General features: G+C 60.4%; 51 protein-coding genes and 1 pseudogene (1 of these 52 only partly in view). 32 read left to right on the forward strand and 20 right to left on the reverse strand.

Annotated features, from left to right (window positions below):
* Positions 1–474: 474 nt before the first annotated feature.
* The 4 genes from flgB to flgE are packed head-to-tail and all read left to right on the forward strand — an operon-like array spanning position 475 to position 3,418.
* A complete protein-coding gene (flgB, locus tag KGB27_RS14715) occupies positions 475–882 on the forward strand; it encodes a flagellar basal body rod protein FlgB (RefSeq protein ID WP_008041767.1) in 408 nt (135 codons plus the stop codon).
* A 3-nt stretch (positions 883–885) separates the two neighbouring features.
* Positions 886–1,329, forward strand: a complete 444-nt coding sequence (flgC, locus tag KGB27_RS14720; protein WP_007937507.1) for a flagellar basal body rod protein FlgC — start codon at positions 886–888, stop codon at positions 1,327–1,329.
* 15 nt (positions 1,330–1,344) lie between these two features.
* Positions 1,345–2,067: a flagellar hook assembly protein FlgD gene (flgD, locus tag KGB27_RS14725; RefSeq protein WP_223481751.1), complete on the forward strand. Its 723-nt coding sequence runs from the start codon at positions 1,345–1,347 to the stop codon at positions 2,065–2,067.
* 31 nt (positions 2,068–2,098) lie between these two features.
* Positions 2,099–3,418 (forward strand): flagellar hook protein FlgE, encoded by a 1,320-nt coding sequence (gene flgE, locus KGB27_RS14730; protein ID WP_192227949.1) that lies wholly within the window; start codon positions 2,099–2,101, stop codon positions 3,416–3,418.
* 266 nt (positions 3,419–3,684) lie between these two features.
* Here flgE and KGB27_RS14735 read toward each other — a convergent pair whose 3' ends face one another.
* Positions 3,685–6,579: a ribonucleoside-diphosphate reductase subunit alpha gene (locus tag KGB27_RS14735; protein ID WP_008029373.1), complete on the reverse strand. Its 2,895-nt coding sequence runs from the start codon at positions 6,577–6,579 to the stop codon at positions 3,685–3,687.
* 737 nt (positions 6,580–7,316) lie between these two features.
* On the opposite strand from KGB27_RS14735, the gene KGB27_RS14740 reads away from it, so the two are divergent.
* Together KGB27_RS14740 and KGB27_RS14745 are read left to right on the forward strand one after the other, a co-directional pair.
* Positions 7,317–8,039, forward strand: a complete 723-nt coding sequence (locus KGB27_RS14740; RefSeq protein WP_008041764.1) for a response regulator — start codon at positions 7,317–7,319, stop codon at positions 8,037–8,039.
* Positions 8,036–9,646, forward strand: a complete 1,611-nt coding sequence (locus tag KGB27_RS14745; protein ID WP_008041763.1) for an ATP-binding protein — start codon at positions 8,036–8,038, stop codon at positions 9,644–9,646. The genes KGB27_RS14740 and KGB27_RS14745 overlap by 4 nt, the downstream gene beginning before the upstream one ends.
* A gap of 127 nt (positions 9,647–9,773) precedes the next feature.
* Here the strand turns inward: KGB27_RS14745 and KGB27_RS14750 are convergent, their stop codons facing one another.
* Entirely contained in the window at positions 9,774–10,499 is a 726-nt protein-coding gene (locus tag KGB27_RS14750; RefSeq protein WP_223481750.1) for a 4'-phosphopantetheinyl transferase, read from the reverse strand.
* 152 nt (positions 10,500–10,651) lie between these two features.
* Positions 10,652–11,443, reverse strand: coding sequence for a dienelactone hydrolase family protein (locus KGB27_RS14755; protein ID WP_207286444.1), 792 nt, complete (start codon positions 11,441–11,443; stop codon positions 10,652–10,654).
* Between the two features lie 144 nt (positions 11,444–11,587).
* Here KGB27_RS14755 and KGB27_RS14760 point away from each other — a divergent pair, with 144 nt between their 5' ends.
* The 3 genes from KGB27_RS14760 to KGB27_RS14770 are packed head-to-tail and all read left to right on the forward strand — an operon-like array spanning position 11,588 to position 13,962.
* Positions 11,588–11,893: a hypothetical protein gene (locus tag KGB27_RS14760; protein WP_008029361.1), complete on the forward strand. Its 306-nt coding sequence runs from the start codon at positions 11,588–11,590 to the stop codon at positions 11,891–11,893.
* Between the two features lie 48 nt (positions 11,894–11,941).
* Positions 11,942–12,619, forward strand: coding sequence for a response regulator (locus KGB27_RS14765; protein WP_008029360.1), 678 nt, complete (start codon positions 11,942–11,944; stop codon positions 12,617–12,619).
* Positions 12,616–13,962 (forward strand): ATP-binding protein, encoded by a 1,347-nt coding sequence (locus KGB27_RS14770; RefSeq protein ID WP_223555102.1) that lies wholly within the window; start codon positions 12,616–12,618, stop codon positions 13,960–13,962. The genes KGB27_RS14765 and KGB27_RS14770 overlap by 4 nt, the downstream gene beginning before the upstream one ends.
* Before the next feature lie 122 nt (positions 13,963–14,084).
* On the opposite strand, the gene KGB27_RS14775 is transcribed toward KGB27_RS14770, so the two are convergent.
* A complete protein-coding gene (locus KGB27_RS14775; protein WP_223555104.1) occupies positions 14,085–15,083 on the reverse strand; it encodes an AraC family transcriptional regulator in 999 nt (332 codons plus the stop codon).
* Between the two features lie 338 nt (positions 15,084–15,421).
* On the opposite strand from KGB27_RS14775, the gene KGB27_RS14780 reads away from it, so the two are divergent.
* Complete coding sequence (locus KGB27_RS14780) at positions 15,422–16,756, forward strand: dicarboxylate/amino acid:cation symporter (RefSeq protein ID WP_008029353.1); 1,335 nt, start codon at positions 15,422–15,424, stop codon at positions 16,754–16,756.
* A 145-nt stretch (positions 16,757–16,901) separates the two neighbouring features.
* Entirely contained in the window at positions 16,902–18,083 is a 1,182-nt protein-coding gene (locus tag KGB27_RS14785; protein WP_223555106.1) for a CaiB/BaiF CoA transferase family protein, read from the forward strand.
* A 13-nt stretch (positions 18,084–18,096) separates the two neighbouring features.
* Here the strand turns inward: KGB27_RS14785 and KGB27_RS14790 are convergent.
* Positions 18,097–18,366: pseudogene (locus KGB27_RS14790) on the reverse strand (SprT-like domain-containing protein); the annotation flags it as partial.
* A gap of 149 nt (positions 18,367–18,515) precedes the next feature.
* A complete protein-coding gene (locus KGB27_RS14795) occupies positions 18,516–19,118 on the reverse strand; it encodes a Yip1 family protein (protein WP_008029348.1) in 603 nt (200 codons plus the stop codon).
* 378 nt (positions 19,119–19,496) lie between these two features.
* On the opposite strand from KGB27_RS14795, the gene ttcA reads away from it, so the two are divergent.
* Together ttcA and KGB27_RS14805 are read left to right on the forward strand one after the other, a co-directional pair.
* On the forward strand, positions 19,497–20,321 hold the full coding sequence (ttcA, locus tag KGB27_RS14800; RefSeq protein ID WP_008029346.1) for a tRNA 2-thiocytidine(32) synthetase TtcA: 825 nt from the start codon (positions 19,497–19,499) through the stop codon (positions 20,319–20,321).
* A 123-nt stretch (positions 20,322–20,444) separates the two neighbouring features.
* A complete protein-coding gene (locus tag KGB27_RS14805) occupies positions 20,445–21,119 on the forward strand; it encodes a DNA-3-methyladenine glycosylase I (protein WP_008029344.1) in 675 nt (224 codons plus the stop codon).
* Between the two features lie 102 nt (positions 21,120–21,221).
* Here KGB27_RS14805 and KGB27_RS14810 read toward each other — a convergent pair whose 3' ends face one another.
* The 3 genes from KGB27_RS14810 to arsC are packed head-to-tail and all read right to left on the reverse strand — an operon-like array spanning position 21,222 to position 22,595.
* Entirely contained in the window at positions 21,222–21,647 is a 426-nt protein-coding gene (locus KGB27_RS14810) for a DUF2069 domain-containing protein (protein WP_008029342.1), read from the reverse strand.
* A 1-nt stretch (position 21,648) separates the two neighbouring features.
* Positions 21,649–22,245 (reverse strand): NAD(P)H:quinone oxidoreductase, encoded by a 597-nt coding sequence (wrbA, locus tag KGB27_RS14815; protein WP_008011647.1) that lies wholly within the window; start codon positions 22,243–22,245, stop codon positions 21,649–21,651.
* Positions 22,242–22,595, reverse strand: coding sequence for an arsenate reductase (glutaredoxin) (arsC, locus tag KGB27_RS14820; protein WP_008029340.1), 354 nt, complete (start codon positions 22,593–22,595; stop codon positions 22,242–22,244). The genes wrbA and arsC overlap by 4 nt, the downstream gene beginning before the upstream one ends.
* Positions 22,596–22,709: 114 nt before the next feature.
* Here arsC and KGB27_RS14825 point away from each other — a divergent pair, with 114 nt between their 5' ends.
* On the forward strand, positions 22,710–23,177 hold the full coding sequence (locus KGB27_RS14825; protein ID WP_192420403.1) for a TlpA disulfide reductase family protein: 468 nt from the start codon (positions 22,710–22,712) through the stop codon (positions 23,175–23,177).
* A gap of 160 nt (positions 23,178–23,337) precedes the next feature.
* Here KGB27_RS14825 and KGB27_RS14830 read toward each other — a convergent pair whose 3' ends face one another.
* Both KGB27_RS14830 and KGB27_RS14835 read right to left on the reverse strand, forming a co-directional pair.
* Complete coding sequence (locus KGB27_RS14830) at positions 23,338–23,742, reverse strand: META domain-containing protein (protein ID WP_008041642.1); 405 nt, start codon at positions 23,740–23,742, stop codon at positions 23,338–23,340.
* A complete protein-coding gene (locus tag KGB27_RS14835) occupies positions 23,742–24,176 on the reverse strand; it encodes a hypothetical protein (protein WP_008029332.1) in 435 nt (144 codons plus the stop codon). Before KGB27_RS14835 ends, KGB27_RS14830 begins: the two co-directional genes overlap by 1 nt.
* Positions 24,177–24,310: 134 nt before the next feature.
* Here KGB27_RS14835 and KGB27_RS14840 point away from each other — a divergent pair, with 134 nt between their 5' ends.
* On the forward strand, positions 24,311–24,691 hold the full coding sequence (locus tag KGB27_RS14840; RefSeq protein WP_223555108.1) for a hypothetical protein: 381 nt from the start codon (positions 24,311–24,313) through the stop codon (positions 24,689–24,691).
* Positions 24,692–24,696: 5 nt separating this feature from the next.
* Here the strand turns inward: KGB27_RS14840 and KGB27_RS14845 are convergent, their stop codons facing one another.
* Entirely contained in the window at positions 24,697–25,686 is a 990-nt protein-coding gene (locus KGB27_RS14845; RefSeq protein ID WP_207286450.1) for a 2-hydroxyacid dehydrogenase, read from the reverse strand.
* 201 nt (positions 25,687–25,887) lie between these two features.
* Positions 25,888–28,641, reverse strand: a complete 2,754-nt coding sequence (locus tag KGB27_RS14850; RefSeq protein WP_223415757.1) for a response regulator — start codon at positions 28,639–28,641, stop codon at positions 25,888–25,890.
* Between the two features lie 214 nt (positions 28,642–28,855).
* Here KGB27_RS14850 and KGB27_RS14855 point away from each other — a divergent pair, with 214 nt between their 5' ends.
* The 8 genes from KGB27_RS14855 to KGB27_RS14890 all read left to right on the forward strand — a co-directional run bounded on the left by KGB27_RS14855 (position 28,856) and on the right by KGB27_RS14890 (position 38,452).
* Positions 28,856–29,578 carry a response regulator transcription factor gene (locus KGB27_RS14855; RefSeq protein WP_008041637.1) on the forward strand — a complete coding sequence of 241 codons (723 nt, stop codon included), beginning with the start codon at positions 28,856–28,858 and terminating at the stop codon, positions 29,576–29,578.
* Positions 29,565–30,989 (forward strand): sensor histidine kinase, encoded by a 1,425-nt coding sequence (locus KGB27_RS14860; protein WP_223555110.1) that lies wholly within the window; start codon positions 29,565–29,567, stop codon positions 30,987–30,989. The genes KGB27_RS14855 and KGB27_RS14860 overlap by 14 nt, the downstream gene beginning before the upstream one ends.
* Positions 30,990–31,171: 182 nt before the next feature.
* On the forward strand, positions 31,172–32,194 hold the full coding sequence (locus KGB27_RS14865; RefSeq protein ID WP_008041635.1) for a YhcG family protein: 1,023 nt from the start codon (positions 31,172–31,174) through the stop codon (positions 32,192–32,194).
* Positions 32,195–32,302: 108 nt separating this feature from the next.
* On the forward strand, positions 32,303–33,205 hold the full coding sequence (gene cysM / locus KGB27_RS14870) for a cysteine synthase CysM (protein ID WP_008029320.1): 903 nt from the start codon (positions 32,303–32,305) through the stop codon (positions 33,203–33,205).
* Positions 33,205–34,557 carry a 23S rRNA (uracil(1939)-C(5))-methyltransferase RlmD gene (gene rlmD, locus KGB27_RS14875; RefSeq protein ID WP_223450358.1) on the forward strand — a complete coding sequence of 451 codons (1,353 nt, stop codon included), beginning with the start codon at positions 33,205–33,207 and terminating at the stop codon, positions 34,555–34,557. The genes cysM and rlmD overlap by 1 nt, the downstream gene beginning before the upstream one ends.
* Positions 34,558–34,679: 122 nt before the next feature.
* On the forward strand, positions 34,680–36,923 hold the full coding sequence (gene relA / locus KGB27_RS14880) for a GTP diphosphokinase (RefSeq protein WP_008029318.1): 2,244 nt from the start codon (positions 34,680–34,682) through the stop codon (positions 36,921–36,923).
* 124 nt (positions 36,924–37,047) lie between these two features.
* Positions 37,048–37,881: a nucleoside triphosphate pyrophosphohydrolase gene (gene mazG / locus KGB27_RS14885; RefSeq protein ID WP_223481333.1), complete on the forward strand. Its 834-nt coding sequence runs from the start codon at positions 37,048–37,050 to the stop codon at positions 37,879–37,881.
* 28 nt (positions 37,882–37,909) lie between these two features.
* Complete coding sequence (locus KGB27_RS14890) at positions 37,910–38,452, forward strand: DUF2058 domain-containing protein (RefSeq protein WP_008041629.1); 543 nt, start codon at positions 37,910–37,912, stop codon at positions 38,450–38,452.
* A gap of 70 nt (positions 38,453–38,522) precedes the next feature.
* Here KGB27_RS14890 and KGB27_RS14895 read toward each other — a convergent pair whose 3' ends face one another.
* The 6 genes from KGB27_RS14895 to KGB27_RS14920 all read right to left on the reverse strand — a co-directional run bounded on the left by KGB27_RS14895 (position 38,523) and on the right by KGB27_RS14920 (position 46,055).
* The gene (locus KGB27_RS14895) at positions 38,523–38,711 is read right to left on the reverse strand and encodes a hypothetical protein (protein ID WP_008029315.1); all 189 of its coding nucleotides are present in this window, start codon (positions 38,709–38,711) and stop codon (positions 38,523–38,525) included.
* Between the two features lie 394 nt (positions 38,712–39,105).
* Positions 39,106–40,326 carry a beta-ketoacyl-ACP synthase I gene (gene fabB, locus KGB27_RS14900; RefSeq protein WP_008029314.1) on the reverse strand — a complete coding sequence of 407 codons (1,221 nt, stop codon included), beginning with the start codon at positions 40,324–40,326 and terminating at the stop codon, positions 39,106–39,108.
* Positions 40,327–40,337: 11 nt separating this feature from the next.
* Positions 40,338–40,853, reverse strand: a complete 516-nt coding sequence (gene fabA, locus KGB27_RS14905) for a 3-hydroxyacyl-[acyl-carrier-protein] dehydratase FabA (RefSeq protein WP_003179264.1) — start codon at positions 40,851–40,853, stop codon at positions 40,338–40,340.
* A gap of 247 nt (positions 40,854–41,100) precedes the next feature.
* Positions 41,101–43,002, reverse strand: coding sequence for an ATP-binding protein (locus KGB27_RS14910; protein WP_192227935.1), 1,902 nt, complete (start codon positions 43,000–43,002; stop codon positions 41,101–41,103).
* Positions 42,999–43,931, reverse strand: a complete 933-nt coding sequence (locus tag KGB27_RS14915) for an ABC transporter substrate-binding protein (RefSeq protein ID WP_223555112.1) — start codon at positions 43,929–43,931, stop codon at positions 42,999–43,001. Before KGB27_RS14915 ends, KGB27_RS14910 begins: the two co-directional genes overlap by 4 nt.
* Positions 43,932–46,055, reverse strand: a complete 2,124-nt coding sequence (locus KGB27_RS14920) for a TonB-dependent receptor plug domain-containing protein (protein ID WP_223555115.1) — start codon at positions 46,053–46,055, stop codon at positions 43,932–43,934.
* Positions 46,056–46,251: 196 nt separating this feature from the next.
* Between KGB27_RS14920 and KGB27_RS14925 the strand changes: the two genes are divergently transcribed.
* From KGB27_RS14925 to KGB27_RS14945, 5 genes are all read left to right on the forward strand, one after another.
* Entirely contained in the window at positions 46,252–47,277 is a 1,026-nt protein-coding gene (locus KGB27_RS14925) for an NAD(P)H-dependent glycerol-3-phosphate dehydrogenase (protein ID WP_008029310.1), read from the forward strand.
* A gap of 31 nt (positions 47,278–47,308) precedes the next feature.
* Positions 47,309–47,656 (forward strand): DUF4389 domain-containing protein, encoded by a 348-nt coding sequence (locus tag KGB27_RS14930; RefSeq protein ID WP_223450364.1) that lies wholly within the window; start codon positions 47,309–47,311, stop codon positions 47,654–47,656.
* Entirely contained in the window at positions 47,653–48,105 is a 453-nt protein-coding gene (sixA, locus tag KGB27_RS14935; RefSeq protein ID WP_207286458.1) for a phosphohistidine phosphatase SixA, read from the forward strand. The genes KGB27_RS14930 and sixA overlap by 4 nt, the downstream gene beginning before the upstream one ends.
* A 197-nt stretch (positions 48,106–48,302) precedes the next feature.
* Positions 48,303–49,970 (forward strand): AMP-binding protein, encoded by a 1,668-nt coding sequence (locus tag KGB27_RS14940; RefSeq protein WP_223555117.1) that lies wholly within the window; start codon positions 48,303–48,305, stop codon positions 49,968–49,970.
* Positions 49,971–50,002: 32 nt separating this feature from the next.
* Positions 50,003–50,446 carry a hotdog fold thioesterase gene (locus KGB27_RS14945; RefSeq protein WP_223555119.1) on the forward strand — a complete coding sequence of 148 codons (444 nt, stop codon included), beginning with the start codon at positions 50,003–50,005 and terminating at the stop codon, positions 50,444–50,446.
* A 30-nt stretch (positions 50,447–50,476) separates the two neighbouring features.
* Here the strand turns inward: KGB27_RS14945 and KGB27_RS14950 are convergent, their stop codons facing one another.
* Entirely contained in the window at positions 50,477–53,443 is a 2,967-nt protein-coding gene (locus tag KGB27_RS14950; protein WP_223555121.1) for an RHS repeat-associated core domain-containing protein, read from the reverse strand.
* Between the two features lie 206 nt (positions 53,444–53,649).
* Between KGB27_RS14950 and KGB27_RS14955 the strand changes: the two genes are divergently transcribed.
* The 4 genes in view from KGB27_RS14955 to KGB27_RS14970 are tightly spaced (at most 50 nt apart) and all read left to right on the forward strand, a layout consistent with a single transcriptional unit that may run on beyond the window.
* Positions 53,650–54,456, forward strand: a complete 807-nt coding sequence (locus KGB27_RS14955; protein WP_008029305.1) for an alpha/beta fold hydrolase — start codon at positions 53,650–53,652, stop codon at positions 54,454–54,456.
* Positions 54,453–55,307, forward strand: a complete 855-nt coding sequence (locus KGB27_RS14960; protein WP_008029303.1) for an alpha/beta hydrolase — start codon at positions 54,453–54,455, stop codon at positions 55,305–55,307. Before KGB27_RS14955 ends, KGB27_RS14960 begins: the two co-directional genes overlap by 4 nt.
* 50 nt (positions 55,308–55,357) lie before the next feature.
* The gene (locus KGB27_RS14965; protein ID WP_008029301.1) at positions 55,358–56,017 is read left to right on the forward strand and encodes a glutathione S-transferase family protein; all 660 of its coding nucleotides are present in this window, start codon (positions 55,358–55,360) and stop codon (positions 56,015–56,017) included.
* Between the two features lie 8 nt (positions 56,018–56,025).
* Positions 56,026–56,811: the 5' portion of a DUF4892 domain-containing protein gene (locus KGB27_RS14970; RefSeq protein ID WP_008029299.1), read on the forward strand. The gene runs 21 nt beyond the window's last position; 786 of the gene's 807 nt are visible here — the first part of the coding sequence; the start codon lies at positions 56,026–56,028; the stop codon falls past the right edge of the window.

Here is a 56,811-nt window from a genome sequence, read left to right on the forward strand (position 1 = left end):
TCGGCTTTCAGGCCGCCTCGGCGGCTGTGGCGGTGGTCGCCCCCTCGAGAGGCCGAGTGGAGGTTCTGCGCAGTGGGCAACCCGGCATGGATGCCGGGTTAGCCGCCCCCGGCCATGGATGGCCGATAGCGGCGGGCCCACGGAGCAGGACCGGAGCGAGGGCATGCCGAGCATTAGCGAGGCACCGAACGAAAGGGGCAAGAGCCCTTTGGTTACTTTGGGGCTTTTCCAAAGTGACTCGCCGTAAGGGCGAAACCAATAGCCGCCGTTACCGCAAAAACGGATATGCACACAACCCAAGCCCAAAACCGAAAGCGGCAGAAAAGCGGCAGACGGCGGAAACCCGTTGCCGCTTTTCTGGCATTGCCGCCTTGCCCAAGCCCGCAAAGCCCCGGTTTACGGGCTTTTTTGAATTGGCACGCCGCTTGCTATATCCATCGTACGAAAAATCAGGTCACCCGAAGGTTTCCCGACATGAGCATCAGCTTCGATAAAGCGCTCGGTATCCACGAACAAGCCCTGGGCTTCCGCGCCCAGCGTGCCGAAGTCCTGGCCAACAACATCGCCAACGCCGACACCCCGAACTACAAGGCTCGGGATCTGGACTTCTCGAAAGTGCTCGCCGAGCAGAACGAGAAAACCAAGAGCGGCACATTCGCCTTGAACATGACCAACAACCGTCATATCGAAGCCGAAGGCATGGGCAATGGCGACGAGTCGCTGCTGTATCGCACGCCGATGCAACCGTCGATTGACCAGAACACCGTGGATGCCCAACTGGAACAGTCGAACTACGCGGAAAACGCGATCAACTTCCAGGCCAGCTTCACCCTGCTCAACAGCAAATTCAAAGGGCTGATGTCAGCCATTCGCGGAGAGTAAGTCATGTCTCTATCCAGTGTTTTCAACATTGCCGGTAGCGGCATGAGCGCGCAAACCACGCGCTTGAACACCGTGGCCTCGAACATCGCCAACGCCGAGACCGTCTCGTCGAGCATCGACCAGACCTATCGCGCACGTCATCCGGTGTTCGCCACCATGTTCCAGGGCGGGCAGAGCGGCGGCAGCGATTCGTTGTTCCAGAACCAGGACGCGGCCGGTCAGGGCGTGCAAGTGCTGGGCGTGGTCGAAGACCAGAGCAATCTGGAAGCGCGCTATGAGCCAAACCACCCGGCGGCCGACGCCAAGGGCTACGTCTACTACCCGAACGTCAACGTGGTTGAAGAAATGGCTGACATGATTTCCGCGAGCCGTTCGTTCCAGACCAACGCCGAAATGATGAACACCGCCAAAACCATGATGCAGAAGGTCCTGACCCTCGGTCAGTGATAAGGGGCGACTCAGATGAGTGTTACCGATACCACCAGCGGCATTAGCCTCAAAGACATCCTGGCCAACTCTTCGATCAAGACCAACACCAGTGCCGACGGCCTGGCGTCCGCCACGAACAGCGCCACCGGCAAAAAGGCCCTGGGCAAGGACGCGTTCCTGCAGTTGCTGGTGACACAGCTGAAGAACCAGAACCCGCTGGAGCCGCAGGACAACGGCGAGTTCGTTGCCCAGCTGGCGCAGTTCAGCAGCCTGGAAGGCATCACCACGCTCAACACCACCGTGAGTGGCCTGGCCAGCAATTACAACTCGTCCCAGGCCCTGCAGGCTTCGTCGCTGGTCGGGCGTTCGGTCATCGCGCCGAGCGAGAAGGCCGTGGTCGATACCTCCAAGAGCTTCAACGGGACCGTCGCGGTTCCGGCCTCGGTGGACCCGGTGAAAGTGAAGATTAGCGACGCCGATGGCAAGGTCATCCGCACCATCGACCTGGGCAGCCAAAAAGCCGGCAGCGCCAGTTTCATCTGGGACGGCAAGAACGATGCAGGCGAAGTGGCCAAGGCGGGTACGTACACCTTCGGCGCCACCGCAACTTACGACGGCAAGGCGACTTCGCTGGTGACGTACCTGCCGGCGACTGTCAGCAGCGTGACCATCAGCCAGACCGGCGGTGAGTTGATGCTCAATCTCGCCGGTGGGGGCAGCATCGCCCTGTCCAAAGTACAAACAATTGGTATGTAGAGCCGACTAACACGGCACAAAGGAGTGGAATATGTCTTTCAATATCGGCCTTAGCGGTCTCTATGCAGCCAACAAACAACTGGACGTGACCGGCAACAACATCGCCAACGTCGCGACCACCGGTTTCAAATCGTCCCGTGCGGAATTCTCGGACGTTTACTCGGCCACCAAGCTGGGTTCCGGTAGCAAAACCATTGGTAACGGCGTGCGCCTGGCCAACGTTTCCCAGCAGTTCACCCAGGGCGACGTCAACAACACCGGCAACGTGCTGGACATGGGCATCAACGGTTCCGGCTTCTTCGTGCTGAACGACAACGGCTCGCTGTCCTACACCCGTGCCGGTACGTTCAAGGTCGACAAGGACGGTTACGTCACCAACACCGACGGTACTTCGCGTCTGCAAGGTTACGGCGTGGACGCCAACGGCAAGATCATCAACGGCGTGTTGACCGATCTGCGTATCGATACTTCGAACCTGGCGCCAAAAAACACCTCCACGGTGTCGTCGACGATCAACCTGAACTCCACCGCACCGGTTATCGATCAGGTTGCCACCCCGTTTGATTCGACCAAAGAAGCCACCTTCACCAAACAGTTCAGTACCCCGATTTATGACACTCAGGGTAACAAGCACGTCATGGACCAATACATGGTCAAGACCGGGGCGAACACCTGGAAAACCTACACCCTGATTGATGGTCGCAACCCGAATGGCACCGACCCTAGTCCTACCGCGGTTCCGTTGAACCTGCCGGTCGCTTCGACCATGGTGTTCGATACCTCGGGCAATCTGGTTTCGGTTACCACTCCGGCCGTTCCGGCGCCGATCGTGAGCCCTGACCTGAGGGTCACCGGCTGGATTCCCGGTGACGTGAAAAATGGCGTGTGGACAGCGAACGGCGCTACTTCCGGCGTCGTTACGGTCTCCATGGCCAAAACCTCGCAATACAATGCTGACACCGCACGTTCGATTCCTACGCAGAACGGCTACGCCACCGGCCAGATCACCAACCTGACCATCGATGGTAGCGGTATCATGCTGGCCAACTTCAGCAACAGCCAGACCAAGGCCATCGGCCAGATCTCGCTCGCCAGCTTCACCAACGAGCAAGGTCTACAGCCAGTAGGCGGCACCAGCTGGAAAGAAACCTACGCGTCCGGTATCCCGGGCTACGATGCGCCGAACACCGGCACCTTGGGCGAGATCCACTCCAACTCCCTGGAAGAGTCCAACGTCAACCTGACCAGCGAACTGGTCGACCTGATCAAGGCGCAGAGCAACTACCAGGCGAACGCCAAGACCATCTCGACTCAAAGCACCATCATGCAGACCATCATTCAGATGACCTGATGCTGGATAGCGCTGCATAAAAAGCCCCTCGTAAGAGGGGCTTTTTTGTGGCCGGGATTTTGTGTTGTCAGGGAGGGCCTCTTCGCGGGCAAGCCTCGCTCCTACAAAGCTCTTTGTCGTTCACAAAACCTTGTAGGAGCGAGGCTTGCCCGCGAAGGCGTCATACCAGTCACCACATTTCCATGGGCAAAAGAAAACCCCCGACCAATCCAGAGGACCGATCGGGGGTTGTCGGGTAAGCGCCTTTCAGCGCCTACCGGCTCAGCTTATTGGCAAGCTTCGCAATCCGGCTCGTCGATGGCGCAAGCCTTCGGCACTGGAGCAGGACCGGCAGGAGCTGCCAGGACCGAATCTTCACCGTGGTTGCCGCCGCTGGAAACAGCGTTCAGCTTGCCGGTGTTGATGGTCGACTTCTCGGTGCTGGTCGCGGCCAGGGCACGGAGGTAGTAAGTGGTTTTCAGACCACGGTACCAGGCCATGCGGTAGGTCACGTCCAGCTTCTTGCCCGAGGCGCCGGCGATGTACAGGTTCAGCGACTGAGCCTGGTCGATCCACTTCTGACGACGGCTTGCCGCGTCGACGATCCACTTGGTGTCCACTTCGAAGGCAGTCGCGTAGAGCTCTTTGAGTTCTTGCGGGATGCGCTCGATCTGCTGCACCGAACCGTCGTAGTACTTCAGGTCGTTGATCATGACCGAGTCCCACAGACCGCGAGCCTTGAGGTCGCGAACCAGGTACGGGTTGATCACGGTGAATTCGCCCGACAGGTTCGATTTCACGTAGAGGTTCTGGTAGGTCGGTTCGATCGACTGCGAGACGCCAGTGATGTTGGCGATGGTCGCGGTCGGTGCGATGGCCATGATGTTGGAGTTACGAATGCCTTTCTGTACACGGGCGCGAACCGGTGCCCAGTCCAGGGATTCGTTCAGGTCAACGTCGATGTACTTCTGGCCGCGCTGCTCGATCAGGATCTGTTGCGAATCCAGCGGCAGGATGCCTTTGGACCACAGCGACCCCTGGAACGTCTCGTACGCGCCGCGCTCATCGGCCAGGTCGCAGGACGCCTGGATCGCGTAGTAGCTGACCGCTTCCATCGACTTGTCGGCGAACTCGACGGCAGCGTCGGAACCGTAAGGAATGTGCTGCAGGTACAAAGCGTCCTGGAAGCCCATGATGCCCAGGCCGACCGGACGGTGCTTGAAGTTGGAGTTCTTCGCTTGCGGCACCGAGTAGTAGTTGATGTCGATAACGTTATCGAGCATGCGAACAGCGGTGTTCACGGTGCGTTCCAGCTTGGCGGTGTCCAGCTTGCCGTTGACGATGTGGTTCGGCAGGTTGATCGAGCCCAGGTTGCAAACGGCGATCTCGTCCTTGTTGGTATTCAAGGTGATCTCGGTGCACAGGTTCGAGCTGTGGACCACGCCAACGTGCTGCTGCGGGCTGCGCAGGTTGCACGGGTCTTTGAAGGTCAGCCATGGGTGGCCGGTTTCAAACAGCATGGACAGCATTTTGCGCCACAGGTCTTTGGCCTGGATGGTCTTGAACAGCTTGACCTTGCCCGGGTACTCGGTCAGGGCTTCGTAGTACTCGTAACGCTCTTCGAAAGCCTTGCCGGTCAGGTCGTGCAGGTCCGGTACTTCGGACGGCGAGAACAGGGTCCACTTGCCGTCATCGAAGACGCGCTTCATGAACAGGTCAGGGATCCAGTTGGCGGTGTTCATGTCGTGGGTACGACGACGATCATCACCGGTGTTCTTGCGGAGTTCGATGAACTCCTCGATGTCCATGTGCCAGGTTTCCAGGTAGGCACACACAGCGCCTTTGCGCTTGCCACCCTGGTTAACGGCAACGGCGGTGTCGTTGACGACTTTCAGGAACGGAACCACGCCCTGGGATTTGCCGTTGGTGCCCTTGATGTACGAACCGAGTGCACGAACCGGGGTCCAGTCGTTGCCCAGGCCACCGGCGAATTTCGACAACATGGCGTTGTCGTGGATCGCGTGGTAGATGCCCGACAGGTCATCCGGCACGGTGGTCAGGTAGCAGCTGGACAGCTGTGGACGCAGGGTACCGGCGTTGAACAGGGTCGGAGTCGACGACATGTAGTCGAAGGACGACAACAGGTTGTAGAACTCGATCGCACGGTCTTCTTTCTGCTTCTCTTCGATCGCCAGGCCCATGGCCACGCGCATGAAGAAGATTTGCGGCAGTTCGAAGCGGATACCGTCCTTGTGGATGAAGTAACGGTCGTACAGGGTTTGCAGGCCCAGGTAAGTGAACTGCTGATCGCGCTCGTGGTTGATCGCCTTGCCGAGTTTTTCCAGGTCGAAGGTGGCCAGGACCGGGTTCAGCAATTCGAATTCGATACCCTTGGCGATGTACGCAGGCAATGCCTTGGCGTACAGGTCGACCATTTCGTGGTGGGTCGCGCTTTCGGCAACGTTCAGGAAGCTCAGGCCTTCGGCACGCAGGGTGTCCATCAGCAGGCGGGCGGTCACGAACGAGTAGTTCGGCTCACGCTCGACCAGGGTACGGGCAGTCATCACCAGGGCGGTGTTGACGTCGGTCAGGGCCACGCCGTCGTACAGGTTTTTCAGGGTTTCGCGCTGGATCAGGTCGCCGTCGACTTCTTCCAGGCCTTCGCACGCTTCGGTGACGATGGTGTTCAGGCGACCCATGTCCAGCGGTGCAAAAGTGCCGTCGGCGCGGGTGATGCGGATCGACGGGTGAGCGTTGACCGCTTCTTCTGCCGGAGCGTGGGCAGCGCGTTGTTTCGAACGACCGTCGCGGTAGATCACGTAGTCGCGAGCCACTTTCTGCTCACCGGCACGCATCAGGGCCAGTTCGACCTGGTCCTGGATTTCTTCGATGTGGATGGTGCCGCCCGATGGCATGCGACGCTTGAAGGTCGCGGTGACCTGTTCGGTCAGGCGGGCCACGGTGTCATGGATTCGCGACGAAGCGGCAGCGGTGCCGCCTTCAACTGCGAGAAACGCTTTGGTGATCGCGACGGTGATCTTGTCATCGGTGTAAGGAACGACAGTGCCGTTACGCTTGATCACGCGCAGTTGGCCAGGCGCGGTGGCGGACAGATCCGAAGTCGAATCAGCGGCCTGCGGCAAAGTGCCCTGCGGGTTCTCGCGAGTTGTGTCGGTTTGCATGGGGGGTTGTCTCCACATTCTCTATGTTTGTTTGGGCACCATCACGGTGCCCACCGTTCCGTCCTGAAGCACTACAACCGGCTGGGCCGGGCATACCAACTTCGGGACAGATCAGGAAGGGGGCTGTTGGGGCGCCGCTTCCATGCCGAAGTCTTTGGTCCCAGGCCTTGAGCCTGACACCAGGATCCTTTTGGGTGACAGTAATCGACTGCAACACCCGTACCGTTAACGCCGTTTCCGGCTCAAAAACAGTAGCCATCCGCACGCGCGGTTTGGTCTTTCGAAAATACGTTTGGTTCAACCGGAAAGAGGCAATAAAAGCGCTTGAAATCGGTGTCCGGTTTGTGTTTGGTTTTTGGCGTAAAACCCTACATGTAGGGTTTTTTTCGCGTCGGGGTACAAGATAATGCGTTTCGGAGGGTGTTGCAACGTACTACCTGTGGATAAACCTGTGCGTAAATTGTGTGTGAAAGGTGGAACGAGCGTGTAGGCCGCGACCTAGCTGGAGCGGACTGTTTTTCACTGATTTTCAGCGATTGAAAACAGTCATTCGGATTTTTAAGGGCGCGAACCCTATCACAAAAAACCGGGTTGTCCGAACGCATTTGCCGGCTTGTGTTCTCGGCGGGCGACGTTTATACAATCGGCCGATGGTTACGCATTCTTATCCTCCCCAATCATTACAAAAAGACGGGCGGATCCTTCCTTATTAGTGTTGTTGGCAAGCAGAGGTCACCGTGGAGCAAGAAGCCTGGCAGGTATTGATAGTGGAAGACGACCAGCGTCTGGCCGAACTGACCCGCGAATACCTGGAGGCCAATGGCCTGCGTGTGTCGATCGAAGGCAACGGCGCCCTGGCGGCCGCGCGCATCATCAAGGAGAAACCGGACCTGGTGATCCTCGACCTGATGCTGCCGGGTGAAGACGGCCTGAGCATTTGCCGCAAGGTCCGTGACAAGTACGACGGGCCGATCCTGATGCTCACCGCGCGTACCGACGACACCGATCAGATCCTCGGCCTCGACCTGGGCGCCGACGACTACGTCTGCAAACCGGTTCGCCCACGCCTGCTGCTAGCCCGCATCCAGGCCTTGTTGCGGCGCAGTGAAGCGCCTGAACCCGTCCCGGAAAAACAGCGGCGCCTGCAGTTCGGCCCGCTGGTGGTGGACAACGCCTTGCGTGAAGCCTGGCTGCACGACAACGGCATCGAACTGACCAGCGCCGAGTTCGACCTGCTGTGGCTGTTGGTGGCCAATGCCGGGCGCATCCTCTCTCGTGAAGAGATTTTCACCGCACTGCGCGGCATCGGCTATGACGGCCAGGACCGCTCCATCGACGTGCGCATTTCGCGCATCCGGCCGAAGATCGGCGATGACCCGGATCATCCGCGCCTGATCAAAACCATCCGCAGCAAGGGCTACCTGTTTGTGCCGGAAGCCTGCGTAGACCCGTCGCTGTGAATTCGATCTTCCTGCGCATCTATGGCGGCATGTGCGCGGCGCTGATTCTGGTGGCGGTGCTCGGCGTGCTGGCGTTGCACATGCTCAACCAGGTGCGCAGCGAGCAATACCGCGAGCGCCTGGCCCATGGCACGTTCTCGCTGATGGCCGACAACCTGCAACCGATGAACGAAACCCAGCGTCACCGCGCCTTGCTGGTGTGGGAACGCCTGCTCGGGATTCCGTTGGCGCTGAAGACCTTCGCCCAGACCGACCTCGACCTGACTCAGCGCACCCGCGTGCTGCGCGGTCAGGCGCTGGTGGAGCAGACCGGTCCGCATGCGGCGAAGGTCTATCGGCTGATCAGCGACAAGGAGCAGTTGGTGCTCACGGGGGAGGTGCAGCAGATCAGCGAGCAACTGGCCCGCGCGACTATTTACCTGCTCGCCGATGAGCTGGTGCGCGTGCCGGTGGCCGAGCAGCCCAAGCGACTGGCGCAGTTGAAAGAAGACAAGGGGTTTGGTTTCGACTTGCGGCTGGTCACGGTCGGCGAAGCGGACATGGACGAAGACCAGAGCCGTCGGGTGGCCGAAGGCGATACGGTAATGGCGCTGGGCAAGGGCGGCGATTCGATCCGGGTGTTTGCCGGCATGGTCGGCACGCCGTGGGTGCTGGAAATCGGTCCGCTGTATCAGATGAATCCTTACCCGCCGGAGTGGCTGGTGCTGATCGCGGCGCTGGGCTTGAGCCTGATCGGGTTGATCGTCTATCTCTTGGTGCGGCAACTGGAGCGTCGTTTGCGCGGGCTCGAAGCGGCCGCCACGCGCATCGCCAAAGGCAGCCTGGAAACCCGCGTGCCGGCGCGCGGTGCCGACTCGGTGGGACGCCTGGCCTCGGCGTTCAACGGCATGGCCGAGCACTTGCAGCAGTTGCTGGCGATCCAGCGTGAACTGGTACGCGCGGTGTCCCACGAATTGCGCACGCCGGTGGCGCGGCTGCGTTTCGGCCTGGAGATGATCGGCTCGGCCACCACGCCGCAGGCGCTGGAGAAGTACCGCGAGGGCATGGATCATGACATTGAAGACCTTGATCGGCTGGTGGACGAGATGCTCACTTACGCGCGGCTGGAACAGGGTTCGCCCGCGCTGAATTTCCAGCGGATCGACCTGGATGCGTTGGTTAATCAAGTGATCGAAGAATTGGCGCCCTTGCGCGCCGACGTCACGGTGCAGCGCGGTCTGTGCCTCTCGGCCGCCGATTGCGATGATGCCTGGGTCGAGGCCGAACCCCGTTACCTGCACCGGGCGATCCAGAACCTGGTGAGCAACGCCATGCGCCATGCCTCATCGCGGGTGACCGTCAGCTATCAGGTCGGGCAGCAGCGTTGTCGGGTGGACATCGAGGACGACGGGCCGGGTGTGCCGGAATCCGCGTGGGAGAAAATCTTTACACCGTTCCTGCGTCTCGATGACAGCCGAACCCGTGCTTCGGGCGGGCATGGGTTGGGGCTGTCGATCGTGCGGCGGATCATCCATTGGCATGACGGGCGAGCGTTGATCAGCAAGAGCAAGAGCCTGGGTGGGGCGTGTTTCAGTTTGAGTTGGCCGCGCAATCAGGAGAAGCGTTGAGATTGGCGGTGAATGGTCTGCCGCCATCGTGAGCAGGCTCGCTCCCACAGGGGATTTTCGGTGTGGCATAGATCCAGTGTGGGAGCGAGCCTGCTCGCGATGAGGCCCGAACCGACGCCGTAAATCCTCAGGCCTTGATACTCACCAGACTCAACAACTGCCCATCCTTAACCCCGAACTGCGCATCCAGCTCGGTGCCATGGCGCCATTCACTGGACAGATCCGTCAGCAATCGCAACCGCACCTCACCCGCCTCGGACCACTCCAACACCTCGGCATGCTCGAAGTAGAAGCGCTGCTGAACAATCGGATACAGCGCCTTGAACAGACTCTCCTTCACCGAAAACGTCAGCGTCACCAGCAGCGCCAGTTGATCGCGATGGCCTGCCGCCATGCGTTGTAACTCCGGCGGGGTGAGAATTTCCCCGGCCAGGCGCTCGGCCCGTTCAGGGTTGAGCAGGTTTTCCAGGTCCATCCCCAGGCCGCGCCAGTGGGTTTTCTGCGCGACAATCGCCGCAGCGCGGCCGGTGCTGTGGGTGATCGAACCGCAGATGTGCGCGGGCCAGACCGGTGCCCGGTCTTCGCCAATGGCCGGGGTAAAATTCAGCCCTTCCAAGCGCTGCAACGCGGCGCGAGCGCAAACCCGGCCGGCAAGAAATTCGGCCTGACGCTTGGCCACCGAACGCCGGATGGTCGCGGGCGGCTCGATGGCGCTGCGCTGAAAGTCATCGGCGGCCAGTTGCGAGGTGTTGAAGTGCGTGCTCAGCAGCACCGTATCGGGCAACACGAACGGCAGCGGCCAATGGGCATCGAGTGGGGTGCAGCAGGCGGGCAGGGCGGGGACGGGATTCATGTCGGGCATTTTGCCGGGTTGCCTTGAAGCTGGGTAGCCCTGACGTCAGACCGCGTTATCGTTCTTCGCGGGCAAGCCTCGCTCCTACAGGGGATAACGCTAACCTGTAGGAGCGAGGCTTGCTCGCGATGGCCGCGCCTCGGTCTACCTGCTCAACCAAATATCTTCTTGAAGAATGCCTGCATATCCGCCCACGATTTTTCATCCGCCGCCTTGTTGTAACCAATATCCGGCCCGCCATGATCGCCATGGCTCAAGCGATCCGCATCCGGATTGCTGAACCCATGCTTGGCGCCCTCAAGGTTGACGAATTGATAATCGGCCCCGGCCTTGTCCATCTCCGCCTTGAACGCCGCGACGTTTTCCGCCGTCACCATGCTGTCCAGCGCGCCATGCTCCACAAGGATTTTCGCTTTCACGCTGCCCGGCGTTGCAGGTGCTTTGGTCGCCAGCGCCCCGTGGAAACTCACCACACCCGCCAGCGGCAAGCCCTGACGTGCCGCGTTCAGCACCACGCTGCCGCCGAAGCAGTAGCCAATCGCGGCGATTTTATCCGGATCGGTTTGCGGCTGTTTCTTCAACAAATCCAGCCCGGCCTGAAACCGCGCACTGGCAGCGGCGCTGTCCTTGATCGCCGCTTGCATGAACGCCATGGCGTCCTTGGGATGCTCGGTGTTTTTGCCGTCGCCATACATGTCGATGGCCAAGGCGCTGTAGCCCAGACCGGCGAGGTCACGGGCGCGGCGCTTGGCGTAGTCATTGAGCCCCCACCACTCGTGAACCACCACAACGCCAGGGCGGGGGCCTTTAACTGCGTCGTCGTAAGCGTAATACCCGATCAGCTTGGTGCCGTCGGGGCTTTGATAGGGGATTTCCTGGGTCTTGATGGCCGCCTGGCTGAGCCCGCTCACGGCCAGCAAGAACAGGGCAAGGAATATACGCATGGTCGGATCTCCTGCAAAAAAGTCGTCAACACAGCCTAGTCGATCTGGTTCAGCTCGGGTTCAGAGTGCGTTCAGGGGGAGTTCAGGGGCCGGTGCGTAATGTAGCGCCGTACCCAAAGCATCTGCGCATGAGGACATTTTCCTATGACTGGCTTTAAAAACCTGCTGCTGGCATTCACCGTTTTGAGCGCGAGCACCGCGGCGTTCGCTTCCGACGATAATGTCGCCAGCCTTGCTCTTGGGAAGACCGGCGAGCGACCCAAAAAGTCCCTCACCCTGCACAGCATCGGCACGAACGGCGTGGTCAGTCATGACAGTGCCTGGGGCGCGCAGTTGGGCCGCCCGAACCCTCAGGCCGATTACTGCGCTGCTTACGCGAACGTGTCGGTCTTTCACAATGGCATTAAACTCCGTCAGGAGAACCTCATGGGCCGCTATGATCTGTCTTGAAATACGCCGTTGCACCTCTGGAGAGGTTGAATTGCCCGGGAGAGCGTTATGAAATTGCTGGTCGTCGAAGATGAAGCGCTGTTGCGCCATCACCTGCAAACCCGCCTGACGGACAGTGGCCACGTGGTCGAGTCCGTGGCCAACGCCGAGGAGGCGCTGTACCAGACCGAGCAATTCAACCATGACCTGGCGGTGATCGACCTCGGCCTGCCCGGCATGGGCGGGCTCGACCTGATCCGTCAGCTGCGCTCGCGGGGCAAGACCTTCCCGATCCTGATCCTCACCGCGCGCGGCAACTGGCAGGACAAGGTCGAAGGCCTCGCTGCCGGCGCCGACGATTACGTGGTCAAGCCGTTCCAGTTCGAAGAGCTGGATGCGCGCCTGAATGCCTTGCTGCGTCGCTCCAGCGGTTTCACCCAGTCGACCATCGTCGCCGGGCCGCTGCTGCTCGACCTCAATCGCAAGCAGGCGTCCCTCGATGAACAACCGCTGGCGCTGACTGCCTACGAGTACCGGATCCTCGAATACCTGATGCGCCATCATCAGCAAGTGGTGGCCAAGGACCGCTTGATGGAGCAGCTCTACCCGGATGACGACGAGCGCGATCCGAACGTGATCGAAGTGCTGGTCGGCCGCTTGCGCCGCAAACTCGAAGGCCCGGCCGGCTTCAAGCCGATCGACACCGTGCGGGGCCTCGGCTACCTGTTCAATGAGCGCTGCACTTGATTCGTTCGCTTCGTGTCCGTTTGATGCTCGCCGCCACGATCCTGGCGGTGTTGTTCATGCTGGCGTTGCTGCCGGCGATGCAGGGCGCGTTCAGCCTGGCGTTGCAGGATTCCATCGAGCAGCGCCTGGCGTCGGACGTCACCACGCTGATTTCCGCCGCCCGGGTCGAAGGCAACCACTTGCAGATGCCGGCGCAGTTGCCGGACGAGCGTTTCAACCTCACCGACAGCCGTTTGCTCGGCTACATCTATGACCGTGAAGGTCACCTGGTCTGGCGCTCGAAGGGCACTCAGGAAGAGGACATCAACTACAAACCGCGTTACGACGGGCGCGGTAACGAGTTCGCGAGGATCAGCGAAGCCAACGGCCAGGAATTCTTCGTCTATGACGTCGAAGTCAAACTGCTTGGCGGCAAAAGCGCGGCGTTCAGCATCGTCGCGCTGCAACCGGTGCGCGAGTACGAAGACACCCTCGAAGGCCTGCGGGAAAATCTCTATCTGGGTTTCGGCGCCGCTTTGTTGGTGCTGCTGGCGTTGCTGTGGATCGGCCTGACCTGGGGCTTGCAGGCGTTGCGCCGACTCAGTCAGGAGCTCGACGAAATCGAAAGCGGCACCCGCGAAAGCCTCAGCGAACAGCACCCGCGTGAATTGCTGCGCCTGACCGGCTCGCTCAACCGCTTGCTGCACGGCGAGCGCGAACAGCGCAGCCGCTATCGCGATTCTCTCGGCGACCTGGCCCACAGCCTGAAAACCCCGTTGACCGTGCTGCAAGGCGTCAGCGAAGACATGGCGCAGCGCCCGGCGGATCGCGATCAGGCCTGGGTGCTGCAAACCCAGATCGAGCGCATGAGCCAGCAGATCAGCTATCAGTTGCAGCGCGCCAGCCTGCGCAAAAGCGGCCTGGTGCGCCATCAGGTGCGGTTGCGTCCGGTGCTGCAAAGCCTCTGCGACACGCTGGACAAGGTCTACCGCGACAAGCGCGTGCGGGTGGCCTTCGATCTGCCGGAGCAATGCTACGTGCCCATCGAGCAGGGCGCCTTGCTGGAAATGATGGGCAACCTGCTGGAAAACGCCTATCGCCTGTGCCTGGGCGAAGTGCGCATCAGCGTGCGCGAGACCTTGAGCGGGGTCGAATTGTGCGTCGAGGACGACGGGCCGGGTGTGCCACCGGATCAGCGCGCGCGGATTCTGCAGCGCGGCGAACGGCTGGACCGTCAGCACCCGGGGCAGGGGATCGGGTTGGCGGTGGTCAAGGACATCATCGAGAGTTACAACGCGAAACTGACCCTGGGCGATTCGCCGATGGGCGGCGCGGCGTTCCGGATTCATTTTCCGGTGGTTTGACCGGGAGTTTGAAGGTGCTCAATCGGGCCTCTTCGCGGGCAAGCCTCGCTCCTACGAGGGAAAGCGCTTTCCTGTAGGAGCGAGGCTTGCCCGCGAAGGGGCCGGTGAATTCACCGCAACAATCAATTCTCCTGCGCGCGGTAGGCTCCGGGTGTAAGCCCGGTCCATTTCTTGAACGCCCGATGAAACGCCGAAGGCTCGGAAAACCCCAGCTGCTCGGCAATCTGTTGCAACGACAGGTCCGCACGCCCCAGGTGATAAATCGCAATGTCCCGGCGCAACTGATCCTTCAACTCCTGAAAACTCGAACCCTCTTCGCGCAAATGCCGGCGTAGCGTCTGCGGGCTGATGTGCAGGTGCGCGGCCACCGCTTCCAGGTCCGGCCAGCGCGCACTGTCGCGGCTGAGCAAGCGGCGCAACTGGCTGCTCAGGCTGTCGCCGTCATCCGGGCGCGACAACAGGTCGGCGGGGGAGTGTTCGAGGAAATGCTTGAGGGTCCGCTCGTCCTGCAGCAACGGCATGTTCAGGTAGCGACTGTGGAACAGCAGGCTGCTCTGCGACGCGGAAAATTCCATCGGGCAGGGGAACAGCAACTCGTATTCCGCGCCGTGCTCGGGCCTCGGGTAGCTGAACGTCGCTTGTTCCAGGCGGATGCGCTGGCCGATCAGCCAACTGCCGAGGCGATGCCAGACCATCAACTGGCTCTCGGTGAGGAAATGGTCCGGATCCTGAAACTGCGAATCGTCCAGGCTCAGGCGGATCATTTCGTTTTCGCGGGTCAGGGTCAGGCGCGGGCCGCCGGGGAACAGGCTATAAAACAACAAGCCGCGATGCAGTGCCTTATCGAGATTGCGGCAGTGAATCACCGCATGACACATCATCGCGAAACTGCCGGTTTTACTCGGCACCGGCCCGAAGCCCAGGTACTCGTCGTCGAGTGCCAGCCACAATCCCTGGATCAAGCGGGTGAACTGCTCAGGCGCAATGCGCGCACGCGGTTCTTCCAGCAGCTCGGGGCTGATGCCGAGTTGTTGCAGCAGGTTTGAACAGTCATGACCCAGCCGACGCGCGCCACCGAGGGCGGCACGGGCGAAATGGCTGGCGATGGTACGTTCGCGCATAGAAGGCAGGTCCGTCTATTGAACGACGGATGGTAGTCGTCGGGTCAGGCAATGGACAAGGCGGATATCCGCCAAATTGCAGGACGAGGTTTGGCGGATGGGCGGAAATCCGCCACTGTTTTATAGCGCACCCAAGGCACGCTGAACCTGTAACCCCTGATGTCAAAAGGCTCGCAGCGGGTTTTGCAAAAGTGGCACGCCGCTTGCGATACAACGAGCAGATGCCTGCCGTCGCGCAGCTCGAAAAAACAAATCCCTCCAGTGCAGGAGGGTTCGCAATTCAGGTGTCGTGGGCAACAGATGGATGTTGTTAGCGCGCACTCTTGAGGAACTTTGCAATGACGACTCGTCAGCCACTGTACAAATCCCTGTATTTCCAGGTGATCGTTGCCATCGCCATCGGCATCCTGCTTGGTCACTTCTACCCGCAGACCGGTGTGGCCCTCAAGCCGCTGGGTGACGGGTTCATCAAACTGATCAAAATGGTCATCGCGCCAATTATCTTCTGTACGGTCGTCAGCGGTATCGCCGGCATGCAGAACATGAAATCGGTCGGCAAGACCGGCGGTTATGCGCTGCTGTACTTCGAAATCGTTTCCACTATTGCCTTGCTGATCGGTCTGGTCGTGGTCAACGTCGTGCAACCGGGCGCCGGCATGCACATCGACGTAACGACTCTGGACACCAGCAAAATCGCTGGCTTCATCTCGGCCGGTAAAGACCAGAGCATCGTCGCCTTTATCCTCAATGTGATCCCGAACACCATCGTCGGCGCTTTCGCCAACGGCGATATCCTGCAAGTTCTGATGTTCTCGGTGATCTTCGGTTTCGCCCTGCATCGCCTGGGTGCGTACGGCAAGCCGGTCCTGGACTTTATCGATCGCTTCGCCCACGTGATGTTCAACATCATCAACATGATCATGAAGCTCGCGCCTGTCGGTGCCTTCGGTGCCATGGCCTTCACCATTGGTGCTTACGGTGTTGGCTCGCTGGTACAGCTTGGTCAGCTGATGATCTGCTTCTACATCACCTGCATCCTGTTTGTGGTTCTGGTATTGGGCGCCATCTGCCGCGCGCATGGTTTCAGCGTACTCAAGCTGATCCGCTACATCCGTGAAGAACTGCTGATCGTACTGGGCACTTCCTCGTCGGAATCGGCTCTGCCACGCATGCTGATCAAAATGGAACGCCTGGGTGCGGATAAATCGGTAGTGGGTCTGGTGATCCCGACTGGTTACTCCTTCAACCTCGACGGTACTTCGATCTACCTGACCATGGCGGCTGTGTTTATCGCTCAGGCGACTGATACGCCGATGGACCTCACTCACCAGATCACCTTGCTGCTGGTGCTGCTGTTGTCCTCCAAAGGTGCGGCAGGTGTGACCGGTAGTGGTTTCATCGTGCTGGCAGCCACCCTGTCGGCCGTGGGTACTCTGCCAGTAGCCGGCCTGGCGCTGATCCTCGGTATCGACCGCTTCATGTCCGAAGCCCGTGCGCTGACCAACCTCGTTGGTAATGCCGTTGCGACCCTGGTCGTGGCCAAGTGGGTGAAAGAGCTGGACGAAGACAAGCTGCAAGTCGAGCTGGCTTCCGGCGGTCGCGGTATCTCCGATGAACGTGAAGTAGACGACCTGGGTGTGGCCGAAGGCCCAACCCCAAGCAACGTCAAGTAACACGCGTTGTCATGAAAAAACCCGCTTCGGCGGGTTTTTTCATGCCTGGAATTTGAGCGTAACGGTCACAGTTGCTGACACATCAGGTGATTGCTGCAACGCGATTGGCTGCCTAGGCTGGAGGCATCGAATACGGAGATCGCTCATGCCCGGCCCATTGGCATCACTCAAGGTTCTGGATTTCTCGACACTGTTGCCGGGGCCGTTCGCCTCGCTGTTATTGGCTGACATGGGCGCCGAGGTCTTGCGCATCGAATCGCCGACCCGCATGGACCTGTTGCGCGTGCTGCCGCCCCATGACCAAGGCGTGTCGGCCAGCCACGCGTACCTCAATCGCAACAAGCGCAGCCTGGCGCTGGACCTCAAGCAGCCCGAGGCGCTGGCGGTGATCAAGCAACTGGTGCAGGACTACGACATCGTCCTGGAACAATTCCGCCCTGGTGTCATGGAACGATTGGGCCTGGGGTATGAAGCGTTGAAAGCCATCAACCCAAAGCTGATCTACGTGTCGATCACTGGATACGGGCAAACCGGCCCCTACAAGGATCGCGCCGGCCACGACATCAATTACCTGGCGTTGGCGGGGCTGGCGAGCTACACCGGCCGCGCCGACAACGGCCCGCTGCCCTTGGGCGTGCAAGTGGCGGATGTCGCCGGCGGTTCGCTGCACGGCGTCATCGGCCTGCTGGCGGCGGTGATCGCCCGGCAACAAAGCGGGTTGGGGCAGCATCTGGATGTGAGCATGACCGACTGCGCATTCAGCCTGAACGCCATGGCCGGGGCCGGGTACCTGGCCTGCGGCGAGGAGCCGGGCCGGGAAGACCAGATGCTCAACGGCGGCAGCTTTTACGACTATTACCGTTCGCGGGATGGCCGCTGGTTATCGGTGGGCAGCCTGGAGCCGCCGTTCATGAAGCAACTGTGCACGGCACTGGGGCTGGAGGAGTTGGCGGCGTTGGGCCTGTCACCTCAGCCTGCCCAGCAAAAGAAGCTAAAGGACGCGCTGCAGAGTGAATTCGAGAAACACGACTTTGCCGAATTGTGCGCGCTGTTTGCCGAGCTCGATGCGTGCGTCGAGCCGGTGCTGACCTTGGGTGAGGCGATTCGGCATCCGCAGTTGCAGGCGCGGGAGTTGGTGACCGACGTGCCGCGAGGGGATGGCACGAGCCAGGCGCAGATGGCGTGTCCGTTGAAGTTTTCGGATGGCTTGCCCGAGCCTCGACATATCGGTGCGGCGCTGGGTGAGCATACGGATCAGGTGTTGGGGGAGTTGGGGTTTAGTTCGCTGCGAATTGAAGAATTGCGGCGTGCCAAAGTGATTATGTAGGGTTTTCGATGGCCTCTTCGCCGTGGGGCTGGATGCGATCGCCAAACAGCTGATGAGCGATCAGGTGGGCGACTTCATGGGCCACGGTCTGCTTGAGGAAGTCTTCCGTGTTTTCGCGGTACAGCTGCGGATTGAAGCGCAGCAGGTTCTCGTGCAGATGCGCGACACCGGCTTTTTGCCCGCGCAGCTTGAGGCTCACCACGGGGCGTTTGAAAGTTCGTTTGAAAAAGGATTCGGCTTGTTGGTAACAGTCTTCGACGCGGGTATTGAGTTGCTCGGGCATGCTTGATGGATCTCCAGAGACGTCGAGTATGCCGCAACGCTCGGGCCTTGCGAATCGCCAGGGCGCCGAATGGTCGTTACCCTCCACATTGAAAGGCCGCCTTGCGGCGGCCTGTATTGGCAGATCTTGATTTTGGGTGGAGAGCGTAACTAATTCGTGTAGACCGGCCCCACGCCAAGTCCCCAGACAATGACAGTGAATGCCATGATCGCCACCAGTACGACTAAACCGACGGCGAGCACCGAACTTGAAAACAGAAATCCCTCGTCAGATGGAATGTTCATGAAAGTTGGAAGCCCCACATACAGCAGGTACACCGTGTAGCAGATGGCCGCCGTCCCGACGATCATCCCCAGCCACATGTGTGGGTACAGTGCCGCGAGGCCGCCTATGAACAGCGGGGTCGCGGTGTAGGTCGCAAACGCAACGCAACGTGCCAGACTCGGGTTGGCGTCATAGGTGCGGGCCATCCAGTGGATGAACGCGCCCATTACGGCAACCCCGCCGAGCATCGCCACGTACGACATGATCGTCATCCATAGCGCGCTTTCCTGCGTCAGCATCACCGGTGCCCGGCTGCCAATTACCCAGCCGACCTGCGTGGTGCCGATAAACGCCGACACGGCGGGGATCGCCGCCAGAATCAGCGTGTGGGTCAGGTACATGTGGCTGATGCTTTCCTCTTGGTCGCCACGGATTTCTTTCCATTCCTGGTCGGGGTGGGTGAAGAGCCCCACTACGTGATGGATCATGCCAGTCACTCCTCTTGTTTTTACCGTCGCCCCCCAGTGGAGCGCCTACAGGCCAAAGTGGCCAAGTAAGTAAAGGTCTGGATATGTGTGCGACCTTATGACGCAGTATAGAAAGGTCTTAACCCCGCAGGTTGTAGGGCGTTAGAGCAAATCGCGCTGTAAATCCCCCTGTTAATCGCCACTGGCACTGTCAACCACAATCCCCTGTGGGAGCGAGACCGGCTTGCCGGCGATGGCGGTGTATCAGGCATGACTGTTTGGACTGACACACCGCCATCGCGAGCAGGCTCGCTCCTACAGGAGATAGGGGGCTCTTCGCCGGAGGCGGGTTTTTGCGTAAAATGCCGGCCTTTCGTCACACCTCACGGATCTCGCGTCATGGGCACTCTCACGGTCAACCAGAACAAACTGCAAAAGCGCCTTCGCCGTCAGGCCGGTGAGGCTGTCGCCGATTTCAACATGATTGAAGACGGCGACAAGGTCATGGTCTGCCTGTCCGGAGGCAAGGACAGCTACACCATGCTCGACGTGCTGATGCATTTGCAGAAGGTCGCGCCGATCAAGTTCGAGATCGTGGCCGTGAACATGGACCAGAAGCAGCCGGGTTTCCCTGAGGACGTGCTGCCGGCGTACCTCAAAACCCTGGGCATCGAGTACCACATCGTCGAGAAAGACACGTACTCGGTGGTCAAGGAGCTGATTCCGGAAGGCAAGACCACCTGCTCGCTGTGCTCGCGCCTGCGTCGCGGCACGCTCTACACCTTTGCCGACGAAATCGGCGCGACCAAAATGGCCCTCGGTCACCACCGCGACGACATCGTCGAAACGTTCTTCCTCAATATGTTCTTCAACGGCTCGCTCAAGGCCATGCCGCCGAAGCTGCGCGCCGACGACGGCCGCAACGTGGTGATCCGCCCGTTGGCCTACTGCAACGAAAAAGACATTCAGGCCTACTCGGACCTCAAGCAATTCCCGATCATCCCGTGCAACCTCTGCGGCTCCCAGGAAAACCTGCAGCGTCAGGTGGTCAAGGAAATGCTGCAGGAATGGGAGCGCAAGACGCCGGGCCGTACCGAAAGCATTTTCCGCAGCTTGCAGAACGTGATCCCGTCGCAATTGGCGGACCGCAACCTGTTCGACTTCACCAACCTGCGGATCGACGAAACCGCCATGTCGCGGTTCGTTAACGTAGTAAACCTCTAAACACAATCACTGTGGGAGCCAGCTTGCTGGCGATTGCGGTAAGTCAGACGTTGACTGACCCACCGCTATCGCAAGCAGGCTGGCTCCCACATTGGTCTACTCACTGACTCCTCAGGAGAGGGCATGCGCGATTACAAGTGGCTGCACGAATACTGTCTGAACCGCTTCGGTTCCGCAGCCGAACTGGAAGCCCATCTGCCCGTTCCGAAGACTGCCGCGCAATTGCGCGATATCAGCGACGATCGCTACCTCTCGACCATGGCGCTGCGTGTGTTCCGCGCCGGGCTCAAGCACAGCCTGGTGGACGCCAAGTGGCCGGCCTTCGAAGAAGTGTTCTTCAAGTTCGACCCGGAAAAAGTCGTGCTGATGAGCGCCGAACACCTTGAACGCCTGATGCAGGACGCGCGGATCATCCGCCACCTGGGCAAGCTCAAGAGCGTGCCGCGCAATGCGCAGTTCGTGCTGGACGTGGCCCATGAGAAAGGCAGTTTTGGCGAGTTGATCGCCGATTGGCCGGTGACCGATATCGTCGGCTTGTGGACCTACCTGAAAAAACACGGTCATCAATTGGGTGGCTTGTCGGCACCGAGATTTTTGCGGATGGTCGGCAAGGACACCTTCGTGCCGAGTTATGACGTGGTGGCGGCGCTGAATGCGCAGAAGATCGTCGACAAAGTGCCAACCAGCCTGCGGGACCTGGCCACGGTGCAGGGCGTGTTCAACCAGTGGCATGAAGAAAGCGGCGGGCGGCCGATGAGTCAGATCTCGATGATGCTGGCGTACACCGCCAATCATTGACACCGAGTCGCCCGGCCAATCGCCAGCAGGCTGGCTCCCACATTGGATCTGTGGCGTACACAAATCCCCTGTGGGAGCTAGCCTGCTAGCGATTGCAATCTGTCAGGCGACGGAGATTTCGCCTTCACCCGCCAGTTTGCGATTCAACTGAAACCGCCACCGCACATACAACAGCGCCGAGCAGAACACCGCCAAGCTCGCGCCCATTTCCAGCAAACCGAAAAGCTGCCGGTTCGGGTCATACGCCGCCAGTGCGCCCTTGATGAAATACAGGTTCACCACAAAACACATCCACGAATGCCCGCGCGCGCTGCCGACGATCATCCCCGGCGCCAGCAACAGCAGCGGCACCAGTTCGATCAGCAGAATCACCCATGGCCGCGCGCCATGCAGGTCGGCGACCACCAGGTAATAAGCGCAGAGCAATCCCACCAGGCCGAAGTAGCACAGCAGACTGATGACGCGCATCGCCCGAACCCGTGGTTCGAGCCATTCAATGGAAGGCAGGATCTTCGGCTTTTTCGCCATCTCAGCTCACCAACTTTTGTGCGGTCTTCGCCAGGCGCAGACCCAAGGCCCGGCACAGCGCCACTTCATGTTCATTCAAGCCGCTTTTGCCATCGGCGCCGGCGTGATGACTGGCGCCATAAGGCGTGCCGCCGCCACGGGTTTCCAGCAACGCAGATTCGCTGTACGGCAGGCCGGTGATCAGCATGCCGTGGTGCAGCAGCGGCAACATCATCGACAGCAGCGTGGTTTCCTGACCGCCGTGCAGGCTCGCGGTGGAAGTGAACACCCCGGCCGGTTTGCCGACAAGGGCGCCGGTCAGCCACAGGTTGCTGGTGCCGTCGAGGAAGTATTTGAGTGGTGCGGCCATGTTGCCGAAACGTGTCGGGCTGCCGAGGGCCAGGCCTGCGCAGTTCTTCAGGTCGTCGAGGCTGGCGTACAGCGCGCCTTCGTCCGGAATGTCCGGCGACACCGCTTCGCACTCGGTGGAAATCGCCGGCACGGTGCGCAGGCGCGCTTCCATCCCGGACTGCTCGACACCACGGGCGATCTGCCGCGCCATTTCATTGGTCGAACCGCTGCGGCTGTAATACAGAACCAGAATGTACGGCGCGCTCACGGCAGCAACTCCAGCACGTTCTCCGGCGGACGGCCGATGACGGCTTTGTCGCCGACTTCGAGAATCGGTCGCTCCATCAGTTTCGGGTGCGCAGCGATGGCGGCGATCAATTGCGCCTCGCTCAGGCTCGCGTCGGCGAGGTTGAGGGTCTTGTACTCGTCCTCACCGGTGCGCAGTAATTGCCGGGCGCCGAGGCCGAGCTTTTTCAGCAGGCTCTGCAATTGCGCGGCGTCCAGCGGGGTCTCGAGGTAGCGCACCACGGTCGGCGTCAGGCCACGGGCTTCGAGCAGTTCGAGCGCACCGCGGGATTTCGAGCAGCGCGGGTTGTGATAAAGCGTCAGATCGGTCATGTGCGGGTCGCATCTTGCGTAAGGTGACGGCTATTCTAACTGTGCTGCGCGTAATCCAGAACCTTGGGAGGCGATGGGTCGCAGGCGCATTCAATTTTGAACAAGGATCACGACATGACAAGGCGATTGGCAGCGGCATTGGCGATCATCGGTGCGCTGATGTTGGGGGGCTGCGGCAATGACTATGGCATCGATCAGAACGGCCAAAAAGTCGCCGCCGAACGTCTGGACAAACAATGGCTGGTGCTTAATTACTGGGCCGAATGGTGCGGCCCGTGCCGGACCGAGATCCCGGAATTGAACGGGCTGGCCGAGCAGTTGAAGGACAAGAAGATCGGTGTGTTCGGGGTCAACTTCGACAACGTGCAGGGCGAAGAGCTGAAAAGCGCCAGCGAGAAACTGGGGATCAGGTTCACCGTATTGGCTTCGGATCCGGCGGAGCTGTTTGAACTGCCGCGCAGCGAGGCGTTGCCGGTGACGTACATCATCGATAACAAGGGCAAGGTGCGGGAACAGTTGATGGGTGAGCAGACAGCGGCGGGGCTGATGGCAAAGCTTGAGGCGCTACAGGCTAAAAACTGAATGCAATACTTTGTAGGAGCCGGCTTGCCGGCGATAGCGGAGTGTCAGACACCATCAATGTTTATGGATCCACCGCCATCGCCGGCAAGCCGGCTCCTACAGGGGAACGTGCATCAGGCGGAATCAATGGTGAATGACCCGCCGTTGTCGCCGGCAAGGCTTAGCCTTCTTCAAGCCACCAACGCAGTGGCTTGCCTTCGGCCGGCCAGAAGCGCATCTGGTCGATCGGCGAAACATCCCAGCGCTGCACATTTTCCAGGGCCTGGAGGAAGCGCTTTTCCTGTTCCATCAACGCCGGCGCGCACAGTTTGCGCGTGCTGCCGACCTTGCCGAAACTCAGCTTGTCGTCTTCGAGCGTATACGCTGCGAACCAGTGGTTGCAGCCGCCGTTGCCATAGGCCCGGCCATCTTCGCCGAGGGTGACGGTCAGGTGGCTGTAATCCATCAGCGGGCGTTCGCCGATCCATTCCAGAATGTAGCTGCGGTTCTGCTGCAATTTTACCGGCTCGGCGGCACAGCCCAGCAGGCTGGCGCCGACCATTGCGGTCAGAGCAAGGCGTTTCATCACGCAGGCTCCTGGCATTTCGGGCACAGGTGCTTCTCACCGACGGCGGTCCAGCCCAACTCGGCGATCCGCGCGGTGGCGGCAGGCTTTTCAGCCTTGTTACCCAGTTTGGCGTCGACCGCGAACTCGAAGCTCAGCTCTTTGGCGCAGCTGTCGCAGTTGACTTTCCAGGTGTGGATCGCCAGTTCACCGAACACCGGACCACTGGCCACCGCGACCCATTGACCGGGCGGGTTGATCAAATGGCGAACCGTTTCGACGGTCAGGCGCATGGACAAGTCCTTGGCGCCTTTTAGGGTCACGACCAGCACGTCATTGTTGCGAATCGAGCCGCCGTTGCCGGTGACTTGATAACGCCCCGGCACGAGGGCGCGGCATTCGGTGAGGGTGTGTTGCGGGTTCATCAGGTTATAGCGGAAATCGTGTTCGACCATGGGTCCTCCAAATATGCGCGGTATGCTAGCACGGGCCTGCACGCAGCATTGCGCAAGCAGATGACCTTCGATCAGGTTCAAATGACCTGCCGACTCATGGCAAACTGCCGCTTTTGCATTTCTAAGGAACGGACATGGCGTTAATCGAATGTTTTGAGTGCAAGCAACGCATCAGTTCAACGGCGCCTGCTTGTGTTCATTGCGGTGCGCCGACACGAGAGGCGCAAGCGGCAACGTCGAAGGCGCCACTGTCTTTCGGACGTTTACCGCAAGACGAGAGCGTGGCCAAGGTTTCGCCGGCCGCGTTCGGGCGTAAACGCAAAGCCGGCGTCGAGGCTGCGGTTCCTGCTCCGACGCCCAACGGTTCGCGTCCGGTGGAGCTGTGGCTGAAACTGATGATTTTCTTTCTGCCACCGTTTTTTGTCTGGTTCCTGCTGCGTCCCGGGCATTCAACAGGCCAACGCTTGCTCGGTTTTGGCTGGCTGGCCTTGATGATCCTGTTGTCCAAGATCTGATCCGCTCAGCCCTCGACCTGATTTTGCGGCGTGCCGGCCGCCCAGGCTGCAATGTTCTGCAACGTCGTCGCGGCAATTGCACCCAGGGCTTCACGGGTCAGGAAGGCCTGATGCGCGGTGACGATCACGTTCGGGAAGGTCAGCAGGCGCGCCAGCACATCGTCCTGCAGCGGCAGGTCGGAACGGTCCTCGAAGAACAGTTGCGCCTCTTCTTCATACACATCCAGCCCCAGATAACCGAGTTGGCCGTCCTTCAGCGCGTCGATCAGCGCCGGCGTGTCCACCAGGCCGCCGCGACCGGTATTGATCAACATGGCGCCGGCTTGCATGTGCGCCAGTGACTCGCGGTTGATCAGGTGTTTGCTCTGCTCATTGAGCGGGCAGTGCAGGCTGATGATCTGCGACTCGGCCAGCAGCTCGGGCAAACTCAAATAACGTGCACCGAGGGCTTCGACCTGTGGGTTGGGGTAAGGATCATAGGCCAGTAGCCGGCAGCCGAAACCGTTCATGATTTTCGCGAAGGTCGCCCCGATTTGCCCGGTGCCGACCACGCCGACCGTTTTGCCCACCAGGTCGAATCCCGTCAGCCCGTGGAGGCTGAAATCCCCTTCGCGGGTGCGGTTGTAGGCACGGTGCAAACGACGGTTGAGCGCCAGGATCAGCGCCACCGCGTGTTCGGCCACCGCGTGGGGCGAGTAGGCCGGAACCCGCACAATCGACAACCCCAGGCGCTTCGCCACCGCCAGGTCGACATGGTTGTAGCCGGCCGAACGCAGGGCAATCAGGCGTGTGCCGCCCGCTGCCAGGCGTTCGAGCACCGGGGCGCTGAGGTCGTCATTGATAAAGGCACAGACCACTTCGTGATGTTCCGCCAGCGCTGCCGTGTCGAGGCTGAGTCGCGCCGATTGAAAGTGCAGCTCGATGCCGGCAGGGAGGTCGGCGCCGAGAAAACTGTCGCGGTCGTAGGTCTGGCTGCTGAAAAGAATCGTACGCATGGCGTCCTCCTGGAAAAAACACGCGGTAAGCCTGTTGCCGAAAACTTCAGGCCCGCCGGATACCTTGTAGGAGCATGGCTTGCCAGCGAAGGCGTCCTCCAGAATGAAGAAGGGTTTGAGGGCCCCTTCGCTGGCAAGCCATGCTCCTACAAGGGATTGCTGTGAGCTTACGCCCGTGGCAATCAAACGGATTGCGTTGTATCAAGCATTGATACGGGCATGTGCCGCCAGGCGATTGATGGCCCGGTCGAGGTCTTCCAATGCACCCGGAGCCTTCGGGTCCTGTTGCTTGAGCAGGGTTTCGCTGCGCTGGCAGGCAGCGCGCAGCTGCGGCACACCGCAATAACGGGTGGCGCCGTGCAGGCGGTGTACGCGTTCGATCAACGCGTTGTGATCGTTGGTTTCCCGGGCGAAGCGGATGGCTTCGCGGTCGGCTTCCAGCGATGCCAGCAACATCGCCAGCATGTCCGCCGCCAGATCCGCCTTGCCCGCCGCCAGCCGCAACCCTTCTTCGTGATCCAGCACTTGCAACTCGTGGCTGCCGCCGTGACTGTCGCTGGAACGCTCGGGCCCCTGATTGCGCAGCGCCAGGCCGGTCCACTTCAACACCACCTGAGCCAATTGCCGCTCGCTGATCGGTTTGGTCAGGTAATCATCCATGCCACTTTGCAGCAGCGCGCGTTTTTCGTTGGCCATCGCGTGGGCGGTGAGGGCTACGATCGGCAGCGGCGTGCAATGCCGTTCGCTTTCCCACTGGCGAATGGTTTCGGTGCTCTGACGACCATCCATGCCAGGCATCTGCACGTCCATCAACACCAGATCGAAGGTCTCGGTCTGCACCGCTTTGACGGCGGCATAGCCGCTTTCCACCGCAAGCACCTTGGCGCCAAGGTCCTCGAGCAGGGTTTGCACCAGCAACAGATTGGCCGGGTTGTCATCGACGCAGAGCACCTTCGGCGCGCGGCTGGACACCGGCTCGCCGGGATCGCTACGTTGCTGGCGCGGATTGACCAGATCGGACAAGGCCCGGCGCAACTTGCGTGTGCAGGCCGGTTTGGCCTGGAGCTGGCTGTGCGGGTTCGGCACCGAGAGGTGGAACAGCGTCTGTTCGGTGGTCGGGCACAGCACCAGCACTTTGCAGCCGAGGTGCTCAAGGTCCCAGATGTGCTGGTTGAGGCGCTCCGGCGGCATGTCATTGCTGGTGATGCCAAGCACGGCGAGGTCGATCGCCAGATCGGTCTGGTGTGCGCCGGTCACGCCATTGGTCAGGCTTTCCAGAGTGTTGAACGGGGTGACTTCCAGGCCACAGTCTTCCAGTTGATGCTGCAACGCCTGACGGGCCAGTTCGTGGTTCTCCAGCACGGCGACGCGGCGTCCGAGCAACGGCGGAGCGGGCAGGTCTTCGGCGTCGTCGCGGGTTTTCGGCAGGCTCAGGCTGATCCAGAATTCCGAGCCTTCGCCCGGCGTGCTGTCGACGCCGATCTCGCCGCCCATCTGTTCGATCAGGCGCTTGGAAATCACCAGCCCCAGGCCGGTGCCGCCAGGTTGCCGGGACAGCGAGTTGTCGGCCTGGCTGAAGGCCTGGAACAGCGCGCGCACGTCCTCGTTCGACAGGCCGATGCCGGTGTCCTGAATGCTGATGCGCAGTTGCACGCTGTCTTCATGCTCGTCTTCGAGCATGGCGCGGGCAACGATGGTGCCTTCGCGGGTGAACTTGATCGCGTTGCTCACCAGGTTGGTGAGGATCTGCTTCAGGCGCAGCGGATCGCCGACCAGCGACAGCGGCGTGTCGCGATAGACCAGGCTCACCAGTTCCAGTTGTTTGGCGTGGGCGGCCGGGGCGAGGATGGTCAGGGTGTCCTGGAGCAAATCGCGCAAGTTGAACGGAATGTGGTCGAGCACCAGTTTGCCGGCCTCGATTTTCGAGAAGTCGAGGATCTCGTTGATGATCCCCAGCAGGCTGTCGGCGGATTTTTCGATGGTGCCCAGGTAGTCGAGCTGACGTGGGGTCAGTTCGCTTTTTTGCAGCAGATGGGTGAAACCGAGAATGCCGTTGAGCGGCGTGCGGATTTCATGGCTCATGTTGGCGAGGAATTCGGATTTGATCCGGCTCGCTTCCAGGGCTTCCTTGCGCGCCAGGTCCAGCTCGATGTTCTGGATTTCGATGGTTTCCAGGTTCTGGCGCACGTCTTCGGTGGCCTGATCGATGCTGTGTTGCAATTCTTCCTGGGCGTTCTGCAGGGTGCCGGCCATGCGGTTGATGCCGGACGCCAGTTCATCGAGCTCCTGACTGCCGAGCGGTGGCAGGCGGGTTTCCAGGTGACCGTCCTTGAGTTGCGCCACCGCTTGTTTGATCTGGCTCAGCGGCCGATTGATCGTGCGGCCCATGCGCAATGCCAGCAGCGCCGCACCGGCGAGGCCCGCGCCGATCAACAGCAGGCTGGCGAACAGGCTGCGATAACCGCGCAGCAACATGCCGTTGTGGGACAGTTCGAGTTCGACCCAACCCAGCAAGCGGTCAGATTCCTCGGGTATCAGGTCACCGGCCAGGTTGCGGTGCTTGCCGAACACCGGCAGCAGGTAACGCGTCGCATCGTTGCCGCTGCGGCGCAGCATTTGCGAGCCATTGCCCAGCGGCGCCGGATTGAGCATGGTCGGGCCGGCATGCGCCAGCGACGTGCGGTCCGGGGCGAGGAGCGTCACTGCGCGCACATCGGGCGTTTCCAGCGCTTGGGTGGCGATGCGCTCCAGCAGTTCGGTGTCCTTGTGGCTCATGGCCGGCGCGACAAGGGGCGCGAGCTGTTCGGCGATCATTTCGCCACGCTGCATGAGTTGGGTTTGCAGGTCGGATTGCTGCATCCAGGTGAAATAGCCGCCCAGCACCAAGGCCATCAGGCTGGTCGGAAGCAAGGTCAGCAACAGCACGCGGCCTTTTATTCCCAGTTTCTTGAGCACGCCTCTCTCCTGCATCCAGCCATTTAAGAACCTGCGCATACATCCGGTACACGCCACTTGCGCAGTGTAGCGATTTGCTTGCAGGCAATCCTCGTAAAATTGATGACGTCATTCGTCGGGCAGTCCAGCGCTTTTGTGTGGCTGGCAAACCTTGGGTTGCCCCCGGCGAGGCAATCTTGAATAATCATCAACTGAGAATTATTTGCAGATACTCATGACTCCCATCTCTGTTGGCCATCCCCGAATCCTCTCCATCGAAGACGACCTGGTGCTAGGTGCTTATGTGCACGAGCAACTGGGCCGTAGCGGTTTCCAGGTGACCTGGTGCCAAAACGGCCAGGAAGGCCTGGCGATTGCCCGTGAGCAAGCCTTCGATGTGGTGCTGATGGACATTCTGCTGCCGGGCATGAACGGATTGAACGTGCTGACCCAATTGCGCCAGAGCCATTCCACCCCGGTGGTGCTGATGTCGGCACTGGGCGCCGAAGCCGATCGCATCAGCGGTTTCCGCCTCGGTGCCGATGATTATTTGCCCAAGCCCTTCAGCATGGCCGAGTTGCGCGTGCGCATCGAAGCGATCCTGCGGCGCGTTGCACTGGATCGTCGCCCTGCCGTGGCGCCGGTTGCCTTGGTGGCGGACAGTCTGCGTTTCGACGATGAATGCTTCGAGGTGTTCTATGGCGAACACGCCGCCGGCCTGACCCGCAGCGAGTACCGGTTGCTGGACACTCTCCACCGCAACGGCGATGAGGTGCTGAGCAAAGCCTTCCTTTATCAGCACGTGTTGCAACGGGGTTACGCGGCTCACGACCGCAGCCTCGACATGCACATCAGCCAGATCCGTCGCAAGCTCAAGGCCATCGGCTACACCGAGCGGGAAGTGCGCACGGTGTGGGGCAAGGGCTATGTCCTGAGTGCTGACCATGAAGTGGTCTGACCTGCCGGGCAGGCATTCGCTGTTCTGGAAACTCGCCTGTCTGCTGGTGGCGTTCTGTCTGCTGATGATCTGGCTGAGCTGGTCCTGGGGCCGCTACATGGAGCAGCGCAACCAGTTTCTCTCTGACGAAGCCCGAGGCACTCTGACGCGCTTTGCTGCCGAAGCCGAACAGGCATGGGAGCAGGGGCAGAGCGCAGGTGTCGATGCCTGGCTGCAGGATATGCGACAGCGTGAAAAGGGCTGGGTGGGTGTGATTGGCGGCGATTTGCAGTCGTTGAGTAGTCAGCCGCTGACGGGCCAGGAAATCCAGCGCCTGACTTTTCTGCGTGGCCTGGACTGGCCCATTCACAAAAAACGCCTGCCGTGGCTGCGCGTACCGTTTCCCGGCGACTCATCCGTTGGCAGCCTGGTGATCGAACTGCCCCAGCGGTTCAAGCCGGGGCGCTACCGGGTGTTCTGGCGCGTCATCACCAATGGCGTGATTCCCGGACTGTTCACCTTGCTGTTGTGTGTCGGGCTGTATCGATTGCTGGTCGTGCCCCTCAATCAACTGCGCGAGCAGGCCAATGCGTGGCGCGCCGACCAGTTGGGCGTGCGCCTGTCGAGCCGCACGACCAATCGCTGCGATGAACTGGGTGAACTGGGCCGTGCGTTCGATCACATGTCCGAGCGCCTGCAAAGCACGGTGGCCCTGCAACAACAGCTGCTGCGCGACCTGTCCCACGAATTGCGTACACCCTTGAGCCGTTTGCGCGTGGCGAGCGAGGGCGAGCAAAGTCTGGTGCAACTGCGCGAGCGCATTGGTCGCGAAGTCGATGGCATGCAACGGTTGGTCGAAGACACGCTGCAACTGGCCTGGCTCGACACCGAGCGCACGCCCTTGCCCGACGAGGCGATCCAGATTCAGGCACTGTGGGAAATGCTCACGGACAACGCCTGCTATGAAAGTTGCTGCCCCACCGAGCAATTGCAGTGCGCGGTGGATTCATCCTGCTGGGTGCGCGGCAATCTCAACACCTTGGCCCAGGCCCTGGAAAACATCCTGCGCAATGCCATTCGCCATTCACCGAAGGGCGGCATCGTGCGTCTGGATGGACGGCGTGAAGGCGGTTACTGGCATCTGTGGCTGGAGGATGAAGGGGGCGGGGTGGCTGAAGAGGATCTTGAGCGGATCTTCTCGCCGTTCACTCGACTCGATGGTTCGCGGCCGGGGAATGGCGGGTTCGGGTTGGGGCTGAGCATTGCAAGGAATGCGGTGCAGCGCCAGGGCGGACGGCTTTGGGCTGAAAACAACGGGAAGGGGTTGCGACTGAATATCCGGCTATTGGCTGATGATGGTGTTGTCCATGATGACGCCATCGCGGGCAAGCCCGCTCCCACAGTGGATGCATGTCAGCCGCAAATGGTGTGATCACCTCGTATCCCTGTGGGAGCGGGCTTGCCCGCGAAGAGGCCCTCCCGTCCGCCAACGTTTTGATTTTGCCGGAGCGTTCCGGGGTTTCTGTACGACATTTCCTAAAGGGTATCACCGGTCATTTCCAGCATCTTTGACGGTTTAAGCTCACGCTTTAACTCATGTTCAAGGAATCAGGCATGACTGCAATCCACGTTCCCGGCAACACAACCGACGACCGTTTCAATGAAGTGCTTGCACTGATTCACGGTGCCAGGCAACAGGCGATACAGACGGTGAATACCCAGCTGATCGAGTTGTACTGGCAGGTTGGTGCTTACATCAGTCGCAAGCTGGAACTGGCTGAATGGGGAGATGCGGTGGTCAGCCAATTGGCCGAGCATCTGGCCCGGACGCAGCCAGGATTGCGTGGCTTTACCCGGTCCAACTTGTTTCGCATGTGTCAGTTCTATGAGACCTACCATGGAGAAGAGAAAGTCGCACCACTGGTGCGACAATTGTCCTGGTCGCACAACCTGATCATTTTCAGCCAGTGTAAACGCGAGGAAGAGCGGGAGTTCTACGTGCGTATGGCCGTTCAGGAAAAGTGGTCGAAGCGCGAGCTGGAGCGCCAGTTAAAGGCTGCACTGTTCGAACGCAGTATCACCCAACCGGCAAAAGCCTCCGCCGCGCTGAAACAAACTCACCCCTCGGCACTTGAGATATTCCGCGACGCCTACATGATCGAGTTTCTCGACCTGCCCGGCACCCACGCCGAAACCGATCTGCATCAGGGTTTACTGGCACGCCTCAAGGAGTTTCTGATCGAGCTTGGCCGCGATTTCTGCTTTGTCGGTTCCGAATACCCGCTGCAAGTTGGCGGCCGGGATTTCGCCCTGGACCTGTTGTTCTTCCACCGTGGGCTCAACTGTCTGGTGGCCATTGAACTAAAGGTCGGTCGTTTCGAACCGGAGTACCTGGGCAAGCTGAATTTCTATCTGGAAGCGCTGGATCGTGGTGAGCGCAAGCCCCACGAAAACCCTGCCATTGGGGTATTGCTTTGTGCCAGCAAGGAAGATGAAGTGGTCGAGTACGCCCTTAATCGCAGTCTGTCGCCAGCCCTGATTGCCGAGTACCAGGTTCAGCTACCGGACAAACAATTGCTTCAGGCCAAGCTGCATGAGTTCTATGCCTTGAATGCTGCACAGGCAAAAGAAGGCTGAATCAGTCGCTTATTCCCATAAGCCATAAGCACCGCACTTTGCGTGATATGGCCTTCCAACGTTTGCCGGTATGATAGGCGCCCCCGCAGTCTGGATTGCGAATACGCCATGACCTTGCAGTACCCAACCATCGCCGATTGCGTCGGCAACACTCCGCTGGTCCGTTTGCAGCGCCTGCCCGGCGCCACCAGCAATACCCTTTTGCTCAAGCTCGAAGGGAACAACCCGGCGGGTTCGGTCAAGGACCGGCCGGCGCTATCGATGATTACCCGCGCCGAGTTGCGTGGGCAGATCCACGTCGGCGATACGCTGATCGAAGCGACCTCGGGCAACACCGGGATCGCCCTGGCCATGGCCGCTGCGATCAAGGGTTACAAGATGATCCTGATCATGCCGGACAACTCCAGCGCCGAGCGCAAGGCCGCGATGACGGCGTATGGCGCCGAGCTGATCCTGGTGACCCAGGAAGAAGGCATGGAAGGCGCACGCGACCTCGCTCAGCGAATGGAAGCCGAAGGCCGTGGCAAGGTGCTGGACCAGTTCGCCAACGGAGATAACCCGGAAGCGCACTACACCACCACCGGCCCGGAAATCTGGCGTCAGACCGAGGGCACCATCACCCATTTCGTCAGTTCGATGGGCACCACGGGCACCATCATGGGCGTGTCGCGCTACTTGAAAGAGCAGAACGACAACGTGCAGATCATCGGTCTGCAACCGATGGAAGGCTCGGCGATCCCGGGCATCCGTCGCTGGCCGCAGGAATACCTGCCGAAGATCTACCAGGCCGATCGCGTGGACCGCATCGTCGACATGGCGCAAAGCGAAGCCGAGGACGTGACCCGTCGTCTGGCTCGCGAAGAAGGCATCTTCTGCGGCGTGTCCTCGGGCGGTGCCGTGGCAGCGATGCTGCGCCTGTCCAAAGAAGTTGAAAACGCGGTGATCGTCGCGATCATCTGCGACCGTGGCGACCGTTACTTGTCGACCGGCATTTTCGACGCGCCCAACTGATGGCCAAGCACGAGAGAGGCCTGCGCTTCCAGCCCACCGGCGGCAGCAAGGCCCCGCAAATTCCGACCGGCAAAAAGCAGCGCCTGACTATAGAGCGCCTGGCGAATGACGGTCGCGGTATCGCGTTTTTCGAAGGTCGCACCTGGTTCGTCATCGGCGCTTTGGCCGGTGAAGAGGTCGAGGCGCGCGTGTTGGGCGCCCACGGCAAAGTAGTCGAGGCGCGCACCGAGCGTGTGTTCCAGGCCAGCGAACTGCGTCGCCCGGCACCGTGCCCGCATGCCGGTCGCTGTGGCGGTTGCAGCGTGCAACATCTGCCGCACACCGAACAACTTGCCCTGAAACAGCGCATGCTCGCCGAGCAATTGTCGAAGGTCGCCGGTGTCGAGCCCGAAGAATGGGCCGCGCCGTTAAGCGGTCCGGAATTCGCTTACCGCCGTCGCGCCCGTGTAGCGGTGCGCTGGGACATGAAAGCGAAGAAGCTCGAAGTCGGTTTCCGCGCCGCTGGCAGTCAGGACATCGTTGCGATCAATGAATGCACGGTGCTGGTACAGCCCTTGCAACCGATCATGACCCGCTTGCCGGAAATGCTCCGTCGCTTGAGCAAGCCTCAGGCGTTGGGGCATGTGGAGTTGTTCAGTGGTTCGTCGTTGGCGGTTTTGCTGCGGCACATGGCGCCGTTGTCTGAATCCGATCTGACGATCCTCAAGGATTTCTGCTCGTTTCATGAAGCTCAATTGTGGCTGCATGGAGAGGGCGAGCCACAACCGGTTCAAGCCGATCAGTCTTTGGGCTATCGCCTTGAACAGTGGGATTTGAACCTGGCGTACCGGCCGGGAGACTTCATTCAGGTCAATGCGGCGGTCAACGAAGCGATGGTTGCCCAGGCGCTGGACTGGTTGAAGCCGACAGCGGATGAGCGTGTTCTCGATCTATTCTGTGGGTTGGGTAACTTTGCCTTGCCGCTGGCCAAGGCGGTTCGCGAAGTGGTGGCAGTCGAGGGTGTGCAGGCGATGGTCGAGCGGGCAGCCGCGAACGCCGCTAGCAACAATCTTCATAATGCGAAGTTTTTTCAGGCCGATTTATCCCAGCCTTTGACCGATGCCGAATGGGCGCGCGAAGGCTTTTGTGCGGTACTCTTGGACCCACCCCGTGACGGCGCTTTCGAGGTGGTGCGCAAGCTCAAGTCGATGGGTGCCGAGCGGTTGGTATATGTGTCATGCAATCCGGCAACGCTGGCGCGCGACACAGTGGAATTGATCAAGCAGGGCTACCGGTTAAAACGTGCCGGGATTCTCGATATGTTTCCTCAGACGGCACATGTCGAAGCCATGGCGTTATTTGAAGCGAGTTAGGAAGGCTCGTCTGGTCCGACTGGCCCGCCCGTGCAGCCGCGTACCAGCCCGACGTGGGCTCATGGGCAGCGAAGGTCAGCGATTTGACGCATTGAATCTGCGTCGTAGGGAAGGTAAGCAAGATGGTACAGGTGAGAGCACACCAGCCGATCAACACCGACGGCAGTATCAATCTCGAGGCTTGGCTCGATCATGCGGTCAGTGTCGATCTGGCACTGGATCGCGAAGCCTTGAAAGAAGCCTGCGAGTACGCTCGCGAGGCAGAACAACAAGCCAATGCGGCGAAGAATTTGTGGTCCGAGGGAAACTCCAGTTTCCGCACCGGCCTTGAAATTGCCGAGATCCTCGCCGACCTCAAGCTCGATCAGGATTCGCTGGTCGCCGCGGTCCTGTACCGAGGCGTGCGCGAAGGCCAAATCCAGTTGCCGGCGGTCAGCCAGCGCTTTGGTCCCGTGGTGGCCAAACTCATCGACGGCGTGCAACGCATGGCGGCGATCAGCGACAGCCTGAGCCCGCGTAAATCCATGGTGATGGGCACTCAGGGCCAGGTGGAAAACCTGCGCAAGATGCTCGTGGCCATGGTCGACGACGTGCGTGTCGCGCTGATCAAACTGGCCGAACGCACCTGCGCGATCCGTGCGGTGAAAACCGCCGACGACGAGAAGCGCAACCGCGTCGCCCGGGAAGTCTTCGACATCTACGCGCCGCTCGCCCACCGTCTCGGCATCGGTCACATCAAGTGGGAACTGGAGGACTTGTCCTTTCGCTACCTCGAGCCCGATCAGTACAAGCAGATCGCCAAGTTGCTGCACGAGCGGCGCCTGGATCGCGAGCGTTTCATCGCGGATGTGATGAACCAGCTGAAAGTCGAATTGCAGGCCACCGGCGTCGATGCCGACATCAGCGGCCGGGCCAAACACATCTATTCGATCTGGCGCAAAATGCAACGCAAGGGTCTGGAGTTCAGCCAGATCTACGACGTTCGCGCCGTTCGCGTGCTGGTGCCGGAAATGCGCGACTGCTACACCGCGCTCGGCATCGTCCACACCTTGTGGCGGCACATCCCGAAAGAATTCGACGACTACATCGCCAACCCGAAAGAGAACGGCTACCGCTCGTTGCACACGGCGGTGATCGGGCCTGAGGGCAAGGTGCTGGAAGTGCAGATCCGCACCCATTCCATGCACGAAGAGGCCGAGTTGGGCGTTTGCGCGCACTGGCGCTACAAGGGCACCGACGTCAAGTCCGGCTCCAACCACTACGAAGAGAAAATCTCCTGGCTGCGTCAGGTGCTCGAGTGGCACGAAGAGTTGGGCGACATCGGCGGCCTGGCGGAACAGCTGCGGGTCGATATCGAGCCGGACCGGGTGTACATCTTCACCCCCGACGGTCACGCCATCGACTTGCCGAAAGGCGCGACGCCGCTGGACTTCGCCTACCGCGTGCACACCGAGATCGGTCACAACTGCCGTGGCGCGAAGATCAACGGGCGCATCGTACCGCTCAACTACAGCCTGCAAACCGGTGAGCAAGTCGAGATCATCACCAGCAAGCACGGCACCCCGAGCCGCGACTGGCTGAACCCGAACCTGGGTTACATCACCACCTCGCGGGCGCGGGCGAAGATCGTTCACTGGTTCAAATTGCAGGCGCGCGATCAGAACGTCGCGGCCGGTAAAACCCTGCTCGAACGCGAACTCAGTCGCCTTGGCTTGCCGGCGGTGGATTTCGACAAGCTGGCCGACAAGGCCAACATGAAGACTGCCGAGGACATGTTCGCCGCGTTGGGCGCAGGCGATTTGCGCCTGGCGCAACTGGTGAACCTGGCGCAGCAACTGGTCGAGCCGGAACGCGGCAACGAGCAGCTGGAACTGATTCCGCGCAAGGCCACCGGCTACAAACCGGGCAAGCGCGGCGACATTCAGATCCAGGGCGTCGGCAACCTGATGACGCAAATGGCGGGCTGCTGCCAGCCGTTGCCGGGCGATGCCATCGTCGGTTATATCACCCAGGGCCGTGGCGTGAGCATTCACCGTCAGGACTGCGCCTCGGTGCTGCAACTGGCCGGGCGCGAGCCTGAGCGGATCATCCAGGTCAGCTGGGGCCCGGTGCCGGTGCTCACCTATCCGGTGGACATCATCATCCGTGCCTACGACCGTTCCGGTTTGCTGCGTGACGTCTCGCAAGTGCTGCTCAACGAGCGGATCAACGTGCTGGCGGTCAACACCCGCTCGAACAAAGAGGACAACACCGCGTTGATGTCCCTGACCATCGAGATTCCGGGGCTGGATGCGCTTGGGCGGTTGCTGGGGCGGATATCCCAGTTGCCGAACATCATCGAAACCCGGCGTAACCGTACGCCGTGAGAAACCTTCACGGAAATTGATGGTGATATCTGTAGGAGCGAGGCTTGCCCGCGAAAACGGTGTGTCAGACATGCAGCTTTCGCGGGCAAGCCTCGCTCCTACAGAGCGTAGAGATTAATAAAAGATGTATTCACTTGAAGATTTGCTGCACCTGATGAGCCGTCTGCGTGACCCGCAGTTCGGCTGCCCGTGGGACATCAAGCAAACCTACGCGACCATCGTCCCGCACACCCTTGAGGAAGCCTACGAAGTCGCCGACGCCATCGAGCGCGGAGACTTCGATCACTTGCAAGGCGAGCTGGGCGATTTGCTGTTCCAGGTGGTTTATTACAGTCAACTGGCCCGGGAAGAAGGGCGCTTCGAATTCGCCGGCGTCATCGACAGCATCACCCGCAAGTTGATCCGTCGTCATCCCCACGTGTTCCCCACCGGCGATCTGTACGCGCCGCTGGATGTTCCGCGTCTGAGTGAAGAGCAGGTCAAGCAGCGCTGGGAAGAAATCAAGGCTGAGGAGCGCGCCGAGAAATCCGCGGTACCGCAACAACTGTCCTTGCTCGACGACGTGCCCGCCGCGCTGCCGGCGTTATCCCGTTCGGCCAAGTTGCAAAAGCGCGCAGGGCAGGTCGGTTTCGACTGGCCGGATGCGTTGCCGGTGCTGGATAAAGTCCGTGAAGAGCTCGATGAAGTGCTCGAAGCCATGGCCGACAACGACTCGGCAGCGATTGCCGATGAAGTCGGTGACCTGCTGTTTTCCGTGGTCAATCTGGCGCGTCATTTAAAGGTCGATCCGGAAACCGCCTTGCGCGGTGCCAACAGCAAATTCGAAAGACGCTTCCGTTTTATCGAACAGGCATTGCGCGACACCCACCGTCCCATAGAAGATTGCACCCTAGAAGAGTTGGACGCCTTGTGGGGCGAAGCCAAACGTCAGGAAAAGAATTTGCCCAGCTGCGGTTGAGCAGTGGCCTAAGTGAGAAATAAGCACCATGAGCATTTCCCTTCGCGACCAGTTGCTAAAGGCAGGGCTGGTCAACCAAAAGCAGGCCAAACAGGTCGGCAAAGAGAAGCAGAAGCAGCAGCGTCTGGTCCATAAAGGTCAGATTGAACAGGATGACACCCAGCAGCGTCTGGCGCAGGAAGCACTGGCCGAGAAGGTCAAGCGTGACCAGGAGCTGAACCGTCAGCAGCAAGAGAAAGCCGAGGCCAAGGCCCGTGCCGCGCAGGTCAAGCAATTGATCGAAGTCTCGCGCCTGCCGAAGCTGACCACCGAGGACTACTACAACTTCGTTGACGACAAGAAGGTCAAGCGCCTGTCGGTCAACGCGCTGATGCGCAACAAGCTCAGCAACGGCTCGCTGGCGATCGTGCACCATGCCGGCGGCTACGAAGTGATCCCGCGTGAGGCGGCCCTGAAGATCCAGGAACGCGATCCGCAGCGCATCGTGCAGCTGAATGTGCAGACCGAAGAAGCGGCGGCTGAAGACGATCCGTACGCGGCCTATCAGATTCCTGATGATCTGATGTGGTAAGCGGTTAACGACTGCTACAACGACAAACCCCGCTCATGGCGGGGTTTGTCGTTTTCAATGCTGTCGTTGCTTATGCGGATCGGAGCTCTCGTTGCTGCTCCAGTGTTTCCAGTTCGGTCTTGTAGCTGTGGGCGTCGGTTTCGGAGTGGAACATCCCTACCAACATGCCTTGTTGGTGCACGTCCCAGATCCGGATGCCGGCGGCTACGCCCTCGTGGGATTTATGTGAATCGTCGCGTTCAGTTACTTTTACAGTCATCTGCTAGCTCCAATCTCTGTGATATCTGCAGCAAGGCGTGTGCAGGACTCAGTTATATGTTTGGTTAGCTTGCTAAGTAAACGACTGTGTTTGGTAACGCACTCTTGCCAATTCTGTAAAAGTGCTGCAGCCCGCGTAATACGCGACATTCGGTCGCAGGGCTTTGAGTTTCATGACAAAAGCTTCATGTTTCCTGGCCCGTGCGCCATACACAAAACCTGTAGGAGCCGGCTTGCCGGCGATGACGTATGCACATCAACATCAGTGTTGGCTGACCCACCGCAATCGCTGGCAAGCCAGCTCCTACAGGTTCTGTGTTGTGCCTTTTGTTCAGGTATAAAAAAACGCCCCGAACCAGTCGGGGCGTTTTTGTGTGCAGCGTAGCGGCGGGGTATTACTTACCCTGCCAGCGCTTCAGTACCAAAGTAGCGTTGGTACCACCGAAGCCGAAGCTGTTGCTCATCACGGTGTTGAAGGCGACGTCTTCGCGAGTCTTGGTCAGGATCGGCATGTCTGCCACTGCTGGGTCCAGCTCGTCGATGTTGGCGGAACCCGCCATGAAGTTGCCTTCCATCATCAGCAGGCAGTAGATCGCTTCGTGAACGCCAGCGGCGCCCAGGGAGTGACCGGACAGGCTCTTGGTAGAGCTGATGGCCGGAGCCTTGTCGCCGAATACCGCACGCACGCCTTCCATTTCCTTGGTGTCGCCGACCGGAGTCGAGGTACCGTGGGTGTTCAGGTAGTCGATAGGTGCGTCAACGGTGGACATGGCCATCTGCATGCAACGGATGGCGCCTTCACCGCTTGGGGCAACCATGTCGTAGCCGTCGGAGGTCGCGCCGTAGCCAACGATTTCCGCGTAGATTTTCGCGCCGCGAGCCAGAGCGTGTTCCAGCTCCTCGACCACCACCATGCCGCCACCGCCGGCGATGACGAAACCGTCACGCTTGGCGTCGTAGGCGCGGGAGGCCTTCTCCGGGGTTTCGTTGTACTGGGTGGACAGGGCGCCCATGGCGTCGAACAGGAACGACTGGCTCCAATGTTCTTCTTCACCGCCACCGGCAAATACGATGTCCTGCTTGCCCAACTGGATCTGCTCGACCGCAGTACCAATGCAGTGAGCACTGGTGGCGCAGGCGGAGGAGATCGAGTAGTTCACGCCCTTGATCTGGAACGGCGTGGCCAGGCAGGCGGAAACGGTGCTGCCCATGGTCCGCGTCACGCGGTATGGACCAACGCGCTTCACGCCTTTCTCGCGCAGGATGTCCAGCGCTTCCATCTGGTTCAGCGTGGAGGCGCCACCGGAACCGGCGATCAGGCCGGTACGCGGGTTGGAGACTTGCTCATCGGTCAGACCGGAGTCAGCGATGGCGTCTTTCATGGCCAGATAGGCGTAAGCCGCCGCGTGGCCGACGAAGCGATAGATCTTGCGATCGATCAGTTCTTCGAGGGGAAGGTCGATGGAGCCGGAAACCTGGCTACGCAGACCCATTTCGGCATATTCCGGGTTGAACCGGATGCCAGGGCGGCTTGCACGCAGGTTAGCGGAGACGGTCTCTTTGTCATTGCCCAGGCACGAAACGATGCCCAGACCAGTGATAACGACGCGGCGCATGCGGATAACCCTTAGAAGTTGTCAGTGGAGGTGAAAACGCCGACCCGAAGGCCTTCGGCGGTGTAGATCTCGCGACCGTCGACAGTCACCGAACCATCGGCGATGGCCAGGTTCAGTTTGCCTTTGAGGACGCGCTTGATATGAATGTTATAGGTCACTTTCTTCGCGGTCGGCAGAACCTGACCAAAGAACTTCACTTCGCCCGAACCCAGGGCGCGGCCACGGCCCGGCAGGCCTTGCCAGCCGAGGAAGAAACCGACCAGTTGCCACATGGCGTCGAGGCCCAGGCAGCCTGGCATCACCGGGTCACCTTCGAAGTGACAGGCGAAAAACCACAGATCCGGAGTGATATCCAGCTCGGCGACCAATTCACCTTTGCCGTACTTGCCGCCTTCTTCGCTGATCAGGGTGATGCGATCCACCATCAGCATGTTCGGGGCGGGCAGTTGCGCGTTACCTGGGCCGAACAGCTCACCGCGACTGCAGCGCAGCAGGTCTTCCCGAGTAAAGGCGTTTTGTTTGGTCATGCGAGCTCCTCAATAGTCCCATGCGGCAGGTGGGGCAAATCTTCCCGACCGATCGAAGCGTTCATGCCTCGAATCGGCAGCCTACTCATAGACTATTGCGTTGTGGTGAAAGTCACAGCACCAAGGACATGAATGTACACTTGTGCACTGAAATTATTATTCAAGCCCCTTTTCGGGCCTGTTCGGGTGCCTAAGACTGCCGCACTTTCGCCTTTCACGCCAGTCGCAGATGGTCGAAAGGCCTGCACTACTGCACCCATCGTTGCAGAATCTGCTGCAGATCAGTGCGTTTGAAGGGCTTGGCCAGGTAATCGTTCATTCCCGCCGATAAACAGGCTTCGCGGTCGCCCTGCAAGGCGTTGGCGGTCAGCGCGATGATCGGCAGGTCAGTGCAGCCGGGTAATTGGCGGATCTGGCGGGTAGCCTCGTAGCCGTCAATGATCGGCAGTCGGCAGTCCATCAGAATCGCTTCGAAAATCAGACTTTCGGCACTTCGCACCGCTTGAGCGCCATCGGTGGCGACGCTGACAGTAAAGCCCAGACTGCGCAACATTGCTTCGATAACGGTCTGGTTGACCGGGTTGTCCTCGACCAACAGCACATTTCGCCCCTCACCATCGCCGCTGCCAGTCGGTGTACGCGGTGTCAGTACCGGCAGCTTCTGTTTATACAGCGCCAGCGGGATTTCCAGGGTGAACACCGAGCCGCGACCTTCCTCGCTCTGGGCGCGCAAGGTTCCGCCCATGCGTTCTGCCAGGGTGCGAGCAATCGGCAGCCCCAGCCCGGTGCCGCCGTAACGCCTTGAAATAGAACTGTCGGCCTGCTGGAACGCGTTGAACATCAATTCCAGGCTTTCGGCCGAGATACCAATCCCGCTGTCGCGCACGGTGCAGGTGAACCACAACAACTCGTGATCCAGCGACTGCCACTGCGGCTCGATGCTGACGCGTCCTTTTTCGGTGAACTTCAGCGCATTGCCCACCAGGTTCACCAGGATTTGCCGAATCCGCGTCGGGTCGCCCTGCACCTGCAAGTCACGCATGTCCTCGGGAATCAGCAACGCCAGGTCGAGCCCGCGCTGCATCGCGCTGTGCGAGAACGACTGGGCGCAACTGCCGATCAGGTCCGCGAGGTTGAACGGGATGTGCTCCAGTTCCAGCTCCGAACGTTCAATGCGCGAGAAGTCGAGAATGTCGTTGATGACTTTAAGCAAGTGCTCGGTGGACTCCGAGGCCAGCGCCGCGTACTCGACCTGCTCCGCGGTCATATCGGTGGTTTCCAGCAGTTGCAGCATGCCGAGCACGCCATTCATCGGTGTGCGCAATTCATGGCTCATCATCGCCAGGAAGTCCGATTTGGCGTTGTTGGCTTTTTCCGCCTCTTCGCGCGTCTGGATCAACTGCGCCATGGCCTGATGCTGTTCGCGGCTGGCCTGTTCCAGACCGCTGGCGAGGTTGTTGATGTGCTGCGACAGCGCGCCGAGTTCGGTGTCGTCGACAATCGGCAACGGCGTTTTGTAGTCGCCGCTCTGGATCGCCTTGACCGCGTTGCCGATGTCACGGATCGGCTGCGACAGGCTGCCGGCCAGGCGCCGGGCAATCAGGAAAGTGAACAGCAGGGCGAACAGCGCGAGGACACCGGCCTTGAAGAGGATTTCCTGTTGGCGCTTGCTGAAGGCGTCGTTCGACAGGCCGACGATCACCCGCCCCAGATAATCTTCGGCGGGGGCGGCGCCAGTGACTTTGCCACCCTGGAAGAAATCATTGTGCAGTGCGATGCGTTGCAAGCGCACCGGCGCCTGGAACACTTCGACCTGTTGCGAGCGGGTGTAGGTTTCCGAGGGGTGCTCGACGTACACCAGAATCCGGTTGGCGCTGTCCTGGACTTCCAGAAAGCGCACATTGGGCGTGGCTAGGGTGGCCTTGAGCAAACTTTCAAGCACCTCGTTGTTGCCGGAAATCACCCCGTACTCGGCGGCCGGCGCCAGTTGGTTGGCGATCAGTTGGCCGGTGTGATTGAGCTCCTGACGCAGGTCCTGGATCCGCACGAAGGTGAAGAAACTGATCAGCAGCAAGGTCAGCAGCAGGGCAGGGCCGAGGCTGATGATCTGGGTTCGCGTGTTGATGTCCCAACGACGACGGAAAGTCATGGGCGGCGTTCTCCTTCGGCCAACTGTGTTGCGACCAACGCTTCATTAATCTGTTCAATGCCTAACGAACGAGCCACTTGTGGGTTACTCAATACTTTGAAGCGATTGGCGTAGTGCGTGCGCGGCCACGTGGCCGGTGGCCGGTCGAGCAGATCGTCGAGAATCGCCAGCCAGTCGCTCTGGTCGCTGTAGGTGCTGGTCAGGCTTCCGGCCTTGACGAACCCGGCGTTGGGACCGATCAGTGCGGTTTGCCGTGTGTAGCTGCTGAGCAGCAGGTTTTTCGCGGTTTTGGGGTTGTACAGGTCGGGATCGTCGAGGCCCAGCAGCACGTCACTGTTTTTCAGCAGCGTCTGTAACGGTCGGCTGTCATGGGTATTGTCCCAGCGCTCGGTGACGATTTCGAAACCCAGGGGCTTGGCGATCTCGCGCAGTTCGCCCAGGAGAAATTCGCTGTGGCTGTCGTAAAGCACCCCGACCCGTTTGACCTGAGGCAAAAGGATTCGGGTCAGGCGTAATTGCCGATCCAGCGGTGGATCGCTCCACAACAGGCTCAAATGCGCCGGCACAGTTGCCCCCAGGCGTTGACGGGCTTGCAGGCGGCTGATGCGCAGCACCAGCGTCGCCGGGCCTCGGGCGTCTTGCAGGCGCCAGTCGAGGCTCGGCAGATCCAGCAGGATCAACCGGGTGCCGGCAGGCAATTTGTCCGGTGTCGGCAGATTGGCCAGTGGCTGAAAGCGAACGTTGTCAGCCGGGCGCAGGTCGCTCAGGGCCTTGGCGAAAGACTGCATGCCTGCGCTGTCGTCGGCGCCGGTCAGAAGAATTTCGGCAGCGTTGACCGAAAGGCTACCCAGCCACCCGGCAAACACCAGGCACAACCCGGCCAGCAGGCGGCCAGGGTTTGGCATCATCCGTGATAGAGAGCGCAACATTTAGAACGCCAGCTCCGCGCTGAAGTAGAGCACTCGCCGTTCGTCGTAGCGGTTGTCGATGAACGTCGTGGGTTGATTGTCGAGGCGCTGTTGGAGGACGCCGGCCAGTTCCAGGCTGGCCTTGCCCAGGCCAACGCGCTTGGCGATACGCGTGTCGACCCGCTCAAAGCGATAGCCGTTGAGCGCGTCGTCACCATAGTAGAAGAGCGCGCTGTTCCAGCCGTGGCCCCAATCGCGCAGCCAACCGGCGGAGCCACTGTTACGCGCGGTCTGTTGCGCATCCAGCGGGTTGCTCGCCTCGGCATCGACGTAGGCGTAGGTCAGGCGCAAGCGATCGGCACTGCTCAGGCGCCAGTCGAGCTGGGTTTCCGTACCGGTGAAGCGCGAGCTGTTGGCGTTGCTGGCGATGTACTGATTGTTGCGTAGCGGCTCGCTGATCATGCCGGTGATTTCGTCGTGAAACACCTTCACGTCCACCGCCAGCCTCCACTCGGCGAAGTAGCCGTTGTAGCCCAGTTCCCGCGAGCGCATGTGTTCCTGGTCGAGATTGCCGGGACCGCGGGTCTTGACGAAATAGCGGGCGCTGTTCTGGCCGTAGGCAGCGGGTTGCAGGTTGGTCACCCGGTAACTCCAGTTGACGTTGTTCTCGAACATGTCCGGCGAGCGGATGGCTTCCGAATACACCGCACGCAAGCCGTGGCGCGGATTGATCAGATAGTTGACCGCCACGCGCGGTGTCAGCGAGCTGCCGATCAATTGCGTGTCTTCGAACATTGCACCGCCCTGTAACAGCCAGTGTTCGCTTGCGCGCCACTCGAGCTGGCCGAACGCGCGCCATGTCGTGTCGTCGAGCGTGCCATTGAAGTAGGTCTCGGAATCTGCCCGGTCGTAACGATAGTTCAGGCCGCTGACCAGTCGCAGACTGTCGGACAGGCTGAGGGTGTCTTGCAGTTCGAGGTCGTAGCGCGTCTCGCGGGTGCTCTGGTCGATGTCGCCGCACAAGGTTTGGCGGGCGCCGTTGCGCCACTGGTCCAGCACTTTACTGGCCAAGGCTTTTTCTGCCGGCGTGCCGGACGGTGCGCCGAGGCCGACGTAACGCTCGATGTTGCGCGCCAGGCGCTCGGTGTAATTCGGATTGAGCTGCCAGAGCTCTGTCAGTTCAGGGCTGAACGAAACTTCGGCGTCGCAGGCGCGCCAGGTCTGCTGACGATCCCAGTGCTGGGCCGAGCCCTGGATATACAGGCTGTGATCAGGATTAACATCGAGATTCCAGCGCAGGGAACCGGCATAGTCCTTGGCCACAACGTCGGAATTGTTCCCGGCGGCAGTAATCCCCGAGAACACCGGGCGGTAGGTATAAGGCCGCTGGTTGCTGCCATCCTTGGCATTCAATTGCCAATCGAGGCTTTGCTGTTCGTTGAGCGCCTGGCTGACGGCGAGGTTGAAACGGTTCAAGCGGCGGCTGTCGCGGTAATCGGCGCCGCTGCGGTCCGAGTCAAAGCCGTCGTCCTGCTGGCCGGACAGCGACAGGCGCATGTCGCCACCATCCCAACCCACGCCCTGACTGGCGTAAAAGTCATCGATGCCGCGCTGGCCACGGGTGACTTTGACCCGCGTACCATGGCTGTCGGCCGGGTTGCGGGTGATGATGTTGACCACCGCCATCAACGCATTGGCGCCATAGCTGACCGTGTTCGGGCCGCGGAAAACCTCGATGCGCTCGATGTCTTCCATGGCCACCGGAATGTCGCTCCAGTCGACCGTGGCCAGGCCGGCGCGGTACACCGAGCGCCCGTCGATCAGCACCTGCATGCGCCGCGCTTCGCTGGCGTTGGTGCCGTGATAGTTCACCGCCGCCTGATTGCCGCTGATGTTGCCGACCATCATCCCCGGCACCAGTCGCAGCAATTCACTGATGTCACGGGCGCCACTGGCGTTGATCAGTTCGCTGTCGATCACCGTCATGCTTCCCGGAACCGCCGCCGGCGACTGTTTAAGACGCGTAGCCGTCAGCACTTGCGGCACAGGCTCGTTGTCGAGAAACAGGTCGTCGGCCAGCAATGGCGGGCTGAATATCAGCGCCAGGACCAGCGGAGAGCGAGGTGCAGCGGGGCCAAACGACACAACACATCCTTGATAGCGATTAATGGGCGCGCATGTTAACCGAGCGGGTCGACTTTTTCAGTCACGATGCCGGCATTTTCCTCGGATTTATCCGTCTTCTTTCTACAAGTGCCGGTAATTGACGCGGGGGCTGGCCGCCACTGGGCCGCTCCGTATAATGCCGACATCGCCATTGGTATGGATTAACGGATTGCATATGACTGAACAGCGCCCAATTGCGGTCCTGGGAGGCGGAAGTTTTGGTACCGCCGTGGCTAATCTGCTGGCCGAGAACGGGCATCAGGTCCGGCAGTGGATGCGTGACCCCGAGCAGGCCGAGGCCATTCGGGTCAATCGCGAGAATCCGCGTTACCTCAAGGGCATCAAGATTCTGCCGGGAGTGGAAGCGGTCACCGACCTGCAAGCCACGCTGGACGCCTGCGATCTGTGTTTTGTCGCGCTGCCTTCCAGCGCGCTGCGCGCGGTGCTGGTTCCGCACGCCGATCGCTTGAGCGGCAAGTTGCTGGTGAGCCTGACCAAAGGCATCGAAGCCCACACCTTTAAACTGATGAGCGAGATCCTCGAAGAAATCGCCCCGCAAGCGCGCATCGGCGTGCTGTCCGGCCCGAACCTGGCCCGTGAAATCGCCGAGCACGCGCTGACCGCCACGGTAGTCGCCAGCGAAGACGAAGAACTCTGCCAACGGGTTCAGGAAGCGCTGCACGGGCGCACCTTTCGCGTGTACGCCAGCGCCGACCGTTTCGGCGTGGAGTTGGGCGGGGCGCTGAAAAACGTCTACGCGATCATCGCCGGCATGGCGGTGGCGCTGGGCATGGGCGAAAACACCAAGAGCATGCTGATCACCCGGGCGCTGGCGGAAATGACCCGCTTCGCGGTGAATCAGGGCGCCAACCCCATGACGTTCCTGGGACTGGCCGGGGTGGGGGACTTGATCGTCACCTGTTCGTCGCCAAAAAGCCGTAACTACCAGGTCGGCTTCGCCCTCGGTCAGGGCTTGAGCCTGGAAGACGCGGTGACACGCCTGGGCGAAGTCGCCGAAGGTGTGAACACCCTGAAAGTGCTCAAGGCCAAGGCCCAGGAAGTAGGCGTCTACATGCCGCTGGTCGCCGGGCTGCACGCGATCCTGTTCGAAGGGCGCACGCTGAATCAGGTCATTGAACTGCTGATGCGTGGCGAACCGAAAACCGACGTCGACTTTATTTCCACCAGTGGTTTTAACTGATCACGCTTTTAAAACAGGCAGGGAATTGCACATGAACGATCCGAAAGTAGAAGCCAAGTACGAATCCATCCTGCTGCGGGTGTTGTGGATGATCGTCTTCCTGCTGGTCTGGCAGGTGGCGCAGTTCATCCTCGGCGCCGTGGTGCTGGTGCAACTGGTCTATCGTTTGATCTATGGCGCCCCGAGCGCCAGCCTGATGAATTTCGGCGACAGCCTGAGCCAGTTCCTGGCGCAGATCGGTCGTTTCGGCACGTTTCACAGCGACCAGAAACCCTGGCCGTTCGCTGACTGGCCGACGCCGCGTACACCGGAAGGTGAAGCGCCACACGTCGTGGCGCCTGCGCCGCATCCGGCCCGAGATGAGGAACCCAAGCTATGAAACTCTGGGTATTGCGTCATGGGGAAGCCGAGCCTTACGGCTCGCGTCCGGACTCCGAACGGACATTGACTGCCCACGGTCGTGAAGAAGTGCTGCGCAGCGCTGCGCGGTTGATGGGGCAGCCCGTCACCGCGATCTATGCCAGCCCTTACCTGCGAGCGCAGGAAACTGCGCAACTGGTCCGTGAGGCTCTGGGCTTCGAACCGGAGATTCGTACAGTCGACTGGCTGACCCCGGAAACCGACCCGGATAAAGTGGCCGAGCAGTTGGTGTCGGTGAGTGACGTCCTTTTGGTCAGTCACAACCCGCTGGTGGGTAACTTGCTGAGCTACCTGCAACATGGCGCCGGCTATCCACCGGAAAAAGTCAGCACCGCCGGCCTGGCCGAACTTGAGCACAATGAGTTGTTGATCGGATCGATGAAGCTCAACAGCCTCAAGCACCCATAACACTTTTTGCTGCTTTTGCTTTTGTAGGAGCGTGGCTTGCCCGCGAAGCTTTTAGCGCCTTCAAGGGCCCCTTCGCGGGCAAGCCTCGCTCCTACAGTGTTCGGCTGCAGTACTGATTTTTTGTAATGAAATAGTCAACCAAGCAATCGCTTGGTTGACTACGCTTGCTCCAGACCAAAAATAAAGGAGCGAGTCGCATGTCTGCTGCTTTTCGTTTGCCGCTGGACGTCTTCTACGAGCGCGAATCCCGTCATCCCCGCCAGCGCTTTCTGGTCCAGCCCACGGGTGGTGGCCAGGTCGAGACCCTGACCTGGGAAGACGTCGGCCATCAGGCTCGCTGCGCCGCGCACTGGCTGCGCGCCCGTGAACTGCCGCAAGGCAGCCACATCGCCCTGATCTCGAAAAACTGCGCCCACTGGATCATCGCCGACCTGGCGATCTGGATGGCCGGGCATGTGTCGGTGCCGTTGTACCCGAACCTCACTGCCGAATCCGTCGCGCAAGTACTCGAACACTCCGAAGCGGCGCTGGCGTTCATCGGCAAACTCGACGACTGGCCCGGCATGTCCCGCGGGGTCAATCCCGACTTGCCGACCATCAGCCTGCCGTTGCACCCGCCGGGTACCTTCGATTTCAGTTGGTCCGACCTGCAAGCCTGCTCACCGATCCAGGACGACCCCAAACCTGCCGCTGACCAACTGGCGACCATCATTTACACCTCCGGCACCACCGGCATGCCCAAAGGCGTGATGCACAGCTTCGGCAATCTGGGGTTCGCCACCACCCGTGGCACGCAGTTGTTCGGCCTCAATGAGTCGGATCGATTGCTGTCTTACCTGCCGCTGTGCCACGTCGCCGAACGCATGTTCGTCGAACTGGCGTCTATCTACACCGGGCAAACCGTGTTCTTTGCCGAGAGCCTCGACACCTTCCTGACTGATTTGCAGCGGGCGCGGCCGACTGCGCTGTTCGGCGTGCCACGCATCTGGACCAAATTCCAGATGGGCGTGTACGGCAAGATCCCGGCAAAACGCCTCGACTTCCTGCTCGGGCTGCCCTTCATCGGCAAACGGGTAGGGCACAAAGTGCTCGCCGGGCTGGGGCTGGACGCCTTGCGCGTCGCGTTGTCCGGCGCCGCGCCGGTGCCGCAGACGTTGTTGCTGTGGTACCGCAAACTCGGGCTGGACGTGCTGGAGGTCTACGGCATGACCGAAAGCTGCGGGTATTCCCACATCGGCCGGCCCGGCGACAACAAACCGGGCTGGATCGGCAAGCCTTGCCCTGACGTTGAAGTGCGGATCGCCGAATCGGGCGAGGTCTTGGTGCGCAGTGGCGCAACCATGCTCGGGTATTTCAAGGAACCGGAAAAAACCGCCGACACCATCACCGAGGACGGCTTCCTGCGCACCGGTGACAAGGGCGAACAGGACGCCGAAGGCAACCTGCGCCTGACCGGTCGCCTGAAGGAAATCTTCAAGACCAGCAAAGGCAAGTACGTGGCACCGGCACCGATCGAAAACCGTTTGGCGGTGCATTCACGCATCGAGCAAGTGTGCGTGGTCGGTGATGGGTTGAGTGCGCCGTTGGGGTTGTGCGTGCTTTCGGCGGTCGGGCAGCAGGACGCCGGCGGAACCGCGCGTGCCGGCCTGCATTCAAGCCTGGAAAAACTTCTCGAAGAGGTCAACGGCGCCCTCGACAAACATGAGCGCCTGCGCCGGCTCGTTGTCGTCAAAGACAGCTGGGCCGTGGAAAACGGCTTCCTGACGCCAACCCTGAAGATCAAGCGCAACGTGATCGAAGCGGCTTACGGCCCCCGGTTCGAAGAATGGAGCGAGCATAGCGAAGCGGTGCTGTGGCAGGATTGAGCCACGAACAAAACCAACAAAGGATGTGTGCAATGCGTTTGTGGCGTACCACTCCCAACATCGAGCAGTTGAACGCAACTCAGAAAAACACCATCGGCGAAGTGCTGGATATCCGCTTCGAAGCCTTCGACGAAGAGTCGCTGACGGCGAGCATGGTCATCGATCACCGCACTCACCAGCCTTATGGTTTGCTGCACGGTGGTGCCTCGGTGGTGTTGGCTGAAACAGTCGGCTCCATGGCCAGTTATCTGTGCATCGATGCCAGCAGGTTTTACTGCGTAGGCCTTGAGATCAACGCCAACCATTTGCGGGGGCTGCGCAGCGGACGGGTGACGGCGGTGGCCAAGCCGATTCACATCGGGCGCACGACCCATGTCTGGGACATTCGGTTGACCAGCGATGAGGGCAAGGCCAGTTGTGTGTCGCGGTTGACCATGGCGGTGGTGCCGTTGGGGGAGAGCCCGCCGGCCCGATAATCCTTTCGAGCCGGGTCTGGACTGACGGCTTCAGATGTCATGAACGCTATGGCGCCGGACGACAGAACGGCTGCTGAATCTAGGCGCCGTTGACTGGACGTCTGGACTAATGCGAGCTGCGGCCTGCGGATCAAATACACTGTATCCGTCCAGAGCGGCTGGCATGACCACAGCTCGATAGTCAGCGAGCCCGATGAAGGCTCCGGCGATGGCTCCACTTAGCATGTTCACCGAATCCCCGCGTTCGGAGGCACTCAGGCCGGTGATGCTGGCCGTCGCAGCTTCAACCGCGGTATTCACGCCGTAAATGAACAGGCTGGAGGTAACCCTGCCGGTCGCCCCTAATGCTGTATCGAGGAGCGGTGGACTCTGAATCGGCGAAGTACCAGCTGTATAGTTTGTATCTGGATGATTTCCCCGCAGCCACGTGCCGACAAACCCGTCCGCCCCTTCAATCAAAGGACCTAGCCAACTGCGAATGGACTCTGGGACAAATCGACCGAGCGCGCCATTGAGTGTGTTAGTTACCGCATAGGCCAAGACTGTTCGATGAACGGTCGGCGCCCGATCTCCCAGGCTGACATCGCCCCAGGGAAAGTTTGCTCCATGCCCCCTGAGTATCTGTTGTAAGAGTTCTCGAGTGACAGCGCCTACCGTTGCGCCTATTCGGTTGATGGCTGTCTGGTTCAGTTCTACCTCTGATTCGTCCGTTGAATCACTGTCATGACTCAACGCGGCCGGTAAAGCGCCTGTCAAAAAGCCAACTATGGCACCGAATACCATTGCGTTGCGATGAAACCGTGCAGCCAAACCACCACCGACAATCCCGACGGCAATCCCATCAAGCAGGCCGGCGGTTGCCTCCAGTGCAGCGTTAGTAGCACGACTGGCTGGCAAGGTGTTCAACGCCACAATGGTCGACATTTGCATCACGCCGGACATACCCCTGGAAACGAAATCACGCACAAAGGCAGATGAAGACGCATCGCGAAGGTTTCTGGTTTGTAGCGTGTGGTCATCTATCAGTCCGGCGATATCTACATGCCCCACCGGATTTGCGTGAACCATCGCATACAGATTCAACCCGTCAGCGGTCCCCGCAGGATCCGCGCTCAGCCACCGCTGACACCAAGGCATGTAGTAGCGAAACCCGTAGTAATACAAACCCGTGGCATCCCGCTCCTGTCCCGAATAACGAATGGTTTTGTAACTGGCTTCCAGCTTGCTGCGCCCCGCCCACCAGCAGGTTCCACCGTACGGGTAGTAGCTTTCCCACGTGATCAATCGCGCAGCTTCATCCAGCTCGACGGTGCTGGACTTCAGATGATCGGTGAAGCTGTAGCGATGCTGGTCCTGGGGAATGCCTGACGCAGGTTTTTTCTCCCAATGAAGTATCTGCACCTTGCCGCGCCCGGCCTCCACCGTGATGACATGAAGGATTTCGTCAGCGCACGAGCGAATTTCCACACCCGGCAGGTAGCGGGTTTCGTGGGTGCGGGTCAACGTGCCGGTGTAGGCCTGACGGATCTTTCGCAGGCGTTGGCCGCTGCCGTCATAGAGGTAAATCTCGGTGTCGTCAGGCTCGTCCTCGCGCACCACTCGATCGACCTGGCGCAATTGGTTGCGTAAATCCCACAGCAAGTCTTGTCCCGGTTGGAGGGTCATGCGGTTGCCGTTCAGGTCGTAACTGGCGGCAATGTCGTTGTCGTCGGGTAACTCGCCATTGGTCTTTTGAGGCAGGCTGCGATTGCTGGAAGCGGCGATGGCAGTACGTTCGGTGCGGCTGGCACTGTCGGCCTGATGCTGCATGACTTCCAGGTTGCCGGCGGCATCGTAGGTGTAAATACGCGTGTAATTTTCCAGTTGCCCGGGGTCGGGCGCAGATTGGAACGCCGGTAACTGCGGCCCGCCGCCGGCATTGCGAAGCTGTCGGCCGGTGGCGGCTATCAGTCGGTAAAGGCTGTCATAACGGTAGCGATGGGTGTGTTCGATCCGCTGATTGCGGTGATAGCGAGTCGGGTCGGCAGTGTCGGTCAGGCCAGTGATATTGCCTGTGGCGTCGTACTCGTAAGTCAGGTCCTGGATCGCAGGTTGATCTGGCACGTAAGCCTTCAGATGTTCCAGGCGCCCGTCTTCAGGGCGAAAAGTCGCACACGAAACAACGCCATTCCCTGCACGTTGCCGCTCGACCTGACCGAAAGCGTTGTACTGGATGTCACTGACCAGGGTTTTTTCCTCGGTCTGTCCGGCCAGTGTCAGGCGAACTTCTTTCAGCTCGGCTGCACGGGTCTGAATGAACGCTTGAGTATTACCTTTTGCGTCGGCCTGCCTGATGGGGTCGCCCACGGCGTTGCAGTGAAGGCGGGTGATCGCTGGATCATCCTCCAGAAAACCATCGCGTTCGCTTTCCGTCACGGGCCAATCCACGGACCATTGCGGATCTTCGACAAAAGTTCGGCTGTGTTGCAGCGGTGTGCCGCCAATGCCGAACGAGAGGTAGTGCAAAGTGCCTGCGGTGTCGTCCTGGCGAATCAGTTGGCCACACAGGTTAAGGCTTTCATCGGCGCTGGCAGCCGCGTAGGCAAACCTCGCGATGCAGCGTTGCGCTTCACCGTGGGCGTTCTCGAATGAAGCGATCGGCCGGCGCTGCCCGTCGTAGTGCAGGCGGCTATGGGTGAGCTTCTGATCCCATCCTTCGACGCCTTGTCCGTCCTCGGCGAGCAAGCCCAGGCGCCAGCCGGCATCACTGTTTTCGGACAACAACAGGGCGCCCGACAGGCTGAACACGCTGATTTGATTGGCGGCGCTCTGGCCTGTCTGATGTAAACGAAACAACCGTGGATCGCGGCTCAGTACGGCACGCCCGGCAACATCGTGGACCTGCTGGGTAATGCAGCTTTCGGCTGCAGAGTTGTCGCGGCGGTGATACGCCACGGCACGCACGCCCAGACCGCGGGAGTCGATCACTGCAATAGCGGGCGTGTTGGCGTGGGTCATGACAGGCATTGCCCGAAGCTTGGCGACAGTGCTCTTATCCGCGTCATGAGGATTGACTGTCAACTGTCATAAATAACAGGTCCGACCCAACGTGCCGCTCATAGCCACGGCACGACTGTCATCATTCCTGGCAGTTACGGTCATTGCGGTTCCCGGTGGGCTTGCGGACAATCAGGTTCTGTTTTTCGTTTGATGGAACGACCGGTATGTCGCAGCAGATATTTTTCGCCCACGCCAATGGGTTCCCCTCCGGGACCTACGGCAAGTTGTTCGCGGCGCTGGCGCCCGAGTATCAGGTGACGCATCTGGAGCAGCACGCCCATGACCCGCGTTTCCCGGCGGATGACAACTGGCACAACCTGGTCGACGAGCTGATTCATCACCTCAAGCAACAGGCGGAACCGGTGTGGGGCGTCGGCCATTCCTTCGGCGGCGTGCTGCACCTGCATGCGGCATTGCGTTGTCCCGAGCTGTATCGCGGCGTGGTGATGCTCGATTCACCGGTGCTGACCCGCGCCGATCAATGGGTGATCCTCGCGGCCAAGCGTTTCGGTTTTATCGACCGCCTGACCCCGGCCGGCCGCACATTGGGGCGTCGCGAAGAGTTCGCCGATATCGAGAGTGCCCGCCGTTATTTCGCCGGTAAAACGCTGTTCCGCGGTTTCGACCCTGAATGTTTCGACGCTTACCTGCAACACGGCCTGCATCAGGTCGGCGACAAACTGCGTCTGCGTTTCGATCCCGCCACGGAAATCAGCATCTACCGGGGCGTGCCCCACACCAGTCCCGGTCGCGCACGGCAACTGAAAGTGCCGCTGGCGGTGGTGCGAGGGCACAAAAGCCGCGTGGTGATGCGCCATCACGCCAATTCTGTCGGGCGCATGCCGTTGGGCGAATCCCTGACCATGCCCGGCGGCCACATGTTTCCCCTCGAACGTCCCCAGGACACCGCCACGCTGCTGAAAAACCTGTTCAGCCGCTGGGACGCTCGTCATCAGCAGGATTGCGCATGAACCATGCCGTCGAAGAAGTCCGCCTGAGCCTGCCGCACATTGAGCTGGCGGCGCACCTGTTCGGCCCCGAAGACGGTTTGCCGGTGATTGCCTTGCACGGCTGGCTGGACAACGCCAACAGCTTTGCCCGGTTGGCGCCGAAGCTCAAAGGGCTGCGCATCATCGCGCTGGACATGGCCGGTCACGGTCATTCCGGGCATCGCCCGACGGGTGCCGGCTACGCGATGTGGGACTACGCCCATGATGTGCTGCAAGTCGCCGAACAGCTGGGCTTGAAGCGTTTTGCGCTGATGGGGCACTCCATGGGGGCGATCGCTTCGCTGATCATCGCCGGGTCGCTGCCGGAGCGGGTTACGCACCTGGCCTTGATCGACGGCATCATTCCTCCTACAGACAAAGGCGAAAATGCTGCCGAGCGCATGGGCATGGCCCTGCAAGCGCAACTGGACCTGCGAGAGAAAAGCAAACCGGTCTACAACACCCTGGATCGCGCCATCGAAGCGCGTATGAAAGGTTTGGTGGCGGTCAGTCGCGAGGCCGCCGAATTGCTGGCGCAACGCGGCTTGATGCCAGTGCCGGGCGGTTACACCTGGCGCACCGATAGCCGTCTGACGCTGCCATCGCCGCTGCGTCTGACCACCGAACAAGCCATGGCCTTCGTCCAGCGCGTCAGTTGTCCTGCGCTGCTGGTCGTTGCGGCCGACGGCATGCTCGCCAAACATCCCGAGTTGCTGGAGCGTCTACCCTTTAGCCGTGAACAGCTGCCTGGCGGTCATCATTTGCACCTGAATGACGAATCCGGTGCCGACCTTGTCGCAGACTGTTTCAATCGGTTCTTCGCCGTTCCTTGACTTGCGCCGGGCAACTGTCGAGGCTGGGCGGGTTGAAATGGGAGACAACCATGATAGATCTCTACACCGCTGCGACCCCGAATGGCCACAAGGTCTCTATCGTGCTCGAGGAACTCGGCCTGCCCTACACGGTGCACGCCCTGAGTTTCGACAAAAAGGAACAGAAGTCCGCGGACTTCCTCAAGATCAACCCCAATGGCCGGATCCCGGCGATTGTCGACCGCGCCAACGGCGATTTTGCCGTGTTCGAATCCGGCGCCATCCTGATTTATCTGGCAGAACTGAGCGGCAAACTGTTGCCCAAGGACCCGAAGGGGCGCTCGGTGGTGCTGCAGTGGCTGATGTTCCAGATGGGTGGAATCGGTCCGATGCAGGGCCAGGCCAACGTGTTTTTCCGTTACTTTCCGGAAAAGCTCCAGGGCGCCATCGACCGTTATCAGCATGAAACCCGACGCCTGTATGAAGTGCTCGACACGCGCCTGCAAGACGTAGAGTTTCTGGCGGACGAATACAGCATTGCCGACATCGCGACCTATCCGTGGGTCCGTGGTCACGAGTGGTCCGGTGTGGCAGTGGACGGCTTGTCGGCCTTGCAACGCTGGATGGCGACGATGGCGGCGCGTCCGGCGGTGCAGCGCGGTTTGCTGGTGCCCGAGCGCATCGACGACGCCAGTGTCGTCAAGGGTGCCCAGGCCATGCTGATCCGATGAGCCTGTCCATGCGATCACTCAGTCTGCTAATGCTGTGTTGTTTCAGTCCTTCTCTGTTTGCCGCCGATGTGCCGGGCAGTCAGGACCTGCCGATCGTGCCGCGCCTGGCCGATTCGCAGATCGTCGACTATCGCCCTACCGCTGAACTCGAACGGATCTACCCGTTGGGCTCGATCCGCAAGATCAGTGGGCAGTTGCGTTTCGACGGTCAGGTCAGCGCCCGCGGCCAAACCACGTCGGTGACCTACGAACTGCCTGCGGAGCATTCCTCCACCGAAGCCTTCACGGCGGCTCGCGAAGCCTTGCAGAAGCAGGACGCCCAGTTGCTGTTCTGGTGCCAGGCCCGCGATTGCGGCGAGAGCAGCCTGTGGGCCAATGAGGTCTTCGGCAATGCCAAGCTCTATGGGGCCGACGATCAGCAGGCCTACCTGTTGTTGCGTCTGGCGGCGCCGCGGGACAACACCCTGGTGGCGCTCTACAGCATCACTCGCGGCAATCGCAAAGCCTATTTGCACGTCGAGCAGTTCGACGCCGCAGCGCCGCTGGGTGATTTGCTGCCGACTTCCGCCACCTTGCTTCGAGAACTCAAGAGCACCGGCGAGCTCGATTTCCCCAAGCTGACCGGCGACCCTGACGATACCTGGCTGCGCCTGATCTCCCGAGGGCTGAACCTGGACACCACGTTGCGGGTCAGTGTGTCCGGGCCGAAGGCCGAAGCCTGGCGCCAGGCCCTGATCGGCCAGGGTGTGCGTACGGCCAGGATGGAAACCGGCAGCGTCGAAGGCTCTGGCCTG

Origin of the sequence: Pseudomonas sp. BF-R-01, assembly GCF_019946615.1 — a bacterium.
Lineage (GTDB): Bacteria > Pseudomonadota > Gammaproteobacteria > Pseudomonadales > Pseudomonadaceae > Aquipseudomonas > Aquipseudomonas migulae.

Bases quoted from the DNA above. Each gene is read 5' to 3' on its own strand.
- cysM (WP_008029320.1), top strand. From the start codon at position 32,303: ATGACCTTGCAGTACCCAACCATCGCCGATTGCGTCGGCAACACTCCG.
- KGB27_RS14785 (WP_223555106.1), top strand. From the start codon at position 16,902: ATGCCCGGCCCATTGGCATCACTCAAGGTTCTGGATTTCTCGACACTG.
- sixA (WP_207286458.1), top strand. From the start codon at position 47,653: ATGAAACTCTGGGTATTGCGTCATGGGGAAGCCGAGCCTTACGGCTCG.
- KGB27_RS14765 (WP_008029360.1), top strand. From the start codon at position 11,942: ATGAAATTGCTGGTCGTCGAAGATGAAGCGCTGTTGCGCCATCACCTG.
- flgB (WP_008041767.1), top strand. From the start codon at position 475: ATGAGCATCAGCTTCGATAAAGCGCTCGGTATCCACGAACAAGCCCTG.
- KGB27_RS14795 (WP_008029348.1), bottom strand. From the start codon at position 19,118: ATGATCCATCACGTAGTGGGGCTCTTCACCCACCCCGACCAGGAATGG.
- relA (WP_008029318.1), top strand. From the start codon at position 34,680: ATGGTACAGGTGAGAGCACACCAGCCGATCAACACCGACGGCAGTATC.
- flgD (WP_223481751.1), top strand. From the start codon at position 1,345: ATGAGTGTTACCGATACCACCAGCGGCATTAGCCTCAAAGACATCCTG.
- KGB27_RS14810 (WP_008029342.1), bottom strand. From the start codon at position 21,647: ATGGCGAAAAAGCCGAAGATCCTGCCTTCCATTGAATGGCTCGAACCA.
- KGB27_RS14825 (WP_192420403.1), top strand. From the start codon at position 22,710: ATGACAAGGCGATTGGCAGCGGCATTGGCGATCATCGGTGCGCTGATG.
- KGB27_RS14735 (WP_008029373.1), bottom strand. From the start codon at position 6,579: ATGCAAACCGACACAACTCGCGAGAACCCGCAGGGCACTTTGCCGCAG.
- fabB (WP_008029314.1), bottom strand. From the start codon at position 40,326: ATGCGCCGCGTCGTTATCACTGGTCTGGGCATCGTTTCGTGCCTGGGC.
- fabA (WP_003179264.1), bottom strand. From the start codon at position 40,853: ATGACCAAACAAAACGCCTTTACTCGGGAAGACCTGCTGCGCTGCAGT.
- ttcA (WP_008029346.1), top strand. From the start codon at position 19,497: ATGGGCACTCTCACGGTCAACCAGAACAAACTGCAAAAGCGCCTTCGC.
- KGB27_RS14955 (WP_008029305.1), top strand. From the start codon at position 53,650: ATGTCGCAGCAGATATTTTTCGCCCACGCCAATGGGTTCCCCTCCGGG.
- KGB27_RS14750 (WP_223481750.1), bottom strand. From the start codon at position 10,499: ATGAATCCCGTCCCCGCCCTGCCCGCCTGCTGCACCCCACTCGATGCC.
- KGB27_RS14780 (WP_008029353.1), top strand. From the start codon at position 15,422: ATGACGACTCGTCAGCCACTGTACAAATCCCTGTATTTCCAGGTGATC.
- flgE (WP_192227949.1), top strand. From the start codon at position 2,099: ATGTCTTTCAATATCGGCCTTAGCGGTCTCTATGCAGCCAACAAACAA.
- KGB27_RS14775 (WP_223555104.1), bottom strand. From the start codon at position 15,083: ATGCGCGAACGTACCATCGCCAGCCATTTCGCCCGTGCCGCCCTCGGT.
- flgC (WP_007937507.1), top strand. From the start codon at position 886: ATGTCTCTATCCAGTGTTTTCAACATTGCCGGTAGCGGCATGAGCGCG.
- KGB27_RS14840 (WP_223555108.1), top strand. From the start codon at position 24,311: ATGGCGTTAATCGAATGTTTTGAGTGCAAGCAACGCATCAGTTCAACG.
- rlmD (WP_223450358.1), top strand. From the start codon at position 33,205: ATGGCCAAGCACGAGAGAGGCCTGCGCTTCCAGCCCACCGGCGGCAGC.
- KGB27_RS14845 (WP_207286450.1), bottom strand. From the start codon at position 25,686: ATGCGTACGATTCTTTTCAGCAGCCAGACCTACGACCGCGACAGTTTT.
- KGB27_RS14835 (WP_008029332.1), bottom strand. From the start codon at position 24,176: ATGGTCGAACACGATTTCCGCTATAACCTGATGAACCCGCAACACACC.
- KGB27_RS14805 (WP_008029344.1), top strand. From the start codon at position 20,445: ATGCGCGATTACAAGTGGCTGCACGAATACTGTCTGAACCGCTTCGGT.
- KGB27_RS14865 (WP_008041635.1), top strand. From the start codon at position 31,172: ATGACTGCAATCCACGTTCCCGGCAACACAACCGACGACCGTTTCAAT.
- KGB27_RS14950 (WP_223555121.1), bottom strand. From the start codon at position 53,443: ATGACCCACGCCAACACGCCCGCTATTGCAGTGATCGACTCCCGCGGT.
- KGB27_RS14860 (WP_223555110.1), top strand. From the start codon at position 29,565: ATGAAGTGGTCTGACCTGCCGGGCAGGCATTCGCTGTTCTGGAAACTC.
- KGB27_RS14930 (WP_223450364.1), top strand. From the start codon at position 47,309: ATGAACGATCCGAAAGTAGAAGCCAAGTACGAATCCATCCTGCTGCGG.
- KGB27_RS14915 (WP_223555112.1), bottom strand. From the start codon at position 43,931: ATGTTGCGCTCTCTATCACGGATGATGCCAAACCCTGGCCGCCTGCTG.
- arsC (WP_008029340.1), bottom strand. From the start codon at position 22,595: ATGACCGATCTGACGCTTTATCACAACCCGCGCTGCTCGAAATCCCGC.
- mazG (WP_223481333.1), top strand. From the start codon at position 37,048: ATGTATTCACTTGAAGATTTGCTGCACCTGATGAGCCGTCTGCGTGAC.
- KGB27_RS14830 (WP_008041642.1), bottom strand. From the start codon at position 23,742: ATGAAACGCCTTGCTCTGACCGCAATGGTCGGCGCCAGCCTGCTGGGC.
- KGB27_RS14760 (WP_008029361.1), top strand. From the start codon at position 11,588: ATGACTGGCTTTAAAAACCTGCTGCTGGCATTCACCGTTTTGAGCGCG.
- KGB27_RS14855 (WP_008041637.1), top strand. From the start codon at position 28,856: ATGACTCCCATCTCTGTTGGCCATCCCCGAATCCTCTCCATCGAAGAC.
- KGB27_RS14940 (WP_223555117.1), top strand. From the start codon at position 48,303: ATGTCTGCTGCTTTTCGTTTGCCGCTGGACGTCTTCTACGAGCGCGAA.
- KGB27_RS14895 (WP_008029315.1), bottom strand. From the start codon at position 38,711: ATGACTGTAAAAGTAACTGAACGCGACGATTCACATAAATCCCACGAG.
- KGB27_RS14945 (WP_223555119.1), top strand. From the start codon at position 50,003: ATGCGTTTGTGGCGTACCACTCCCAACATCGAGCAGTTGAACGCAACT.
- KGB27_RS14755 (WP_207286444.1), bottom strand. From the start codon at position 11,443: ATGCGTATATTCCTTGCCCTGTTCTTGCTGGCCGTGAGCGGGCTCAGC.
- KGB27_RS14960 (WP_008029303.1), top strand. From the start codon at position 54,453: ATGAACCATGCCGTCGAAGAAGTCCGCCTGAGCCTGCCGCACATTGAG.
- KGB27_RS14925 (WP_008029310.1), top strand. From the start codon at position 46,252: ATGACTGAACAGCGCCCAATTGCGGTCCTGGGAGGCGGAAGTTTTGGT.
- KGB27_RS14890 (WP_008041629.1), top strand. From the start codon at position 37,910: ATGAGCATTTCCCTTCGCGACCAGTTGCTAAAGGCAGGGCTGGTCAAC.
- KGB27_RS14910 (WP_192227935.1), bottom strand. From the start codon at position 43,002: ATGACTTTCCGTCGTCGTTGGGACATCAACACGCGAACCCAGATCATC.
- KGB27_RS14965 (WP_008029301.1), top strand. From the start codon at position 55,358: ATGATAGATCTCTACACCGCTGCGACCCCGAATGGCCACAAGGTCTCT.